At 71.0% G+C, this 55,626-nt stretch carries 58 protein-coding genes and 2 pseudogenes (2 of these 60 running past the window's edge); 23 read left to right on the top strand and 37 right to left on the bottom strand.

Features of this window, described 5'->3' with window-relative positions:
* From ABZ807_RS17870 to ABZ807_RS17825, 10 genes are all read right to left on the bottom strand, one after another.
* Positions 1-242: the start of an ABC transporter ATP-binding protein gene (locus ABZ807_RS17870; RefSeq protein WP_357158588.1), read on the bottom strand. 439 nt of this gene lie to the left of the window's left edge; only the first 242 of its 681 coding nucleotides appear in the window; its start codon is at positions 240-242; its stop codon lies off the left edge, out of view.
* Positions 239-763, bottom strand: coding sequence for a PadR family transcriptional regulator (locus ABZ807_RS17865; protein ID WP_357158584.1), 525 nt, complete (start codon positions 761-763; stop codon positions 239-241). The genes ABZ807_RS17870 and ABZ807_RS17865 overlap by 4 nt, the downstream gene beginning before the upstream one ends.
* 437 nt (positions 764-1,200) lie before the next feature.
* Positions 1,201-1,797, bottom strand: coding sequence for a recombinase family protein (locus ABZ807_RS17860; protein WP_357158581.1), 597 nt, complete (start codon positions 1,795-1,797; stop codon positions 1,201-1,203).
* Entirely contained in the window at positions 1,749-2,267 is a 519-nt protein-coding gene (locus tag ABZ807_RS17855) for an amidohydrolase family protein (protein ID WP_357158708.1), read from the bottom strand. Before ABZ807_RS17855 ends, ABZ807_RS17860 begins: the two co-directional genes overlap by 49 nt.
* Before the next feature lie 262 nt (positions 2,268-2,529).
* Positions 2,530-3,102 (bottom strand): hypothetical protein, encoded by a 573-nt coding sequence (locus ABZ807_RS17850; RefSeq protein WP_357158578.1) that lies wholly within the window; start codon positions 3,100-3,102, stop codon positions 2,530-2,532.
* Between the two features lie 456 nt (positions 3,103-3,558).
* On the bottom strand, positions 3,559-4,287 hold the full coding sequence (locus ABZ807_RS17845) for an SDR family oxidoreductase (RefSeq protein ID WP_357158575.1): 729 nt from the start codon (positions 4,285-4,287) through the stop codon (positions 3,559-3,561).
* 312 nt (positions 4,288-4,599) lie between these two features.
* Complete coding sequence (locus ABZ807_RS17840) at positions 4,600-5,397, bottom strand: ABC transporter permease (RefSeq protein WP_357158572.1); 798 nt, start codon at positions 5,395-5,397, stop codon at positions 4,600-4,602.
* Entirely contained in the window at positions 5,394-6,299 is a 906-nt protein-coding gene (locus ABZ807_RS17835) for an ATP-binding cassette domain-containing protein (RefSeq protein ID WP_357158569.1), read from the bottom strand. Before ABZ807_RS17835 ends, ABZ807_RS17840 begins: the two co-directional genes overlap by 4 nt.
* On the bottom strand, positions 6,296-6,664 hold the full coding sequence (locus ABZ807_RS17830) for a hypothetical protein (protein WP_357158566.1): 369 nt from the start codon (positions 6,662-6,664) through the stop codon (positions 6,296-6,298). Before ABZ807_RS17830 ends, ABZ807_RS17835 begins: the two co-directional genes overlap by 4 nt.
* Complete coding sequence (locus ABZ807_RS17825) at positions 6,639-7,256, bottom strand: helix-turn-helix domain-containing protein (RefSeq protein ID WP_357158563.1); 618 nt, start codon at positions 7,254-7,256, stop codon at positions 6,639-6,641. The genes ABZ807_RS17830 and ABZ807_RS17825 overlap by 26 nt, the downstream gene beginning before the upstream one ends.
* A gap of 115 nt (positions 7,257-7,371) precedes the next feature.
* On the opposite strand from ABZ807_RS17825, the gene ABZ807_RS17820 reads away from it, so the two are divergent.
* Together ABZ807_RS17820 and ABZ807_RS17815 are read left to right on the top strand one after the other, a co-directional pair.
* Entirely contained in the window at positions 7,372-7,830 is a 459-nt protein-coding gene (locus ABZ807_RS17820) for a peroxiredoxin (protein WP_357158560.1), read from the top strand.
* A gap of 67 nt (positions 7,831-7,897) precedes the next feature.
* Positions 7,898-8,584, top strand: coding sequence for a hypothetical protein (locus ABZ807_RS17815; protein WP_357158557.1), 687 nt, complete (start codon positions 7,898-7,900; stop codon positions 8,582-8,584).
* Positions 8,585-8,720: 136 nt separating this feature from the next.
* On the opposite strand, the gene ABZ807_RS17810 is transcribed toward ABZ807_RS17815, so the two are convergent.
* The 3 genes from ABZ807_RS17810 to ABZ807_RS17800 form a co-directional block, all read right to left on the bottom strand.
* Positions 8,721-9,911 (bottom strand): GNAT family N-acetyltransferase, encoded by a 1,191-nt coding sequence (locus ABZ807_RS17810; RefSeq protein WP_357158554.1) that lies wholly within the window; start codon positions 9,909-9,911, stop codon positions 8,721-8,723.
* A gap of 131 nt (positions 9,912-10,042) precedes the next feature.
* Positions 10,043-11,041 (bottom strand): cytochrome d ubiquinol oxidase subunit II, encoded by a 999-nt coding sequence (cydB, locus tag ABZ807_RS17805; RefSeq protein WP_357158551.1) that lies wholly within the window; start codon positions 11,039-11,041, stop codon positions 10,043-10,045.
* A gap of 13 nt (positions 11,042-11,054) precedes the next feature.
* Positions 11,055-12,467, bottom strand: a complete 1,413-nt coding sequence (locus tag ABZ807_RS17800) for a cytochrome ubiquinol oxidase subunit I (RefSeq protein ID WP_357158548.1) — start codon at positions 12,465-12,467, stop codon at positions 11,055-11,057.
* 176 nt (positions 12,468-12,643) lie between these two features.
* On the opposite strand from ABZ807_RS17800, the gene ABZ807_RS17795 reads away from it, so the two are divergent.
* The 4 genes from ABZ807_RS17795 (at position 12,644) to ABZ807_RS17780 (ending at position 16,592) form a co-directional block, all read left to right on the top strand.
* The gene (locus tag ABZ807_RS17795) at positions 12,644-13,420 is read left to right on the top strand and encodes a lysophospholipid acyltransferase family protein (RefSeq protein WP_357158545.1); all 777 of its coding nucleotides are present in this window, start codon (positions 12,644-12,646) and stop codon (positions 13,418-13,420) included.
* A 223-nt stretch (positions 13,421-13,643) separates the two neighbouring features.
* Positions 13,644-14,411 (top strand): glycerophosphodiester phosphodiesterase, encoded by a 768-nt coding sequence (locus tag ABZ807_RS17790; protein WP_357158542.1) that lies wholly within the window; start codon positions 13,644-13,646, stop codon positions 14,409-14,411.
* A gap of 20 nt (positions 14,412-14,431) precedes the next feature.
* On the top strand, positions 14,432-15,820 hold the full coding sequence (locus ABZ807_RS17785; RefSeq protein ID WP_357158538.1) for an MFS transporter: 1,389 nt from the start codon (positions 14,432-14,434) through the stop codon (positions 15,818-15,820).
* Between the two features lie 163 nt (positions 15,821-15,983).
* Positions 15,984-16,592: a thymidine kinase gene (locus tag ABZ807_RS17780; protein ID WP_357158706.1), complete on the top strand. Its 609-nt coding sequence runs from the start codon at positions 15,984-15,986 to the stop codon at positions 16,590-16,592.
* Here the strand turns inward: ABZ807_RS17780 and ABZ807_RS17775 are convergent.
* Positions 16,589-17,047: a hypothetical protein gene (locus ABZ807_RS17775; protein ID WP_357158534.1), complete on the bottom strand. Its 459-nt coding sequence runs from the start codon at positions 17,045-17,047 to the stop codon at positions 16,589-16,591. The genes ABZ807_RS17780 and ABZ807_RS17775 overlap by 4 nt on opposite strands.
* A 105-nt stretch (positions 17,048-17,152) precedes the next feature.
* Here ABZ807_RS17775 and ABZ807_RS17770 point away from each other — a divergent pair, with 105 nt between their 5' ends.
* The 3 genes from ABZ807_RS17770 (at position 17,153) to ABZ807_RS17760 (ending at position 19,819) form a co-directional block, all read left to right on the top strand.
* Positions 17,153-18,859 carry an acyl-CoA dehydrogenase family protein gene (locus tag ABZ807_RS17770; protein WP_357158531.1) on the top strand — a complete coding sequence of 569 codons (1,707 nt, stop codon included), beginning with the start codon at positions 17,153-17,155 and terminating at the stop codon, positions 18,857-18,859.
* A 90-nt stretch (positions 18,860-18,949) separates the two neighbouring features.
* The gene (locus tag ABZ807_RS17765) at positions 18,950-19,402 is read left to right on the top strand and encodes a DUF6194 family protein (RefSeq protein WP_357158527.1); all 453 of its coding nucleotides are present in this window, start codon (positions 18,950-18,952) and stop codon (positions 19,400-19,402) included.
* A 42-nt stretch (positions 19,403-19,444) separates the two neighbouring features.
* The gene (locus ABZ807_RS17760; RefSeq protein ID WP_357158524.1) at positions 19,445-19,819 is read left to right on the top strand and encodes a VOC family protein; all 375 of its coding nucleotides are present in this window, start codon (positions 19,445-19,447) and stop codon (positions 19,817-19,819) included.
* A 99-nt stretch (positions 19,820-19,918) separates the two neighbouring features.
* On the opposite strand, the gene ABZ807_RS17755 is transcribed toward ABZ807_RS17760, so the two are convergent.
* On the bottom strand, positions 19,919-20,917 hold the full coding sequence (locus ABZ807_RS17755) for a tyrosine-type recombinase/integrase (RefSeq protein ID WP_357158520.1): 999 nt from the start codon (positions 20,915-20,917) through the stop codon (positions 19,919-19,921).
* Positions 20,918-20,998: 81 nt separating this feature from the next.
* Here ABZ807_RS17755 and ABZ807_RS17750 point away from each other — a divergent pair, with 81 nt between their 5' ends.
* Positions 20,999-22,021 (top strand): WYL domain-containing protein, encoded by a 1,023-nt coding sequence (locus ABZ807_RS17750; protein ID WP_357158518.1) that lies wholly within the window; start codon positions 20,999-21,001, stop codon positions 22,019-22,021.
* A gap of 108 nt (positions 22,022-22,129) precedes the next feature.
* Here the strand turns inward: ABZ807_RS17750 and ABZ807_RS17745 are convergent, their stop codons facing one another.
* A complete protein-coding gene (locus tag ABZ807_RS17745) occupies positions 22,130-22,627 on the bottom strand; it encodes a MarR family transcriptional regulator (RefSeq protein ID WP_357158515.1) in 498 nt (165 codons plus the stop codon).
* Between the two features lie 68 nt (positions 22,628-22,695).
* Here ABZ807_RS17745 and ABZ807_RS17740 point away from each other — a divergent pair, with 68 nt between their 5' ends.
* Positions 22,696-23,925 (top strand): MFS transporter, encoded by a 1,230-nt coding sequence (locus ABZ807_RS17740; protein ID WP_357158512.1) that lies wholly within the window; start codon positions 22,696-22,698, stop codon positions 23,923-23,925.
* Positions 23,926-23,929: 4 nt separating this feature from the next.
* Here the strand turns inward: ABZ807_RS17740 and ABZ807_RS17735 are convergent, their stop codons facing one another.
* Both ABZ807_RS17735 and ABZ807_RS17730 read right to left on the bottom strand, forming a co-directional pair.
* A complete protein-coding gene (locus ABZ807_RS17735) occupies positions 23,930-24,319 on the bottom strand; it encodes a cupin domain-containing protein (protein WP_357158509.1) in 390 nt (129 codons plus the stop codon).
* Positions 24,320-24,362: 43 nt separating this feature from the next.
* Positions 24,363-24,848: a GNAT family N-acetyltransferase gene (locus tag ABZ807_RS17730; protein ID WP_357158506.1), complete on the bottom strand. Its 486-nt coding sequence runs from the start codon at positions 24,846-24,848 to the stop codon at positions 24,363-24,365.
* Between the two features lie 116 nt (positions 24,849-24,964).
* Between ABZ807_RS17730 and ABZ807_RS17725 the strand changes: the two genes are divergently transcribed.
* A complete protein-coding gene (locus ABZ807_RS17725; protein WP_357158503.1) occupies positions 24,965-26,488 on the top strand; it encodes a glycosyltransferase family 39 protein in 1,524 nt (507 codons plus the stop codon).
* 35 nt (positions 26,489-26,523) lie between these two features.
* Entirely contained in the window at positions 26,524-27,396 is an 873-nt protein-coding gene (locus ABZ807_RS17720; protein WP_357158500.1) for an alpha/beta hydrolase, read from the top strand.
* Here ABZ807_RS17720 and ABZ807_RS17715 read toward each other — a convergent pair.
* Positions 27,393-28,133 (bottom strand): class I SAM-dependent methyltransferase, encoded by a 741-nt coding sequence (locus tag ABZ807_RS17715; protein ID WP_357158497.1) that lies wholly within the window; start codon positions 28,131-28,133, stop codon positions 27,393-27,395. The genes ABZ807_RS17720 and ABZ807_RS17715 overlap by 4 nt on opposite strands.
* A gap of 304 nt (positions 28,134-28,437) precedes the next feature.
* Positions 28,438-28,850: pseudogene (locus ABZ807_RS17710) on the bottom strand (SAM-dependent methyltransferase); the annotation flags it as partial.
* A 430-nt stretch (positions 28,851-29,280) separates the two neighbouring features.
* Here ABZ807_RS17710 and ABZ807_RS17705 point away from each other — a divergent pair.
* Positions 29,281-32,317: pseudogene (locus tag ABZ807_RS17705) on the top strand (Tn3 family transposase); the annotation flags it as partial.
* A 99-nt stretch (positions 32,318-32,416) separates the two neighbouring features.
* Here ABZ807_RS17705 and ABZ807_RS17700 read toward each other — a convergent pair.
* The 3 genes from ABZ807_RS17700 to ABZ807_RS17690 all read right to left on the bottom strand — a co-directional run bounded on the left by ABZ807_RS17700 (position 32,417) and on the right by ABZ807_RS17690 (position 35,459).
* Positions 32,417-34,258 carry a hypothetical protein gene (locus tag ABZ807_RS17700; protein WP_357158494.1) on the bottom strand — a complete coding sequence of 614 codons (1,842 nt, stop codon included), beginning with the start codon at positions 34,256-34,258 and terminating at the stop codon, positions 32,417-32,419.
* A 118-nt stretch (positions 34,259-34,376) separates the two neighbouring features.
* Entirely contained in the window at positions 34,377-35,138 is a 762-nt protein-coding gene (locus ABZ807_RS17695; RefSeq protein ID WP_357158453.1) for a hypothetical protein, read from the bottom strand.
* Positions 35,139-35,201: 63 nt separating this feature from the next.
* On the bottom strand, positions 35,202-35,459 hold the full coding sequence (locus ABZ807_RS17690) for an endonuclease domain-containing protein (RefSeq protein ID WP_357158491.1): 258 nt from the start codon (positions 35,457-35,459) through the stop codon (positions 35,202-35,204).
* Positions 35,460-35,529: 70 nt separating this feature from the next.
* On the opposite strand from ABZ807_RS17690, the gene ABZ807_RS17685 reads away from it, so the two are divergent.
* Entirely contained in the window at positions 35,530-35,724 is a 195-nt protein-coding gene (locus ABZ807_RS17685; protein ID WP_357158488.1) for a hypothetical protein, read from the top strand.
* A gap of 407 nt (positions 35,725-36,131) precedes the next feature.
* On the opposite strand, the gene ABZ807_RS17680 is transcribed toward ABZ807_RS17685, so the two are convergent.
* The 4 genes from ABZ807_RS17680 to ABZ807_RS17665 form a co-directional block, all read right to left on the bottom strand.
* Positions 36,132-36,680 (bottom strand): copper resistance CopC family protein, encoded by a 549-nt coding sequence (locus ABZ807_RS17680; protein ID WP_357158485.1) that lies wholly within the window; start codon positions 36,678-36,680, stop codon positions 36,132-36,134.
* 3 nt (positions 36,681-36,683) lie between these two features.
* Positions 36,684-37,193: a hypothetical protein gene (locus ABZ807_RS17675; RefSeq protein ID WP_357158704.1), complete on the bottom strand. Its 510-nt coding sequence runs from the start codon at positions 37,191-37,193 to the stop codon at positions 36,684-36,686.
* A gap of 61 nt (positions 37,194-37,254) precedes the next feature.
* Positions 37,255-38,406: an insulinase family protein gene (locus tag ABZ807_RS17670; protein ID WP_357158482.1), complete on the bottom strand. Its 1,152-nt coding sequence runs from the start codon at positions 38,404-38,406 to the stop codon at positions 37,255-37,257.
* Complete coding sequence (locus ABZ807_RS17665; protein WP_357158479.1) at positions 38,403-39,692, bottom strand: insulinase family protein; 1,290 nt, start codon at positions 39,690-39,692, stop codon at positions 38,403-38,405. The genes ABZ807_RS17670 and ABZ807_RS17665 overlap by 4 nt, the downstream gene beginning before the upstream one ends.
* A gap of 81 nt (positions 39,693-39,773) precedes the next feature.
* Between ABZ807_RS17665 and ABZ807_RS17660 the strand changes: the two genes are divergently transcribed.
* The 5 genes from ABZ807_RS17660 (at position 39,774) to ABZ807_RS17640 (ending at position 44,244) form a co-directional block, all read left to right on the top strand.
* Positions 39,774-40,388: a DUF6423 family protein gene (locus ABZ807_RS17660; protein WP_357158476.1), complete on the top strand. Its 615-nt coding sequence runs from the start codon at positions 39,774-39,776 to the stop codon at positions 40,386-40,388.
* Between the two features lie 73 nt (positions 40,389-40,461).
* Complete coding sequence (locus tag ABZ807_RS17655) at positions 40,462-41,691, top strand: MFS transporter (RefSeq protein WP_357158473.1); 1,230 nt, start codon at positions 40,462-40,464, stop codon at positions 41,689-41,691.
* On the top strand, positions 41,573-43,009 hold the full coding sequence (locus ABZ807_RS17650; protein ID WP_357158470.1) for a hypothetical protein: 1,437 nt from the start codon (positions 41,573-41,575) through the stop codon (positions 43,007-43,009). The genes ABZ807_RS17655 and ABZ807_RS17650 overlap by 119 nt, the downstream gene beginning before the upstream one ends.
* Positions 43,002-43,439: a DUF6187 family protein gene (locus ABZ807_RS17645; RefSeq protein WP_357158467.1), complete on the top strand. Its 438-nt coding sequence runs from the start codon at positions 43,002-43,004 to the stop codon at positions 43,437-43,439. Before ABZ807_RS17650 ends, ABZ807_RS17645 begins: the two co-directional genes overlap by 8 nt.
* A complete protein-coding gene (locus ABZ807_RS17640; RefSeq protein WP_357158462.1) occupies positions 43,429-44,244 on the top strand; it encodes a cupin domain-containing protein in 816 nt (271 codons plus the stop codon). Before ABZ807_RS17645 ends, ABZ807_RS17640 begins: the two co-directional genes overlap by 11 nt.
* A 194-nt stretch (positions 44,245-44,438) precedes the next feature.
* Here ABZ807_RS17640 and ABZ807_RS17635 read toward each other — a convergent pair whose 3' ends face one another.
* On the bottom strand, positions 44,439-44,579 hold the full coding sequence (locus ABZ807_RS17635) for a hypothetical protein (protein ID WP_357158459.1): 141 nt from the start codon (positions 44,577-44,579) through the stop codon (positions 44,439-44,441).
* Positions 44,580-44,725: 146 nt separating this feature from the next.
* On the opposite strand from ABZ807_RS17635, the gene ABZ807_RS17630 reads away from it, so the two are divergent.
* On the top strand, positions 44,726-44,965 hold the full coding sequence (locus ABZ807_RS17630; RefSeq protein WP_357158456.1) for a hypothetical protein: 240 nt from the start codon (positions 44,726-44,728) through the stop codon (positions 44,963-44,965).
* 69 nt (positions 44,966-45,034) lie between these two features.
* Here the strand turns inward: ABZ807_RS17630 and ABZ807_RS17625 are convergent, their stop codons facing one another.
* Positions 45,035-45,796 carry a hypothetical protein gene (locus ABZ807_RS17625; RefSeq protein ID WP_357158453.1) on the bottom strand — a complete coding sequence of 254 codons (762 nt, stop codon included), beginning with the start codon at positions 45,794-45,796 and terminating at the stop codon, positions 45,035-45,037.
* 372 nt (positions 45,797-46,168) lie between these two features.
* On the opposite strand from ABZ807_RS17625, the gene ABZ807_RS17620 reads away from it, so the two are divergent.
* Together ABZ807_RS17620 and ABZ807_RS17615 are read left to right on the top strand one after the other, a co-directional pair.
* A complete protein-coding gene (locus ABZ807_RS17620) occupies positions 46,169-46,780 on the top strand; it encodes a recombinase family protein (protein WP_357158450.1) in 612 nt (203 codons plus the stop codon).
* A 135-nt stretch (positions 46,781-46,915) separates the two neighbouring features.
* Positions 46,916-47,485, top strand: coding sequence for a hypothetical protein (locus tag ABZ807_RS17615; RefSeq protein WP_357158447.1), 570 nt, complete (start codon positions 46,916-46,918; stop codon positions 47,483-47,485).
* Between the two features lie 72 nt (positions 47,486-47,557).
* Here the strand turns inward: ABZ807_RS17615 and ABZ807_RS17610 are convergent, their stop codons facing one another.
* The 8 genes from ABZ807_RS17610 to ABZ807_RS17575 form a co-directional block, all read right to left on the bottom strand.
* Positions 47,558-48,811 (bottom strand): ISL3 family transposase, encoded by a 1,254-nt coding sequence (locus ABZ807_RS17610; protein ID WP_357158444.1) that lies wholly within the window; start codon positions 48,809-48,811, stop codon positions 47,558-47,560.
* A gap of 634 nt (positions 48,812-49,445) precedes the next feature.
* Positions 49,446-49,751, bottom strand: coding sequence for a hypothetical protein (locus ABZ807_RS17605; RefSeq protein ID WP_357158441.1), 306 nt, complete (start codon positions 49,749-49,751; stop codon positions 49,446-49,448).
* A 36-nt stretch (positions 49,752-49,787) separates the two neighbouring features.
* Entirely contained in the window at positions 49,788-49,976 is a 189-nt protein-coding gene (locus tag ABZ807_RS17600) for a hypothetical protein (RefSeq protein ID WP_357158438.1), read from the bottom strand.
* Positions 49,977-50,268: 292 nt separating this feature from the next.
* Positions 50,269-50,922, bottom strand: coding sequence for a hypothetical protein (locus ABZ807_RS17595; protein ID WP_357158434.1), 654 nt, complete (start codon positions 50,920-50,922; stop codon positions 50,269-50,271).
* A complete protein-coding gene (locus ABZ807_RS17590) occupies positions 50,919-53,906 on the bottom strand; it encodes a Tn3 family transposase (protein WP_357158431.1) in 2,988 nt (995 codons plus the stop codon). The genes ABZ807_RS17595 and ABZ807_RS17590 overlap by 4 nt, the downstream gene beginning before the upstream one ends.
* Before the next feature lie 100 nt (positions 53,907-54,006).
* A complete protein-coding gene (locus tag ABZ807_RS17585; protein ID WP_357158428.1) occupies positions 54,007-54,573 on the bottom strand; it encodes a hypothetical protein in 567 nt (188 codons plus the stop codon).
* An 82-nt stretch (positions 54,574-54,655) separates the two neighbouring features.
* Complete coding sequence (locus tag ABZ807_RS17580) at positions 54,656-55,396, bottom strand: ABC transporter ATP-binding protein (RefSeq protein WP_357158425.1); 741 nt, start codon at positions 55,394-55,396, stop codon at positions 54,656-54,658.
* Positions 55,372-55,626: the 3' portion of a peptidase inhibitor family I36 protein gene (locus ABZ807_RS17575; protein WP_357158422.1), read on the bottom strand. It continues 111 nt past the right edge of the window; 255 of the gene's 366 nt are visible here — the last part of the coding sequence; its start codon lies beyond the right edge, outside the window; its stop codon occupies positions 55,372-55,374. Before ABZ807_RS17575 ends, ABZ807_RS17580 begins: the two co-directional genes overlap by 25 nt.

Below are 55,626 nucleotides of genomic sequence, written 5' to 3'. Positions count from 1 at the left end.
CGGCGCAGGCTGCTGCGTTCGGTCTCGGTCATGGAGTCGACCCGGGCCCCGTCGAACAGGATCTCGCCGGAGTCGGGAACGAGGATGCCGGCCAGACAGTGCAGCAGCGTCGACTTGCCCGAGCCGCTGGGGCCCATGATGGCGAGGATCTCGCCCGCGTCCGCGGCGATGCTCGCGCCCCGCAGCGCGGGGGTCTTGCCGAACGAGAACTCGACGTTCCGCGCTTCGATCATGATGGTCATGCCCGCACCGTCTTCTTCAGGGCGTCCAGCCGGGCGCCGGTTATCTCGATCCACCGGAGGTCCGCCTCCAGGTGGTACAGGCCGTGGTCGGCGAGCAGCGCGTCGACGAGGCTGCCGGTGCGCTTGATTTCGGTGAGGTCGCGCATCCGTTGCAGGTGTGCGCTGCGCTGGGTGTCGAGGTATTCGCCGGCGGGACGGTCCAGCATCAGCGCGAGCACGACCTTGGCGAAGAGCACGGTCTGCAGGTGGGGCTCCGGCTCGACCGGCTGGGTCAGCCACTGCTCGACCTCGGTCGCGCCCAGATCGGTGATGATGTAGCGCTTGCGGTCGGGGCCGGCGCCGGGGCCGACCTCGCTGATCACCACCTTGCCGTCGCGGGCCAGGCGGCTGAGGGTCGAGTAGACCTGGCCGAACGGCAGTGGCTTGCCCCGCCCGAAGTAGGCGTCGTAGTCGCGCTTCAGGTCGTACCCGTGTCGGGGTTCCCGTTCGAGCAGGCCGAGGAGGGTGAGTGGAACGCTCATGCCAGCAGACTACACCGAAGGTATACCTCGCGTACATACACTCGGGTCTTCGCCAGCCCACCAGCACATTTGCAGCACCTGGGCAGTCCTGCCCCGCCTCGCCCGGCCTGCCTACGCGGACCGACGCCCGGCGACGCCGTTGGCGGGGTAGCGCCACAGTCGTGGTCATCAGCGGGGGTACGTGGAGCGGGGTCGGGGCCTCTACAGTCGCCGGATACCGGGGCGTCGGTACGACGGCGAGGAACTGTTCACCGCGCGGCTGTTCCTGCGGCGGCCGGTCGCCGCCGACGTGGGAACGATCCACGCGCTGCACCGCGACGCGACAGCCTGCGCCCACAACCCGCCCGACACGCCTGCGGGCCGAGGACCGGTACCGGCGGTGGGAGGCCCTTGACGCCTGATCTTGCAAAAAACAGCGGTAGGTCCTGAGTGACCTGTCAGGCGTGGATGTAGCGGTGTAGCGAGGTCTTTGGGATACCGGCCTTCGCGGCGATCTTGCCGAGGCTGTGGCCTTGTTCCTTGAGTAGCCGCGCGTATTCGATCTTGTCGGCGGGGTGGGCGACTGGGCGGCCGCCGGCTTCGGCCACGGCGCGGGCGTGGGCGGCGCGTTCGGCGGTGAAGGTGCGTTCCATGTCGGCGAACAGTGCGAGGAGCAGAAACGCTATGCGGCCCATTCCCTCGTTGGTGGTGTTGATCGGCAGCGGGTCGGCGAGGGAGCGCACGCCGATGCCGCGTTCGGCGAGGCCGTGGATGAGGTTGAGGACTTCGCGGAGGTTCCGGCCGAGCCGGTCGAGGGTGTAGACCACGACCGTGTCCCCGTGGCGGGCGTACTTCAAGAGTGCGGTGAGGCCGTCGCGGTCGACGGTGGCGCCGGTCTTCTTGTCGGTGTGGATCCGCTCGTCTGGGATACCTGCGGCAGATAGCGCGTCCAGTTGCCGTTCGAGGCGGCCGGTCTGATGAAGGGCGTCATCGGCTTCGTCCTCATCTACCTCGCGAACAAGGTCGCACACCGCCTCGGCGAGCAGGGGGTCCATCGATGAGCACCGCTTCCTTTACGGCTCTGCTGCGCCGCGACCGCCGCCACACCGAGCGCCCGGTCTGGATGGAGCGCCCGAGCGTTACGGCGCAGGGGCTGAAGTTCCTGGCCATCGTCGTGATGACGTCGGCGCCGAGCGAAGCGTTGTGCGCGATGCGGGCGCGAATGTCGTCGTCGGTGGTGACCTCGCCGCCCAGGAAGCCGCAGTGGCCGCCGTGCGAGGTCAGGGGGGGCGGTCGCGGTGAGGATGCGGGGGCCGGGGAGGGCGCCGGAGGTGATGGCGGAGCGGAGGGAGGCCGCGAGGGCGTCGCGGTCGCCGAGGTCGCGCAGCGTCGTCACTCCGGCTGTCAGGAGCTGCCGGGCGCGTTCCGCCATGCCTGCGGAGTGCTCTGCCGGGGTGGCCTGCGCCGTCGTGCCGATGGGGTCGGGGCCGGAGTCGAAGGCGAGGTGGACGTGGCAGTCCGTCATGCCGGGCAGCACCGTCGCGCCCGGGCAGCGCAGGCGGGGCACTTGGGGGTCCACCGTCGCGTCCAGCTCGGCGGCGGGGCCGACGGCGGATACGGAGCCGGTGCTCTCGTCGACGAGCACGGCGCCGTCGGCGGTCACCCGGTCCGCGGGGCCTGCGATGACACGGTCGGCGGTGATCAGTAACGTGTCCACGGGGGTGGGGGTCTCCTCTCGTGCCTGCTGCTTCCCTGCTGCTTCCCGGCGAAGCGTTCCGCGAGCCCTCCTACGGGAACTGCTTCTCCTCGCGGCCGATGTCGTCGATCGGGCCGAGGATCGTCCAGCCGGGCCCGAGGGGACGGGTGGAGCGGAAGCCGTGGGCGTCCGCGTACTCCTCGGCCTCCTCCGCGGTGTCCTCGGGGGCGCGCATGATCGTGTAGCGCGGGGGGTCCTCGTGGTAGAAGCGGTAGAACGTGCGGCCCTCGTCCTTGGGCTGGTAGAGGATCACGCTGACGCCCCAGAGGGCGTCGTACACTTTCTGGTCGCGCGGGGGCGTCGTCGTGCACGTGTCGGAGGGGCGGCCGGGCTCGCGGACGCAGGTCCGGTACCGGCTCCAGTCGATGCGTTCGGCGCGGGGGTGTTCCGCGATCAGCTTCCGCATCCGGGCGTCGGCCCGGGCGAAGGCGTCCTCGCGGCGGTCGTACTCCTGCTGCAGCCGGTTGAAGCGCTGCTCGTCGAAGCCGCTGCCGAAGTGGGCCTCCAGGCCCGCGAGGACGGCGACCCGCCAGGCCAGGTACCCGGCCGTCACGACGAGCAGCGTGACGACCAGGACCCGGCCCGGCGTGTGCCTGTGGGGCATCAGGTCGGCGAGGTCAGAACGTGCCGTTGATGGGGATCTCGACGTCCGCCTGCGCGATCGGCGGGGGGTACTTCCTGTCGAACCGGTCATAGTGCTGGAGCGTAAACAGTCGATGAAGCCGTACTCGGCCTGGGACTCTCAGCTCAGACACCAGCCGCAAGGTGGTGGTCAGGACTTCGTTACCGCGGCCTTCTTCGACTGGCGGGGCACGGTTTTGGTCTTGTCGAGGTGTCCGTACACCGTCGACCGGGTACGCCGAACATGTCGGCGATCTGCTGGACGGTCTTCTCCCGCTCGTCGTAGAGGCGTTGGGCGAGCGCGGCCTGGTCTGGGGTGAGCATGGGTCGGCGAGGACACCGTCACCTACCGCTGTTTTTTACAAGATCAGGCGTCGAGGGCCTGGGACGCGCACCCGGGGTGCCCATGGTTTCGGCTACCGGGCTCTCGGGGGACGGGTCACAGGCCGCCGGCCACCCGCAGCACCGCGCCGGTGGTGTAGGAGGCGTCGGGGCTGAGGAGCCAGGCGACGGCGCCGGCGACCTCGTCGGGTTCGCCGGGTCGGCCCATCGGTACGCGGCCGGCGTTGCGGTCGGGGCGGTCGGGCATGCCGGACAGGGCGTGGATGTCGGTGCGGATGAGGCCGGGGGCGACGGCATTGACCCGGATGCCGTGCGGGGCGAGTTCCTTGGCCAGGCCGATGGTGAGGGTGTCGGTGGCGGCCTTGACGGCGGCGTAGTGGATGTACTCCCCCGGGCTGCCGAGGGTGGCGGCGGCGGAGGAGATGTTGACGATGGCGCCGCCGGTGGTGAGGCGGCAGGCGGCCTGTTGGGCGCAGAGGACGTAGCCGATGAGGTTGACGTCGACGACGTGGCGCAGGTCGTCGGGGCGCAGGTCGGTGAAGGGTCCGATGGGGCTGGTGACGCCGGCGTTGTTGACCAGGCCGGTGAGCGGGCCGAGGTCGGTGGCGGCGTCGAAGAGCCGGGCGACCTGGTCGGGGTCGGTGGTGTCGGCGGGTACGGCGACGGCGTGCCGGCCGAGGGCGCGGATGTCGGCGGCGACGGTGGTGGCGGCGTCGTGGTCGCGTCGGTAGCCGATGGCGATGTGGTGGCCGTCGTGGGCGAGGCGTCGGGCGACGGCAGCGCCGATGCCGCGGCTGCCGCCGGTGATGACCGTGACCGGATTCAATGGACCGCTCCCCTGCGCCTGTGTGGTGGCGACGCTACCGTTTCGGGCTCGGGCCGGTCACGGAGAGGGTGGTCACAGACGACGCGGGCTTTGGCGCTGGCGGGGTGAGCGGGCTGGCCTGGGAGTGGGGGCTGCTGGCCGGGCTGGCGCAGGGGGGGCGCTGACGGACGCGGATCTGGTGGTGGGCACGTCGGCGGGGTCGGTGGTGGGGCGAAGTGGTGTTCGGGGCGGCCGATGCGCCAGTCCTACGAGGCGCAGGCGGCGGCGGTGGCCGAGGAGGTGGCGGCGGTCTGCGCCGCCACCTCCTCGCGGTCAGGTGATGTCACGGCGCATCGGGATGACGACGGCAATGGCGGCGGCGATGATCGTGTAGGTCGCGAGCAGGAGTGCACCGACGACGGGTGACAGCAGCGGGGTGGGTGCGGTGCCGAGTTCCTTCGCGACCGAGTCGGTGAGGTAGGTGAAGCCGGTCAGGGCGGCGGTCGCTCCTCCGGGCAGGACGGGGTAGGCGGTGTTGACGCCGGGGATCAGCATGAGCAGTGGTTCGCCGAGGTAGAGGTAGCCGACGACGACGCCGAGCGCGGCGATCTGGTGGCGCAGGAGCGCGCCGACGCCGACGCCGAGCAGCAGGTAGGCGGCCATGGCCACGCCGACGCGGGCCAGCAATTCGAGCACCGTGCCGGTGGGGAGCCCGAGTGGCACGCCGCGGGCGGCGGCGACGCCGAGGATCGCGGCGGCGGCGGTGCCGGCGAGGACGGTGCCGTAGCCGATGGCGACTGTCGCGTAGGCGGTGAGTTTGGCGGCGAGGACCTGCCAGCGGCGGGGCGCGAACAGGAACGTGACCGCAGCGGTGTGGTGGCGGTACTCGGAGGTGACGGCGACGGCGCCGAAGGCGGCCGGCACGAATCCGGTGATGCCGAGGATGCCGAGCAGGGCGCGGATGCCGGTCTCGGTGTGCAGGCCGGGCATGGGTGGGGTGAAGTTCTCCGGGCCCACGGCCGTCATGAGGCCGGCCAGTCCCCCGCCGAGCAGCGCGGCGGTGGCCAGGATGCCCAGCGGTAGGCGGGTGGCGCGGAGCCGGCGGAACTCGGCGGTGATCAGCCGGGTCATCGGGTGTCCTTCTGTCCGGTGGGAGCGGTCAGGCGGAGGAAGAGTTGTTCGAGTCCGCCGACTTCGGTGGTGAGTTCGTGTACGCGCAGGCTGTGCCGTGCCGCCAGGTCGGCGATGGCGGGGGCGGTCAATCCGTGGACGCGGATCCGGTCGGGTCCGGTGCGTTCGGTCCGGGTGCCGGTGAGCGCGGCGACGAGCGCGTCGGTGTGGGGTGAGCCGACCATGACCGTCGGCGGGCCGGTGAGCTGCGACCACGGCCCGCAGGCGAGCAGTTCGCCGTGGCGGATCACGACGACGTTCTGGGCCAGCGGTCCGATTTCGCCCAGGACGTGGCTGGACACCAGGATGGTCCGGCCGTCGTCGGCGAGGGTGCGCAGGAAGTCGCGTAGCCAGGCGATGCCTTCCGGGTCGAGGCCGTTGCTGGGCTCGTCGAGCAGGAGCACGCGTGGGTCTCCGAGCAGTGCGGTGGCGAGGTTGAGGCGTTGCCGCATGCCGGTGGAGAAGGTGCGGGTGTGCCGGTGGGCCGCGGTGGTGAGGCCGAGTTCGTCCAGCAGGTGGTCGACGCGCGTGTCGGGGTGTCCACCCAGGGCCGCGTAGACGCGTAGGTGATCGCGGGCGGTGTGCGTGGGGTGGAAGGCGACGGTGTCGAAGACGGCGCCGACGGTGCGGGTGGGGTGTGGGAGGCGTCGGTAGGTCAGTCCACCGATGGTGGCGGTGCCGGAGGTGGGCGACACGAGGCCGGTCAGCATGCGCAGTGTGGTGGTCTTGCCGGCGCCGTTGGGGCCGAGGAAGCCGGTGACGACGCCGGGTTCGACGGTGAAGGTGAGGTCGCGCACGGCGGTCACCGGGCCGTATCGCTTGGTCAGGTGGTTCACCTCGATCCGAAGGTGCTCGCCGCTCACCGGTGGCTCCTGATGATCTGGCGGATCGACTCGACGAGGGTGGGGGCGGCGGGGTCGGAGAGCACGATCTCGTCGTAGCCGGCCGCGGCCGCGCGGTCCACGAGGAGGTGCAGGCCGGGCTGGCCGCGGCGGGCGGACACGAGTTGTCTCGGGCCGCCGAAGATCCCCCAGGTGCCGATCTTGAGGAAGCCGGAGATGGCGATTCCGCTGCGGGCGCCGCGGGGCAGCCGGAGCGGCTCCGGGGCGTGGCTGGCTTCCCGTACGGCGGTGAGTGGCACGCTCAGCCGTTCCCGTCGGGTCCACAGCCGCTCACCGGAGGTGAACCGGATGTGGACCCGGTCATGGGTGAGGGTGGTCGTGGCCATCAGGTTGGTCCTTCCGTGGGTCCTCGGGCGTGGGTGGGCCCGGGGCGGCGTCGGGTTGGTCGACCGGCAGCAGGATGGTGGCGAGCAGCCGGGGGGTTCGGTCGGCGGTCGGTTGGTGGGCGATGAGCGGCAGCAGCAGGGTGCCGAGGTCGCGGGCGAACGAGGCCAGTTCGGCGTCGCTGAGGTGCAGCACGAGCTGCTGGTAGCCGACTCCGTCGGCGGTGTAGTCGATGTGGTCGCGGTCGAGGTATCGCGAGAACTCGGACAGGAGGCTGGAGACGAACGCGGTGAACCAGCGGGCGTGGTCCTCGCGGTCGGCAGTGGCCAGGGTGACGGCGTCGGGCGTGCTCCCCTGGGCGGGTAGCGCGTAGACCCGTTCGGTGGCGCCCCGCACCGGTCGTTCCTCCACGACGTCGAGGAGCCCGGCCCGCACGAGGGTGGCCAGGTGTCGGTAGAGGGTGGCGTGCGGGATGTCGGGAAGTGCCGCGACGAGGTCACGGGTGGTGCGCCGGCTGCCTGCCACGGCCCGCAGGATCCGGATCCGGACCGGGTGCAGGGCGAGGTCGGCCCACCGGTCGTGCGAACTCTTCACGGCCACAACGATATCACTATCGATAGTGATATCGTTGTCGGCATGGCCGGAACGACAACGGCCGATGACGCTCGCCTACGCTCACCCGCGACGGAATCGCAGATGGAGGTACGCGGTGGGCGTGGGTGTCGGTGATGTGGTCGAGGATTTCGAGCTGCCGGACGAGACCGGTACGCCCCGGCGGTTGTCGGAGTTGCTGGCGGCCGGGCCGGTGGTGTTGTTCTTCTACCCAGCGGCGATGACCCGGGGCTGCACGGCGGAGAGCTGCCACTTCCGCGATCTGGCGGCGGAGTTCGCGGCGGTGGGCGCGCAGCGGGTGGGGATCAGCCGGGATCCGGTGGAGAAGCAGGCGGAGTTCTCCCGGTTGCACGGGTTCGACTACCCGCTGCTGTCGGACGTGGACGGCGCGGTGGCGCAGGCGTTCGGGGTGCGCCGGCGGGTGCCGCTGGGGCCATTGAGCACCCGGCGGATGACGTTCGTGATCGGGCCGGAGCGCCGGGTGCTGGCGGTGATCCACAGCGAGTGGGGCATGAACGAGCACGCCGACGCCGCGTTGCGGGCGCTGGGGGGTTGATCTTCCGGGTGTCGCAGCCAACTGGTATCAAGGCAGGAATCAAACAGGTGTACGGAAGAGGGCTGTGATGGCGGGCCAGGGTTTGTCCACTGACGAGGTGCAGAGCATCCGCGAGGCGTTGGCCGCGGGCCGCAAGCCCAAGGTGGTGTTCACCGCCTCGGCGGGTCAGATCGCCGGGCAACTGGGCCAGGTGGTGGAGCTGACCGACCCCGATGTGTCCGACGAGTTCGTGGTGGTCCGGTTCGGCCGCGACGAGCTGCCCTTCTCCCCCGCCGACGTGGCGGTGGCGCCACGCGGCGCGGGCCGCAAGGTGGTCGAGCCGAACCCGGAGCCGCCGGCCGAGGAGCCGGCCGCGCCGGCGGAGCCGGAGTTCGTGCTGGACACCCCGCGGGTGCCGGCGCCGCGTCGGGAGGAGCCGAAGGTGGAGCAGCAGGTGGAGAAGGCACCGGCCCGGCGGGCGGTGAAGGCAGCCAAGCCGAAGAGCCCGGCCGGGCTGACGGTGACCCTGGCGTACGCCGACGGCGAGTGGACGGTGGCGGCGCAGCAGGGCGCCAGGGCCCTCGCGAAGCCGTACGTGGTGAAGCCGGCGGAGGCGTTGAAGATGGTGGCGCTGGTGGATGTGCCGGGGGTGCAGGAGGCGGTGGAGCAGATCCTGGCGGCGGAGCGGTCAGAGGCGGAGCAGCAGGCGGAGAAGCTGCGCGCGGAGCTGGCGGAGATCGAGGCGCGTCTGGCGGAGCTGCGCGAGGCGCGGTGACGGTGTCCCCGCCCGGCGTTTCGTTGACGCTGGGCGGGGCTCGTTCTCTCCTGGACGGCGGGGGTCGAGTGCGGCTGCGGGTGCCCGAGGTGGCCCGCAGCGCGCGGCTGCTCCTCCCGGTGGCGCCGCCGCGGGATCAGAAGTAGTCGAGCAGTTGCGCCGGTCCTCCGGCGGCCAGCAGGTCCAGGGCGCAGGGGTCGGTGCCGGTGGCGCGTAGCAGGCCGGCGTCGGCGACGGACCGGGCCGTGCTGGCGCCGCTGTAGAGCAGGGCGAAGCCGCGGATGGACAGGTGCAGGTCGGCGTCGGCGGTGACGCGGGTGAGCGTGGCGTCGCCGTCGGCGACGTCCAGCCGCCAGGTGCCGGTGTTCCAGTCGGCGAGGTCGTCGGTGAGGGTGAAGTCGACGCTGCCGCGGGCGTGGGTCGGCCAGCCGCGGGCGGCGACAGCGCGGGTCACGTCGACGGGTCGGTGCATCCACGGCTGCTGTTCGTGTTCGCGGACGGCTTCCAGTGGCAGGTGGGCGGTGACGGCGTCGCCGTCGAGCAGGCGCAGCCGCAGGGTGGGGGTGACGCTGTGCCAGCTGGCGAGGACGCCGGTGAGTTCCCGGGTGGCGTCGGCGGTGGTGGCGAGGGCGTCGTGGACGGTGAGGACGGCGTCGTCGCCGTAGCCGCGGCCGCGGTCCCAGCTGGCGTAGCCGACGAGGTGCCCGTCGTCCTCGACGAGGGTGAGGCCGTCGAAGGGCAGGGTGTCAGCGGTGGTGTGGCGGTCGAAGAGGTCACCGCGGCGGGTGAGCAGTCCGCGCCGGTCCCGGGCGAGGCGTTCGTAGAGGCCGACGACGGCGGGCATGTCTGCCGGTGTGCCGGCGCGGACGGTGAGGTGCGGGGCCGGCCGGTGCCGGGGCAGCGCCACCGTGGGCAGGTCGACGGTGCGCATCACCCCGGCGACGTCCCAGCCGCAGGCGCGGTAGGGGGCGGTGACGGTGGGGAACAGCGCGCTGATCGCGGCGCCACGCTCGTGGGCGCCGCGCAGCAGGCCGGTGAGCAGGGCGCGGGCCACGCCACGGCCGCGGGCCTCGGGGGCGACAGCGACGCCGCCGACGTCGGCGGCGGGCAGGGCCCGCCCGGACCACCACTGTTGGTGGTGCAGGTCGACGGCTTTGCCGAGGAGCCGGCCGGCGTGGTCGAAGGCGCCGTAGCGGGTCATGCCGGGCACCGCGACGGTGGCCTGTGGTGCCCGCTGCGGGTCGGACCCGAAGGCGTGCCGGCCGAGGTTCCAGGCGTCGGTGAGGTCGTCGGCGGTGAGCTCACGGACGTGCGGGGTGGTGGCCATCGGCCCACCTTAGCGGCGCGGATCTTGCCGGTGGACGGATTTTCGCGGGGGCGCCGGCGGTGGGCCGAAACACCGACGCGGGGCCGGTGCGACTCCTCGCCCCGGCCCCGCCTCCCGCGCCTCGCAGGTCGTCAGTGTTGCGGAATGTTCTTTACCCCGATCCGCTTGCGGAACACCCAGTACGTCCAACCCTGGTAGGCCAGCACGATCGGGGTGAAGATCACCGCCACCCAGGTCATGATCTTGAGGGTGTAGGGGGTGGAGGCGGCGTTGGTGGCGGTGAGCGTGCCGGCGGCGTCCAGGGTGGACGGCAGCACGTTCGGGAACAGCGCGGCGAACAGGGTCGCCACGGCCAGAGCAATCGCCACGGCGGTGCCGGTGAACGCCCAGCCCTCCCGGCGTACCCGGGCGGCGGCGAGCGCGCCGATCAGGGCCAGCGCCGCGCCGACGGCGAACACGACGGCGGCCGCGCTGGAGCGGATGGTCAGCGTCCAGGCCAGGAACGCCGTCGCGGCCACCGCGGTGCCCACGCCCAGGCGCACGGCGAGGGCGCCGGCCCGCTCCCGGATCTCGCCGGTGGTCTTCAGGGCGATGAACACGGCGCCGTGGGTGAGGAACAGCGCCGCGGTGGTCACCCCGCCGAGCAGCGCGTACGGGTGGAGCAGGTCGACCAGGCCGCCGACGTACTCGTGGTCGGCGTCCAGCGGCACGCCGCGCAGGATGTTGGCGAAGGCCACGCCCCACAGCACCGCGGGCACGACGGAGCCGACGAAGATCGCGGTGTCCCAGCGGCGCTTCCAGGACGCCTCGGGGCGCTTGTGCCGGTATTCGAAGGCCACGCCGCGGGCGATCAGGGCGAGCAGGATCAGCAGCAGCGGCAGGTAGAAGCCGGAGAAGAGGGTGGCGTACCACTCGGGGAAGGCGGCGAACATGGCGCCGCCGGCGGTGATCAGCCAGACCTCGTTGCCGTCCCAGACCGGGCCGATGGTGTTGATCAGGACGCGGCGTTCCCGGTCGTCGCGGCCGAGGACGGGCAGCAGCATGCCGACGCCGAAGTCGAAGCCTTCGAGGATGAAGTAGCCGGTGAAGAGCACGGCGACGAGGAGAAACCAGACGGTCGTCAGTTCCACGGTGGGCTCCGGGTCAGTAGGCGAAGGCGAGCGGGCGCTCGGCGTCGTCGGTGTCGTCGGATTCGGGCGCCGGGGTGAGGTCGGGCACGCCGGCGCGGGCGTAGCGGACCAGCAGCTTGAACTCCACGACGGCGAGGGCGGCGTAGATGAGCGTGAAGGCGGCGAACGAGGTGAGCACCTCGGTCAGCGAGACGCTGCGGGACACGCCGTCGCGGGTGAGCATCTCGCCGAAGACGATCCAGGGCTGGCGGCCCATCTCGGTGAAGATCCAGCCGAAGGAGTTGGCGAGCAGGGGAAGCGCCGGCATGACCAGGCCGGCGCGCAGCAGCCACCGGCTGCGGGGGGTACGGCCCTTGCGCTGGGCCCAGAGCACCAGCAGGGCGATCGCGGCGGCGGCCATCCCGAAGGCGATCATGAACCGGAAGCTCCAGTAGGTGACCGGGATGATCGGGGTGTAGCTGCCGGCGCCGTACTGGCTGGCGTACTGGGCCTGCAGGTCGTTGATGCCGTGGACGGTGCCGTTGGGGTCGCCGGTGCCCAGGTACGACAGCAGGTACGGGATCTTGATGGCGAACAGCTCGCGGGTGCCGTCGAGGCTGCCGATGGTGAGCACGGAGAACGAGGCGGGGCTCTCGGTGGTGTAGAGGCCCTCGGCAGCGGCCATCTTCATCGGCTGCACCTGCGTCATGATCTTGCCCTGGATGTCGCCGGTGATCACCACCAGCGTGGCGGAGACCAGCACCACCCAGGCGCCGAACTTCGTGGCGAACCGGTACGCGCCGGTGTCGGCGCTGCCGCGGTTGCGCATCACGTGCCAGAGGCCGACGGTGACGACCAGCGAGCCGGCGACCAGGAACGCGCCGGCCAGGGTGTGCGGGAAGGTGATCAGCGCGACCTTGTTGGTCAGCACGGCGACGAAGTCGGTGAGTTCCGCGCGGCCGGTGTCGGGGTTGATCCGGTAGCCCACCGGGTTCTGCATGAACGAGTTCGCGGCGAGGATGAAGTAGGCGCTGAGGTTGGTGCCGATCGCGGCGGCCCAGATGCTGGCCAGGTGCAGGCGCTTGGGCAGCCGGTCCCAGCCGAAGATCCACAGGCCGATGAAGGTCGACTCCAGGAAGAACGCGACCAGGGCCTCGATGGCCAGGGGGGCGCCGAAGATGTCGCCGACGAAGCGGGAATAGTCGCTCCAGTTCATGCCGAACTGGAACTCCTGCACGATGCCGGTGACCACGCCCATCGCGAAGTTGATCAGGAAGAGCTTGCCGTAGAACTTGGTGAGCTTGAGGTACCGCTCGTTGCCGGTGCGGTGCCACATCGTCTGGAGGATGGCCACCAGGACGGACAGGCCGATGGTCAGCGGCACGAATAGGAAGTGGTAGACGGTGGTGACACCGAACTGCCAGCGGGCGACGTCCAACGCGTCCACCAATAACCCCCAGCTTTTCATACTACGAGACGTAGTAGATACTACTGCTCGTCGTAGAGATGGGGCAGGGCCGGGGGTCCCGAGCCGGCCCGGGACCAATGACCCTGATCACCTCTGCCGTACGGCCCGGGGTCGCGCCCCGCCGGCACCCGCCCGCGTGCGACCATCCAGCACTGATGGACACCCCGACCGCCCCCTGGCGGCCGCCGCTGTTCTGGCGCGCCGCGCAGGTCCTCGCCCGCCTCGTCGTCGCCCTGCTGGCCCGGCTGGAGGTCAGCGGCGACGTGCCGGCCCACCTGCGGCGAGGCCCGCTGATCCTGGCCGCCAACCACATCAGCCCGTTCGACCCGATCGTCCTCGCCGCGGCCTGCCGGGCCCGTGGGGTCGCGCCCCGGATCATGGCCACCGGCGGGCTCTTCCGCGCCCCCGTCGTCGGGGCGCTGATGCGCCACGCCGGGCACCTGCGCGTCGACCGGGGCACAGCCGCCGTACACCGGGCCCTCGACGACGCCGCTGCGGCCGTCGCCCGCGGCTCGGTGGTGCTGGTCTATCCCGAGGGTCGCATCGGCCTGGACCCGGGCCTGTGGCCCGAACGCGGCAAGACCGGCGCCGCCCGGCTCGCCCTGGCCTGTGGGGCCCCCGTCGTCCCGGTCGCCCAGTGGGGCTCGCACGAGGTGCTGCCCTACCGGGCGCCCAGGGGAATGCTGCGCGGCATCGCCCGGTCGGTGCTGCGCCGCCCGGTGATCCGGGTGCGCTTCGGCGAGCCGCTCGGCCTGCATGACCTGGCCCACGGCACGCCCGGCGCCGCCCGCCTGGGCACCGACCGGATCATCGACGCGATCACCGACACCCTGGCGCCGCTGCGCCCCGACGAGCCGGACCGGCCCCGGCACGTCGACCCGGGCCGCCCCGTCGACACCAGCCGTGCGCACCGCCGCCGCCCGCCGGGCTGACCCCGCTCGACCCGCGCCGGCCGGCTGCGCGCCGCCGCGCCGGGTAGGCCAGGTCGGTGACGAACAGGATGCTGGGCCGCACGTGCGTCTCCCCGGGTCGCGCCGGTCGCGGCGGTCGCGCCACGACGGGGAGGGGGGCACCATACCGGGCGCCGGTGGGGCGACATCGAGTGATCGCCGGCCGGTCACCGGGACGCCACCGGCGCGGGGCATACTGCGCGGCGTGCTGACCCGATCCGGCTACCTCGACGCGCCCGCGCCGCTGGCCTTCGCCCACCGCGGCGGCGCCGCCGAGGGCGACGAGAACACCGTCGAGGCGTTCGCCCGAGCCGTCGGCCTCGGCTACCGGTACGTGGAGACCGACGTGCATGGCACCGCCGACGGGGTGGCCGTGGTCTTCCACGACGCCACCCTGGAGCGGGTCACCGGCGAGCGGGGACGCATCGCCGACCTGCGCTGGGCCGACCTGGCCTCGGTACGCGTCGGCGGGGCCGCGGTCGTACCCCGGCTCGACGAGGTCCTGGCCGCCTGGCCGCTGGTGCGGTTCAACATCGACGTGAAGGCCGATGGGGGCGTCGCGCCGACGGTGGCCACGGTGACCCGGGCGGGCGCCGCCGACCGGGTGCTGCTGGCCTCGTTCAGCGACGCCCGGCTGACCCGGCTGCGGGCGTTGACCGAAGGGCGGGTCGCCACCAGCCTCGGCATGCGCGGGGTGGCCCGACTGCGGCTGGCGTCGCTGCACGGGTGGCGGCTGCGGCTGCCGCCGTCGGTGGTGGCGGCGCAGGTGCCGCCGCGCTACGGCCGGGTGCCGGTGGTGGACCGCCGGTTCCTCGCCTACTGCCACCGGTTGGGCTTGCAGGTGCACGTCTGGACGATCGACGAACCTGCCGAGATGCACGACTTACTTGATCTTGGTGTGGATGGCATCATGACCGATCACGTCGGCCTGCTGCGCGACGTATATCGCAGCCGCGGCCACTGGGCCGCCTGAGAACCGGCGGAGGAAACCCGATGGCCGAGATCGTCACCCCAGCGGTGCAGGACCCACCGCCGACGAGCACCCGCCGTGAACGCCGCGGCTGGTACCTCTACGACTGGGCCAATTCTGCGTTCCAGACCACCGTCATCACGGTCTTCCTCGGCCCGTTCCTCACCACCGTCACCGAGTTGGCGGCCGGCTGCGAACTCGGCGCGGACAGCTGCGACGGGTACGTGCACCCACTGGGCATCCGGGTCGCCGCCGGCTCCTACTACCCGTACCTGATCTCGCTGTCGGTGTTCCTCACCGTCTTCGTGCTGCCGGTGGTCGGGGCGGTCGCCGACCGGTCGACGCACAAGAAGCGGCTGCTCGCCGGCGCGGCGTTCACCGGCGCGGGGGCGACCATCGCGATGGCCTTCGTTACCGGCGAGCGGTACCTGCTCGGCGGCGCGCTGTTCCTCGTCGCCAACATCGCCTTCGGTGCGGCCATCGTCGTCTACAACTCGTTCCTGCCGCAGCTCGGCGGCCCCGACGAACGCGACACCATCTCCAGCCGCGGCTGGGCCATCGGCTACCTCGGCGGCGGGCTGCTGCTCGCGTTGAACCTGGTCGCGGTCACCCTACTCAGCGAGGAGGGCAACCCGCAGCGCACCCTCGACCTGGCCCGCTGGTCCATCGTGTCCGCCGGCGTCTGGTGGGCGGCGTTCACCCTGGCGCCGCTGCGCTGGCTGCGGGAACACCCGACCGCCGCGGCGCTGGCCGGCGGCGGCAACGTGCTCACCGACGGCTTCCGCCAGCTCGGCCGCACCCTGCGTGAGATCAAGGCGTACCCGCTGACGCTGTTCTTCCTGCTCGCCTTCCTGGTCTACAACGACGGCATCCAGACGGTGATCACGCTGGCCAGCCAGTACGGCACCGAGGAGCTGAAGCTGGAGCAGGACACCCTGATCGTGACGATCCTGCTGGTGCAGTTCCTCGCCTTCGGCGGGGCGCTCGCCCTGGGCGCGCTGGCCCGGCGCATCGGCGCGTGGAAGACGGTGCTGCTGTCCCTGGTGCTGTGGACCGGTGTGATCATCGCCGCGTTCCGGCTGCCCGCCGAGGCGCCGCTGCCGTTCATGGTCCTCGGCGGGGCGATCGGCCTGGTCCTCGGTGGCAGCCAGGCGCTGAGCCGGTCGCTGTTCAGCCAGCTCATCCCGGCCGGCAAGGAGGGCGAGTACTACGGCTTCTACGAGATCAGCGACAAGGGCACCAGCTGGCTCGGGCCGCTCGCCTTCGGCCTGGTGTTCCAGCTCACCGCCTCCTACCGGGTGGGCCTGGTCTCACTGCTGATCTTCTTCGTGCTGGGCTTCGCGCTGCTGGCCGCCGTGCCGATCCGCCGGGCCATCGTCGCCGCCGGCAACACCCCGCCCCGGGTGCTGTGAGCGACCTGGTCCATCAACCCGATCGGGCCGGATCGATGGACTAGGCTGCCCGGACGTGACCGACGACGACGCTGCCGCCCCGACCTGCCTGGCCCGCCCGCTCCCGGGCCCGGACGACCGCTGGACCGGCTGCGCCGCCTCCCGCGGCGTCGACGGGCGGCCGCTGCACGCCGCCGCGCTGAAGTTCTTCTGGGGGCCGATGGACTGCGGCAAGTCCACCATGGCGTTGCAGATGAACTACAACCACGCCCGGCAGGGCCGCCGCGGCCTGGTCACCACCCGCATCGACCGGTCGCTGGGCCCGCAGGTCACCAGCCGCATCGGCCTGGCCCACTCCGCCATCGAGGTCACCGATGAGCTGGACCTGCGGACGCTGGTCCGCGACACCTGGGCCGAGGGGGTACGCGTCGACTACCTGATCTGCGACGAGGCGTCCTTCTACGATGTGGCGCACGTGGAGCAGATGGCCGAGCTGGTCGACGGCTACGACGTCGACGTGTACGCCTTCGGCCTGGCCACCGACTTCCGGTCCTGCCTCTTCCCCGCCGCGCAGCGGCTGTTCGAGCTGGCCGACGAGGTGGCCCGGATCCAGATCGAGGTGCTCTGCTGGTGCGGCCGGGAGGGCCTGCTCAACGCCCGGGTGGCCGACGGGCGGGTGGCCCGCGAGGGCGAGCAGGTCGTCATCGGCGACACCGTGGACTCCGCCGAGGTGCGCTACCAGGTGCTCTGCCGGCGGCACTACCGCTCCGGCGACCTCGGCCCGCGCTCCTAGAACGGATCCCCGCAGACCCGCCACTTGCCGCTGTCCTTCACCACCGTCAGCCGGCGTTCCTCGCTGGCCCCGCCGTCACGGGTGAGGCGGACGGCCACCTCGCCGGTCGGGCGGCCGGCCTTCGTGCGCACCGACACGTCCACGATCTCATAGCCGGTGACCACCGGCGGCGTCTTCACCCAGCTGGCGAAGCCCACCTCGCTCCACTTCTTGCGGGCCTGCGCGCAGAGCCGGCCGTACGCCCGCTCGACGTCGCCGGCGGACAGCTCCCGGAGGAACCCGTCGGCGGTCTCCCGCACCGGGCCGCCGGCCTGGGTCACCACCTGCACGTTCCAGGCGCCCAGCCCGGCCACCCCCACCAGGCACAGGATCATCGTCAGGCCGCCCAGCATCAGACCGGAGCGCACCGGCCGGCGGGGCCGGGCCGGTCGGGTCCACGCCTGCTGACCGCCCATCACTGCGACCGTATGCGCACGCCGCCCGCGCGCGCAGGAACATCGCCCCTGTCGCGCCCGGCACGGCATCGTCTACCGTCGGCGCAACCTGAGAAGGAGCCGTCGATGAGCCGATACGTGCAGCCGGTACCGACCCCCGACGACCCGTACACCGGCGACGCGCTGCTGCGATCCTGGCTGGAACGCCACCTCGGCCCGGCCGGACACGCCGCCGCGAAGGGCCGGCTGGCCGACCTGGCCGCCGACGTCACCGGGCCGCTGCGGGCCGCGCACGCCGACGCCGAGGCGCACCCGCCCACCCTGGTCCGCTACGACGCGTGGGGCGCCCGCGTCGACCGGGTCCAGACCTCCGTCGGCTGGCAGGCCCAGCGCGCCGCCGCCGCCCGGCACGCCGTGGTCGCGCTGCCCTACCTGGAGTCGGCGCGCGGCACGTGGGGGGCGGCGGCCCGGGTCGTCCAGCACGCCCTGCTGCACCTTTACGGGCCGGAGTCGGCGACCTTCTCCTGCCCGGTGGCGATGGCCGACGGCGCGGCGGCGCTGCTCAGCCTCCCCGAGGTCGACCCGGGCGTACGGGACGCCTGGCTGCCCCGGCTGACCTCCACCGACCCAGACACGGCGATCGTCAGCGGGCAGTGGATGACCGAGTCGCAGGGCGGCTCCGACCTGTCCCGCTCGAGCACCACCGGCCGTCCCGCGGCCGACGGGTCGTGGCGGCTGAGCGGGGAGAAGTGGTTCTGCTCGGCCGCCGACGCGCCGATGGCGGTCGCGCTGGCCCGCCCCGAGGGCGCCGGCCGGGGCAGCCGGGTGCTCGCCCCGTTCCTGGTGCCCCGCTACGCCGCCGACTCCCCCCTCGCGGGGGCCACCACCGCGCCGGACGCGCCGGCGCCCGGCGTCACCGTGCACCGACTCAAGGACAAGCTCGGCACCTGGGCGCTGCCCACCGCCGAGATCGGGCTGCGGGACGCGTACGCGCTGCCGCTGGGCGATCCGGCGGCGCCCGGCCTGGTCCGGGCGATGACCCTGGTGGTGGTGACCCGGGTGCACAACGCCTCCGCCGCCGCCGGCGGCATGCGTCGCGGTCTGGCCTACGCCCGGGCGTACGCGCAGGCCCGGCACGTCGCCGGGGGGCCGCTGTCGGCAAATCCGCTGCACCGGGCCACCCTCGGCGCGCTCGCCGTCGACGCGGCCGGCGCGTTCGCCCTGGCCGGGCACGCGTTCGCGCTGCTCGGCCGGGTCGAGATGGGCGCCGACCCGCAGGCCGCCGCCGAGCTACGGGTGGTGGCGCCGCTGGCCAAGCTGGCCACCGGCCGGCTCGCCGTCTCCGCCGCCGGCGAGTACGTGGAAGCGTTCGGCGGCGCCGGCTACGTGGAGAACACCGGGGTGCCCCGGCTGCTGCGCGACGCGCAGGTGCTGCCGATCTGGGAGGGCACCACCAACGTGCTCTCCCTGGACGTGCTGCGCGCGGTGACCCGCGAGGACGCCGGCGCCCCGCTGCTGCGTCGGCTCGCCGACGCCACCGACCTGGCCCGCCGGCTGTCCCCGGCGCTCGCCGACACCCTCGCCGCGGTCACCGACGAGCTGCGCGACACGCTCGCCGAGATCGCCGCCGACCCCGCCGCGGTCGCGGTGGTGGCCGGCGCGCGCGGGCTGGCCCTGCGGATGGCGTACGCCCTGACCACGGCGCTGCTGGTCGAGCACGCCGGGTGGGGCGACGAGCAGGCCGAGCTGGCCGCCCGGCTCTGGGCGCGGCGCTGGCTGCGGCACGAGGACATCGCCGCCGACGCCCACCAGCACCTCGAACTGCTCTGCTGAGGGTTGCTGCCCGAGTTGAGGGTTGAGCCGGTCCGCGAGCGCGACGTCCGGCTCAAGTCTCACAAGGAGCTTCAATGAAAAAATTGAAGCATGGACACGGACGACATGAAGCGGCACATCAGCGACTCGTTCGAGGGGGTCGCCGCCGTGGACGGCGGCGACGACACGTACTTCGTCTACGACCCGCTCGGTGACCTTCCCGCCGATCGGTGGCTGCCGTTCGCCACGATCGTGACCGGCGACCACCACGACACCGCCTCCGCGCTGGACCGGCCGGGCGCGTGGCGGCTCAACATCGGGCTGACCAGGGCGAGGTACGCGTCGGTGTTCGCGACGGCGCCGGCCGGTGGCGCGCCCGTCGACCACACCGTGACGGACACCCTGCTGCCGCACCCGGTCTACGCCCCGCAGCACTGGGTGTGCGTGGTCAACCCGGGCCCGGCGACCCGGGAGCTGGTCGGGGAGTTGCTGGCCGACGCGTACGGCTTCGCCGTCCGCAAGCATCTCAACCAGCGCCGCCGCCGTCCCGGATCCGCCGACTGAACCTGCCAGAAGGTGTCAGGTACCTGGGGCAGGCTGCCGGTCATGACAGTCACCGCCGACCTCGCCATGGTCAACCTGGACAGCTCCGACCCGGCCGCGCACGTGGACTTCTACCACCGCGTGCTCGGCTGGAAGATCCCCCACAGGGAAGACGCGTACGCCATGATCAGCAGCCCCGACGGCGTCGCGATCGGTTTCGGGAAGGTGGACGGTTTCGTCCCGCCGCGCTGGCCCGACGAGACCTCCGCCAAGCGCTACCACCTCGACCTGCACGTCGACGACCTGGACGTCGCGGAGAAGGAGTTCGTGGCGGCGGGCGCGACGAAGCCCGAGTTCCAGCCCGGCGACGGGCGCTGGGTGGTGCTGCTCGACCCGATCGGCCAGCCGTTCTGCATCTGCCCCCGCCCGCGGGGCTGACGGCTTCGTCACCGCTGCGCCGGGACGGCCAGCCACCCGGGTGGCTGGCCGTCCCGCCGCCGCCAGCATCGGAGTGGGTGCTCACTCCGTCAACGGCTTTCAGCTGCGGCGGCGGGCCCGGGCCGCCCAGATCGTGTACGCCGGGTCGCGGTCGAGGTTGTGCCGGTCCCGGTCGTAGCGGCGGGTGGTGCGCGGGTCGGCGTGCCCCATCGCGTCCTGCACGTCCTCCAGCGGGACGCCCTCGGAGCGGGCGGTGGTGGCGAAGGCGTGCCGCAGCGAGTGCGGCGACAACTTCGCGGCCGCCGGGATGCCGGCGGCCTGGGCCAGGCGACGGACCAGCCGGAACACCGAGTGCCGGTCCAGTCGACCGCCGGTGGCGGTGACCAGCAGCGGGCCGGTCAGCTCCGGCACGCCCACCCCCTGCGCGGCGGCCCGGTCGGTCAGGTACGCGTCGACGGCGTACGCGGTGCCCGGGGTCAGCGCCCGGCGGCGTGGCTTGCCGCCCTTGCCGACGAACCGCACGCTGCGGTGTCCCCGTTCCGCGCCCAGGTCGTCCAGGTTGAGCGAGACCAGTTCCCCCACCCGCAGCCCGAGGTCGGCGAGCAGGGCGATGGCGGCCCGGTTGCGGGCGGCGGTCGGGCCGGTGTCGGTGTCAGCGGCGGCCAGCAGCGCGTCCACCTCCTCGGGGGTCAGCCCGACGGTGGCCGAGTGGTCCCGGTCGACGCGTGGCCGGTCGGCGCCGGAAACCGGGTTTGCCTCGACCGCCCGCAGCTTGACCAGGAACTCGTACCAGCTGGAGAGCGCGGAGAGCTTGCGGGCCACGGTCGCCGGGGTGAGCGGCCGGCGGGTCCGCGCGCCCAGGGTGGCCTCCAGGTCGCGGGCGTATGCGTTGACGTCGAGGAAGTTGGCCAGCAGCGGGTCCAGCTCGCGGCCGGCGCACCAGGCCAGCCAGCCGGCGATGTCCCGCCGGTACGCGACGCGGGTGTGTTCCGACAGTCGTCGGTTGCGCAGCCACGCCTCGGTGAAGTCGACCGGCCCGGTCGGCAGGGCGGGTCGGGCCGAGGCGCGGGGCAGGACCGGGAAGTCGGGACGCAGCATGTGAAAAAGGCTCTCAGTCCCGGCAGGGAATGACCACGAGGCGCGCCCGAGCGGATTGCCGCCGCGCGCTACCGTCGTCGGGTGCGTGCCAGCCGGCTGGTCTCCCTGTTGCTGCTCCTGCAGGCCCGGGGGCGGATGACCGCCCAGGAACTCGCCGACGCGCTGGAGGTCTCGGTCCGTACCGTCTACCGGGACGTCGAGGCGCTCGGCACCGCCGGCGTCCCGGTGTACGCCGACCGGGGCCCGGCCGGCGGCTACCGGCTGCTTGGCGGCTACCGCACCCGGCTGACCGGGCTGACCTCCGACGAGGCCGCGGCGCTGTTCCTGGCCGGGGTTCCCGGACCGGCCGCGGAACTGGGCCTCGGCGCGGTCCTCACCGCCGCGGAGTTGAAGCTGCGCGCCGCCCTGCCGGCGGACCTGGCCGACCAGGGCGACCGGATCCGGCAGCGGTTCCACCTCGACGCGCCCGGCTGGTTCCGGGACCCGGAGCCCACCCCGCACCTGACGGCGCTGGCCGACGCGATCTGGGAGGACCGCCTGGTCGAGATCCGCTACCAGCGGTGGAAGCGCCCCCGCGAGGTGAGCCGGGTGCTGGCTCCGCTGGGCGTGGTGCTCAAGGCCGGCCGCTGGTATCTGGCGGCCCGCGCCGGGGAGCAGGTCCGCACCTACCGGGTCGGGGCCATCCTGGAGCTGACCGTGCGCGACGAACGGTTCGACCGGCCCGCCGACTTCGACCTGGTCGCCTTCTGGCGGGAGTGGACCGACCGGTACGAGCACGGCGTTTACCGCGACGAGGCGCGGGTACGGGTCACCGCCGCCGCGCTGGAGTTCATGGCGTACGTCTTCCCGCCCGCGATGAGCCGGGCGGCCCGGGCGGCGGCGGGCGACCCGGACGCCCACGGCTGGCTGGTCACGACGGTGCCGATCGAGTCGGTGCGGCACGGGCACACCCAACTGCTCAAGCTGGGCGCGCAGGTGGAGGTGCTCGCCCCGGCCGAGTTACGGCAGCTGATGGCGGCCAGCGCCCACGCGATGGCCGCCATCTACCCAGTACCGGTGGGAGCACCGGCCCCTCCGGCCGGCGACCCGCCCGTCACGCGGTGAGCTGCCGGTGCCCGTTGCTTCCGGCAGCGACGGTGACGCGCTGCGGCGTCACCGTCGCAGGACCTTCCCGAACCACTGCTCGGCGCAGGCGTCGTCGTTCGGGCCCGCTCAGCCGGTGGTCACTTCGGCATGCAGGGAGACCCGCCGCAGCAGGTCGGCCAGGAGCCGACGCTCGTCCGGGGTGAGCACGCCGAGCAGCCGGTGCTCCTCGTGGCCGATCACTTCGATCGCCGAGTGCCAGGCCGCGTGTCCGGTGTCGGTGAGCTCCACGTCGACCCGCCGCCGGTCGACGGTGGACGGGATGCGTCGCACGAAACCGCGCCGGACCAGGGCGTCGACCCGGGCGGTCACCGAGGCGGGCGCCATCGCCAGGTCGTCGGCCAACTCGGTGGGGGTGGCCCGGCCGCGCCGCCCGGCCAGGGCGTGCAGCGTGTCGTACTCGTGCGCGGGCAGGCCGAGGTCGGCGAGGGAGCGGTCCTTGACCGCGCGCAGGTGCCGGGTGAAGCCGGACATCCGGGTGACCGCGCCCTCGACGTCGGGGTCGAGCTCCGGCAGCACGGGCAGCCACCGCTCGATGTGCCGATCGGTGCGGTCGGGTCCGGTCATGCCGCCACTGTACGTCGACAGCAAAATATTCGTTGACGAAATGTTCGGTGTCGAAATAGCTTGTCGGGGTGACCCATCCCCTCCGCGTACGCGCCTTCCGGCTGCTGTTCCTCGGCCGTACCGTCTCCTCCCTGGGCGACGCCGTCGTGCCGGCCGCCCTCGCCCTGGCGGTGCTCCGGGCGACCGGCTCCACCGGCTCGCTGGCCCTGGTGCTGGCCTGCGCGATGGTCCCCCGGCTGCTCCTGCTGCCCCTGGGCGGCGTGGTCGCCGACCGGTTCCACGCCAAACGGGTCGCCGTGGCCACCGACCTGGCGCGCTGCGCCGCCCAACTGATGGTCGGGGTGGAACTGCTCGGCGACGCCCCGTCGCTGACCCACGTGGCGGTGGCCTCCGCGATCGGCGGCGCCGCCTCCGCCTTCGCCATCCCCACCGCCGCACCGCTGGTCGCCGGCACCGTCGAGGCCGACGGACGGCAGCGCGCCAACGCCCTGCTGGGGGTCACCGCCAACGCCAGCCGGCTCGCCGGCCCCGCCCTGGCCGGCCTGCTCATCTGGGCCGCCGGCCCCGGCTGGGCGTTCGTCCTCGACGGGATCTCCTTCGCCGTGAGCGCCCTGCTGCTGGCCGCGGTCCGGGTCCGGCACGTGCCGGTACCCAGCCGCTCCCTCGGCGCCGACCTGGCACACGGCTGGCGGGAGGTGCGCGGCCGCGACTGGTACTGGACCAGCCTGCTCGGGCACGGCGTGTGGAACGGCGCCGCCGCCGTCCTGATGACCCTCGGCCCGGCGGTCGCCGTCGACCGGCTCGGCGGAGAGGGCGTGTGGGTGCTCATGCTCCAGGGCGGCGCCGTCGGCCTGCTGGCCGGATCGCTGCTGGCCACCCGGGTCCGACCGCGCCGGCCAATCCTGGTCGGCAACCTCGCCCTGGCCACGTACGCCGTCCCGCTGGCGCTGCTGGCCGCCGCCGCACCCGCCCCGGCGGTCATCGCCGCGTACTGCCTCGCGCTGACCGCGCTGGGCTTCCTCAACCCGATCTGGGAGACCGTCGTGCAGGCACAGTTCGCGCCCCAGGTCCTCGCCCGGGTCACCTCCTACGACTGGCTGATGTCGCTGGGGGCCATGCCGATCGGCTACGCCGTCGCCCCGCTCGTCGCCGGAGCATGGGGCACACCCGCGCCGCTGGCCGGGGCGGCGGTGCTCGTCGCGCTCGCCTGCGCCGGCACCGCCGCCGTACCCGGCGTACGCCGGCTGACCTGGCCCGCCACCCCGGCGCCGCAACCGGCCAAGGAGGCGGTGGGCTGACCGGTCAGAGCGCGTGGCCGGTGGTGGCGTCCACGTGGTCCGGGACCTCGTGGTGCCGGTCCCCGACGCTGGAGGTGCCCGACGGCTCGAACATCAGGATCGACGCCCCGTCCTCCGAGGACGGCCGGTGCGGCACTCCGCGCGGCACCACGTACACCGCGCCGCGGGGCAGCACCACCGCCCGCTCGTCGTCGCCGTCGCGCAGCGCGATCCGCAGCTGTCCGTCGAGGACCAGGAAGAACTCGTCGGTATGGTCGTGGACGTGCCAGACGTGCTCCCCGGCCACCTTGGCGATCCGCACGTCGTAGTCGTTGACCCGGGTGACGATCCGCGGGCTCCACAGCTGGTCGAAGCCGGCCAGCGCGACCGCCAGGTCGATCGGCTCATCGCTCATCGGCCCATCCTGGCACCGCCGGACCCGCGACGGCGTCCCCGGTTCAGAGGAACCGGTGCATGACGTGCAGGCCGACCCGCTTCCCGCCCGGCAACGCGAACGCCTCCGGCACGGTGCCGATGACGGTGAACCCGAGCCGCCGGTACAGCTCGACCGCCCACGTGTTGGATTCGACCACGGCGTTGAACTGCATCGCCGCGTACCCCTGCCGGCGGGCCCAGTCCAGGGCGTACTCGGCCAGCGCCCGGCCGACGCCCCGGCCCCGCGCGTCGGCGGCCACCATGAAACTCGCGGTCGAGACGTGCGCGCCCGGCCCGGGCCGGTTCGGGCCCATCTTCGCCGTGCCGAGGATCCGGTCACCGTCCACCGCGACCACGGTCAGCCCCGGCGGCGCCTCCACCCACAGGCCGCGCGCCGACTCGGCGGTCAACCCCGGGTCGTACACGAAGGTGTCCCCCGCGACGACGACCTCCTCGACGATCGGCCACACCCGCGGCCAGTCGGCACCGGCGAACTCTCTGATCAGCACCGGTGCAAGCTAGCCGGGACACCGCCGGGACGCCAACCGGATCCGGTGGCGCCCGGCACCGAACCGTGACCGTTACGGGACAGCGCCCGCCGGACCCGACGGGCCACGATGGGAGCGTGGCCGTACCCGTCACCGACCGCCCCGGCGCGGCAGCTCCCGCCGGACCGCCCCCACCCGGGCCCCGCACGAAGGGACCGTGGGTGGTCGCCGGCACGGTCACGATCGTGCTGCTGGCGCTCGCCTCCCGTTACGGCTACCACCGTGACGAGCTGTACTTCCTGCTCTGCGGCCGGCACCTCGACTGGGGCTACGTCGACCAGGGTCCGCTCACCCCGGCCCTGGCCCGGGCGTTGGACACCCTCGCCCCCGGCAACCTCGTCGTCCTGCGTACCCCGTCTGCGCTCATCGCCGGAGTCGCGGTCCTGCTGGTCACGGCGCTGGCCCGCCAGTTCGGCGCCAGCCGCGGCGGGCAGCTCCTCGCCGCCGGCACCGCCGCCGTGGCCGGCATCGTCCTCGCGCCCGGGCACCTGCTCAGCACCACCACCGTCGACCTGCTGGTGTGGCTGGCCGCGGCGTACTGCGCGATCCGGGTGCTGCGCGGCGAGCCGCGCTGGGCGCTCGGCCTCGGCGCGGCGCTCGGTGTCGGGATGCTCAACAAGCTGCTGCCCGCGCTGCTCGGCGTGGGGCTGCTGGCCGGGTTGGTGATCGCCGGGCCGCGTCGGCTGCTGCGCGACCGGTGGGTGCTCGCCGGTGTCGCGCTCGCCGCGCTGCTCGCCGCACCGAACCTGGCCTGGCAGGCCGTCCACGACTTCCCGCAGCTCGCGGTCGCCTCATCCATCGCCGACGGCGACAGCTCCTACAGCGGCCGCCTCGACGCCGCCGTCCTGCAACTGCTCATCATCAGCCCGATGGCGGTGCCGATCTGGGTGGCCGGGCTGGTCGCCCTGCTGCGCCGCCCGGACTGGCGGGCCTACCGGTCGCTGGCCTGGGCCTGGCTCGTGGTGTTCGGCGTCGTGCTGGTGGCCGGCGGCAAGGGCTACTACGACGCGCCGCTGCTGCTGGTGCTCGCCGCCGCCGGCGCGGTCGTCGCCGCCCGCTGGGCCCGCACGCTGCCCCGTCGGGTGCTACTGGCCGCCGGCGGCGTCGTCGCGGTCGCCGGCAGCGCCGTGCTGCTGCTGCCCACGCTGCCCGCCGACCGGCTGCCCGGCTTCGTCGTCGAGGTCAACTACGACGCCGGGGAGACCATCGGCTGGCCGGCGTTCGCCGATTCGCTCGCCGCCGTGCACCGCGCGCTGCCGCCGGAGCAGCGTGACCGCGCGGTCATCCTCACCGGCAACTACGGCGAGGCCGGCGCCGTCGCCCGGTACGGCCCCGCCCGCGGGCTGCCGCGGGCCTACTCCGGGCACAACAGCATGGCCGGGTTCGGCCGGCCGCCGGCCGACGCCGACGTGGTGGTCGCGGTCGGCTGGGACCGCCCCGACCAGCTGCGCGGCTGGTTCCAGCAGGTCACCCTCGCCGGCCGGGTCGACCAGGCGGTCGACGTGGACAACGACGAGAACGGCGGCCCGATCTGGCTCTGCCAGGGCCTGCGGCGCCCATGGGACCAGATCTGGGACCAGGAGGTACGTCACGCCGGCTGACGTCATCGCCGCAGCACATTGGTTACAGTTCCGAGGTGATCGAAAAGGTGGGCGAACAGGTTCCGGGCACGACGAGCTCCGCCGGGCACGACGACACCCGGCTCACCTACCACCGCACCGGTGACGGCGCTCCGCTGATCTGCCTGCCCGGAGGCCCAATGTGCGCCTCCTCCTATCTGGGTGACCTGGGCGGGCTGCCGGCGTATCGGCCACTGGTGCGGCTGGACCTACGCGGCACCGGAGACTCGGCCACCCCGGCGGACCCGGCCAGCTACCGCTGTGACCGGCAGGTCGACGACGTCGAGGCGCTGCGCGTACACCTCGGCCTCGACCGGATCGACCTGCTGGCACACAGCGCCGGGGCGAACCTGGCGGTGGCGTACGGGGCCCGCCACCCCGACCGGATCGGTCGGCTGGTGCTGGTCACCCCCAGCCCCTGGGCCGTCGCCCTGGCGATCACTGCGGAGGACCGCCACGCGGTGACCCGGTCTCGTCGTGACCAGCAGTGGTACCCGCGCGCCACCGCCGCGCTCGACCGGGTGGTCGCCGGGGCCGGCTCCAGCGAGGACTGGGAGGCCATCACCCCGTTCACCTACGGGCGGTGGGACGACACAGCCCGGGCTCACGCCGCCGCCACGAACGCTGTCCGCAACGCCGACGCTGCGGCCGCCTGGGGCGCCGAGGGGGCCTTCGACCCGCCGGTCACCCGGGCTGCGCTGGCCCGTCTCGAGGCGCCGGCCCTGGTGCTGGGCGGCGACCGCGACATCAACCTCCCGCCGGGAAACGCCGCCGCGTACGCCGCGCTGTTCGCCCACGGCCGGGCGGTGGTGCAGCCCGGCGGCGGGCACTGCCCCTGGCTGGACGACCCGGCCCGGTTCACCGCCGAGGTGGCGTCCTTCCTGGGTTAGACCGCCGTCGCCACCACCACGAACTCGCCGTCGTTCCCCTCACCCACCGGCTCCCCCTGCCAGCCACCGTGGATCCGCTCCACCCGGAAGCCCGCTTCGTCGAGGGAGCCACGCAGCTCCTGCTCGGTGCGGAACCGCAGCACCGCGTCGCTGCGCAGCTCACCGTCCGGGAAGCGGAAGTGGCGGGTGAAGTGGACGACGAGGTCGTTGGCGGCGGTCACGTCCATCCAGGTCAGGACCGCATCACCGGCGGGCAGGTGGACCATCCGACGGGAGTCGATCGGATTCCACCGTTGCCAGCGCCGGTCGGCCGGGTCGCGGGAGTCGAAGAGCAGCCGGCCACCGTCGTGCAGCGAGCGGCGCAGCGCTCCGAGGAGCTGCCGCCACTCGTCGTCGTCCACGACGAACTGCGCCACGTGGCTGGTCATCAGTGCGACGTCGTACGCGCCGGCCGGCAGCAGCGCCTCTCCGCCACCCTCGATCCAGGTGACCCGGTCGGCGCCGGGCTTGGCCCGGGCCGCGTCCAGTGAGGCGCGGGCCGGGTCGACGCCGGTGACGGTGTGCCCGGCGGCGGCCAGGGCGAGCGTCAACCGGCCGGTGCCGCAGCCGAAGTCGAGCACCCGGGCGGCCGGGTCGGCGCCGACCTCGGCGAGGAAGAAGTCGTCGTCGGGGCCCCACGGGCATTCGGCGTCGTAGACCGCGACGAGCCCGGGGTCGTTGAACTCCGCGTTGCGCACCGCCGCACGCTAACCGGACGGGGCGCTCGGGACGAGGCGGTATTCGTCTCCGGTTCCACGGTGGATGCTCAGAATGTCGGCACCCATCGATACGGTGCGCACATGGTCGACAGCAGGAGGTGCAAACGGTGCCGGAAGGCGCGCAGCCCGAACCGCTCGTCGGCGCTTCCGGACAACCCACCACCTGCTGTGCTCCCTGCCTGGAGCGAGGCCGTGCGGTCAACCGCGCCGTGCGCGACCGCCTGGGGCCGTCCGCGGTACGCGCGATGAATAAGCCGGTCAAGGAGTTCGCCGCGGGTGCCTTTCACCGCCGCCGGACGCGCAGCACGCAGGTCAGCATAGGGAGGGTGAACTCGCCGTCCGCAGTCTCCGGTCTGCTCGCGAGGAAGGCGCGGATCCGGCCGAGGGTGGCCTCTTGTTCCTGTTCCGGCATGACCAGCATCCCGCCCTCGTTGCAAGTGTCGCAACGAGAGAGTCGGCGGTGCGGCGCTGCCCGTGCGGGAACTCGGCCTGCTCCGGCGAGCCGAACCGGGCAGCCACGCCGGTCTTTGGAAGGTGTGCGTCGGCCGTCTCGGCGCGCCAGCTGGTGGGCGTGTCACGCGGGCCGATGGCCGCGCTCCCGCTGACCCGCGCGAGCCCGGCAACCCAGTCGACCCGGTCGTCCATGACGTTCCACAGGCCGGCCAGGATGCCGCCGGGCACCAGGACCCTGGCGATAGTCCGGGCGGTGCTCGGCGTATGCGGTCGCCGCCCGCGCCGAACGACGAGGCGTGACGGAGCCGTTCGCCCTGTTCCACGCGATTACCCTATCGGTGCCGCGCGTACCCGGACGACAGCGTCTATCGGTCCCGCATCGCGGGGATGATCTCGTCCCGGTACGCGTCGAGCGTGCGGTCCTTGTCGTCGTGCTGCAGGCCGTGGGCGAAGCGAGCCTCTCGTCGTGGGCTCGGGACGTCAACGGTCGAAGTGCTCCGGCGGTGGCTGTCTGCGCAAAAGCCCCTGGTTGTCGGGGTCTCGGATCGCCTCGATCTGGTCCATGATCCATTGGGTGATGGGTGGGAACTTGGGGGTCGAGGAAGAACGGAACGGAATTTGGCGCTAAGCGTGGGGCTGCGGGATCCGGATCGAGGCCGTAGGTTGGGCGGCCGTGCCGGTGGAGTTCCTGACTGATGATCAAGCTGCGGGATACGGGCGGTTCACGGGTGAGCCGTCGCGGGCGGAGTTGGAGCGGTTCTTCTTCCTGGATGACACCGACCGCGGGTTGGTGGAGAAGCGGCGGGGTGAGCACAATAGGCTCGGGTTCGCGGTGCAGCTGGGGACGGCGCGCTACCTGGGTACGTTCCTGACCGACCCGATTGATGTGCCGTGGTCGGTGGTGGACTACGTGGCGGTCCAGCTCGGTGTGCCGGATCCGTCGGTGGTCAAGCGGTACACCGAGCGGGAGAAGACGGCGTACGAGCACGCGTGGGAGATCCGGGATGCGTACGGGTACCGGGACTTCTCCGACCCGGCGGCGCAGGAGCAGCTGCGGGACTTCATGGACGGCCGGGCGTGGACGCACGCCGAGGGCGCACTCGCTCTGTTCACGCAGGCCACGGCGTGGCTGCGCCGGCACCGGGTGCTGCTGCCTGGGGTAAGCACCCTCGCCAGGCTCGTGTCGCAGGTGCGCGACCAGGCCGCCGAACGGATGTACCGCTCCATGGCCGAGGCCGCGGCGTCGGCGGATGCGGAGTTGCCGTACCGGCTGCGGGACCTGCTCGCCGTGCCGGACGGGCAGCGGGTGTCCGGGCTGGAGCTGCTGCGCCGGGCCCCGACCCGCGCGCCGCACCTCTGGTATAGCGATGAGCAAGGCCCTGGACCGGGTGTCGACCGCCCTCGCCATCGGTGCCCGGACGGCACAGGTGCAAGCGATTCCGGCGAACCGGCTGGCGGCGCTGGCCCGCTACGGCCTGGCCGCGAAAGCACCGCAGTTGGGCGAGCTGGCCGAGCCGCGCAAGACCGCGACGCTGCTGGCCACCGCCCGGCACCTGGAAGCCGCCGCCGTCGACGACGCCCTGGACCTTTTCGACCTGCTGATGGCCACCAGGGTGGTCAACCCGGCCCGGCGGGCCAGCCGTGAGCAGCGCCTGGCGACGCTGCCGAGGCTGGAGCGGGCGTCGGCGCTGCTGCTGGCGGTCAACAAAGCCCTGCTCGACCTGCTCGCCGGCACCCAAGACGGGCAGGTTGAGGTGGCCGCGGCATGGGCGGCGGTCGAGCAGGTCGCCCCGCGCGAGCAGGTCGTCGCCGCAGCGGCGATGGTGGAGGATCTGCTGCCCGACGGCGACGGCGATGAGACGGCGCTGCGGGCGAACATTGCCGCCCGCTACGGGGTGGTCCGCCCGTTCGTTGAGCTTTTGGCCGAGGCACTGCCGTTGGACGCGACCCCGGCCGCGGTGCCGCTACTGAGCGAGGTGCGGCGGCTGCCCGAACTGCTGCGCCGCCGGGTGTCGCAAAAACCGCTGCAGCCGGTCGAGGTCGCCGCGGCGCTCGTGCCGCTGATGTGGCGGCCGGCGGTGTTCGCCAACCGGCGCCTGCCGGACGGGGCGGTCGACCGGGATGCCTACATGCTGTGCCTGCTGGAGCAGTTGCGTGCCGCGCTGCGCCGCCGGGACGTGTTCGCCCGACCGTCGCTGCGCTGGGCCGATCCCCGGGCACAGCTGCTCGACGGCGCGGACTGGCTGGCCGTGCGCGACGAGGTGCTCGCCGGCCTCGGGCTCGGCGAGCCGGTCGACGAGCATCTGGCCGCCTATGCTGCCACCCTGGACGCGGCGTGGCGGCTGCTTGCGCAGCGCATCGAAGAGGCCGGCCCGGACGCCAGTGTGCGGATCGTGCCCGGCGACGGCGGGCGGATGCGCCTGTCGGTGGAGAAGTTGGATGCGCTGGGCGAGCCGGCATCGCTTGTGGCGCTGCGCAAGACGGTGGCCGCGATGCTGCCCCGCATCGACCTGCCCGAACTGCTGATGGAGGTGCACTCCTGGACCGGCTGCTTCGACGAGTACGTGCACGTCGGGGACCTGTCCACCCGCATCGAGGACCTGCCGGTGACGATCGCGGCACTGCTGGTCGCCGAGGCATGCAACGTCGGCCTGACCCCGGTCGTCAAACCCGGCGAGCCGGCGCTGACCCGCGACCGGCTCTCCCACGTCGACCAGAACTACGTACGCGCCGAAACCCACGCCGCGGCCAACGCCCGGCTGATTGAGGCGCAGGCCGCCATCGAGATTGCCCAGCTGTGGGGCGGCGGTCTGCTCGCCTCCGTTGACGGGCTGCGGTTCGTGGTCCCAGTACGCACGATCAACGCTGCCCCGAGCCCGCGCTACTTCGGCCTCAAACGGGGCGGCACCTGGCTGAACGCGGTCAACGACCAGGTCGCCGGCATCGGCGCGGTGTTCGTGCCCGGCACCCGCCGTGACAGCCTGCACATCCTCGACACGCTGCTCAACCTCGACGCCGGCCCGAAACCGGAGATGGTCACCACCGACACCGCCTCCTACTCCGACATCGTGTTCGGCCTGTTTCGGCTGCTCGGGTACCGGTTCTCCCCACGGATCGCGGACATGGGCGGCACTCAGTTCTGGCGAGCCGACCCACCGGCCGGGCTGCCCGGCGACTACGGGCCACTCAATGCCGTCGCCCGGGGCAAGGTCAACCTCGACCGGGTCCGCACCCACTGGCCGGACATGCTGCGCGTAGCCGGCTCGCTCGTGACTAGCAAGGTCCGCGCCTACGACTTGATCCGAATGATCAGCCGCGACGGCAACCCGACCCCGCTCGGGCAGGCGTTCGCCGAGTACGGCCGCGTCGACAAGACCCTGCACCTGCTGGCCATGGTCGACCCGGTCGATGAGACGTACCGGCGCCGAGTCACCCGCCAGCTCAACGTCCAGGAATCCCGGCACCGGCTGGCCCGCAAAATTTTCCACGGGCAGCGCGGGGAGCTCCGCCAGGCCTACCGGGAAGGGCAGGAAGATCAGCTCGGTGCGCTCGGCCTGGTCCTCAACGCCGTGGTGCTGTGGAACACCCGCTACATCGACGCCGCGGTGCGGGCGCTACGCGCCGCCGGTCGGCCGGTCAGCGATGCTGACGCCGCCCGGCTGTCTCCGCTCGGGCACGAGCACATCAACCTGCTCGGCCGCTACGCCTTCCCCCGACCGGTGGCACATACGGCGCTGCGGGCGCTGCGCGATCCCGATACCTCCGACGAGCAACCGTGACGCCCACCCGTTGGGTCTGTGGTGGTGAGATCAGGCGGTGAGGCGGTCGTTGCTGGCGAGCCGTCGGCTGGCCAGGATGCTGGCGGTGATGGTGGCGAGGTAGAACGCGGCGGTGATCATCAGTAGCCAGGTCCACGGGATGGACAAGGTGAAGCCTCGGAGCTTGACGGCGGTGATGACGACTGGTGGCACGGCGATGAGCACGGCGAGTGCGGTGCTGACCAGGATGACGAGCCCGTTCTGGATGAGCAGGACGTGGCGGGCCCATCGTGGGGACAGGCCGATGGCGATGAGCCGGCCGAGGTAACTGCGCAGTGTGATCACTTGGCTGCGGGCGACGGCCATGGTCGTGGCCAGGACGATCGCGGCGAGGCCGAGGACGGCCGTGTAGTAGGCCGGGGGGACCTTGATGGGTTCGGGTGGTTGGTAGATGCCGACCTGCAGCGGGTCGAGTCCGTTGTCGATGGCGGCTTGCTCGGCGGCGGTTGCCTGGGCATCGCTGACGTCGGTGAACACGACCGCCGCAGGAGCGATGGTGAGGTTGAAGCGCTGCGCGGTCGCGCTTAGCAGCAGGCCGCTGACGCCGGCGGTCCATGCTGGTTCGAAGGTGGTGCGGATCGCGGGCAGGGCGGGGCTGGTGGCTATCACCCGGTCGCTGGCCAGGTCGTGTGTGAGGAGCGGCCGTTGGGCGGGTCCGTCATCCCAGACGAGCAGGCCGCCGCGGCGCAGTGTCTGGAGTTGCGCGTCGGTGAGCGGGTGGTTGTTCAGCCGGCTGGCCTGTTCGGGGGTGTCGACTACGAGGACGGCGCCAATGCCGGCGTCCTTAACCGTGACGTGCACCTTGTCGGTCGTCAGGTATCCGGTCTTCACGGGTGGTGCGGCTGAGGTGAGCCGGGCCGAGACGGCGGCGACCACCTCGGGCGAGGAAGGTTGCATGGCACCACCGGGTCCTGAGAGGACCACTTGATGTGGCGCGACGGTGGATACGACGTCGTCCTGCGCGGTAGTGATCAGGGTGGCGAGCAGGGTCATCATGCCCAGCGGGGCGCCGAGGGCGGCGGTGAGGACCGCGACGGCGGCGACGGCTCGGGTGCGGTCGTTGTGCAGCTGCTGGCGGCCCAGGCGCGTGCGAGGTTCGGTGATGGGCAGCAGGCGGATCGCCGCGCCGACCACTTCTGGGGTGAACAGCAGGACCGCCGCGGCGAGGGTCGCCGTCAGCACCATGGCTTTCGGGACGCTGTCGAGCATGCCGATCTGGATGACAATCGCGATGCCCGCGATGACGGCGGCGACGCGACGAACTGCCTTGCTATTGACCCGCCGGCGACGCTCCGCGGCTGTCTGCCTTGGTGCCGCGGCCCCGGCCACTGACGCCGGCACGGGCCGGGGGTGGGCCATGTGCAGAATGAGCGCCGCGATCAGGCACGCCACGGCGGTGACCGCGAGCAACCGCCCGGCCGGGGCGAGCAGGTCCGGCCATGGGGAGACCGGTCCGGGAAGGAATCGGTCTACTACCGGCCGGGCGACAGCGCCGAGGCCAACACCAGCGAGTATGCCAGCGGCAGCTGCGGCCAGGGTCCACACCGTTGTCGCGGCGGCGACACCTGCGGTGGCGGTGGCTCTGCTCATCCCGACCGACGTCATGATCGCCATGCTGCGGCGGAAGCGGCGGGCGTTGAGGCCGAAGACGGTGAGTACCGCCAGCAACGGCAGTGCCAGCGATGGGATGTCGTAGGCGATCGGGAGCCGGTCGGTCCACGACCGGCGGGGTTTCGTCAGCTCGTCTGCCCGGGTCCGCACCGCGGCGGCGAGTTCCCTCTCGACGGCGCCGGGTGATGCCTTGGGCAGGCCATCGGCGATGACGGCGGTCACCGACGCGATCATCCGCTGCTGGTCGCCGCCGTTCCAGGGGTGCCGGTAACAACGGCCCCATGAACACCGTTACGGTGTCCAGTTTGCTGAACACCTCCGGCTCCAGTAATCAGGGTCGTCAGCATGGGCGGAACGGATTGTTGATGCAGGAGGCCCTTTGGCCGGTCTCTCCGCGTCGGTATCGTTCGGCCTGCCAGGCGTCCCAGGCCCGCTCCAGTTGCCGAGTGGATGAGGCGGGCAGGCGCTGGGCGGTGCAGAAGTCCCGGAAGTCCAGGTCCGGCTCGGCCAGACGCCGGCGACGCTCGGCGTGCCGGTCAGGCAGCACCGCCGCGGTGTTTAGATCGGCCACTCGGCGGGCACGGGCCAGCTCGTCAAGATCGGCCGCGACGCGGTCGAGGACCGCCCGCACCCGCGCGAGGGTAACCGTGACGTGAGCGGTGTCCGGCCAGTCGGCGTCCGGTCGCAGGTTGACCGCCGGCGGGTACCCGCCGGCATCCAGTTGGGCCAGCCAGTCCACACACCGCCGTAGCCATTCCACCTCGTCGCAGATCCGCTCAGCGATGCTATCGCGGCCGTTCAGCTCGGCGTCCTCATCGGAATCGGGGTCTTCCGGCGCCGGCCAGCCCGCCGCCCGCAGCTCACCGAGCGTCGAGTCCAGCGCGTCCGGGTCGGCGGCGGCCACGATCTGATGCACCCGCGAGGGCGACAGCCCGGCCGCTTTGGCCAGAGCGCGGATCGAGACCCCTTCGGCGCGGGCCGAGACCAGCGCCCACCCGCGTTCCCGCTCGGCCTGATCCAGCCGCCACACCGCCCGTGTCACCCGCACCAATACCCGCCGCCGACGGCGGCCCGCCTCAACCCGCTCGTTGATCGTTGTCACACGAACAGCCTGCCAGCAGCGTTCAGAAAACTGAACGTCGTAACGGTGTTCATGGGGCCGTTGCTACCAACACCCCGACTCCCGGCCAGGGCAGCACAGGTGGTCGTGGTCGATTGGCAGGGGGACCAGGCCGACTGACTCGCGCCACGCGGAGTCGCCGCAGATTCCGCACCCACCGCCCTGCTCGCGTAGCAACTCCCGGTACCGCGCCGCGGTGATCCGGTGCCGCAGCAACGCCTTCCTCGGCGTCTCAAGGCAGCACATCTCGACGGTGCGGTAGGTGGGGATCAACCCGAGCGGGCGAGCGTCGCCGACGACCACCTGCCGGATTCTGAAGGCCGGGTACGACAACCGTAAAGACCTGAACCCGGACGGCTTCGTTGGACAGGTCATGACGGATCAGGTGCGGCTGACAGACCCGGCCCGCTACTACGAGGTGTTGGGGCGGGTCATGTCCGCCCTGCGCGAGAGCCAGGCCCTGCTAGCCGGCGACCCGCGAGTCGGCCAGCCGACCCAGACGTCGCACCTGTCGCGCAACCCGGTCGGCTACTTCGAGACCAGCCGGTCCGGTCGAACCGGCGGCTGACGAACCAAGGGCGGGGCCGGACCGGCCCCGCCCGGCCTTCGAGGTCGCCCGCCTGTTCGGTGGGGAGGGGCGCTGACCGGGCGGGGTGATTCTGCGGAATGACCCGCCGCAAGATCAATTATTGATGCCTCCATAAGTGATCTTATATAGACGCCGGGTCAGGTAGGGCTGTTCTTCGGGGAGTTCGCAGTAGCCTCGCCGGCGCCGACATCACCCTGGACGACGCGCTCCTCGACGAGATCGACGCGATCGTCCCGCCCGGCACCGACGTCGGCCAGCTCGACATGGCCTACGCGCCGCCCGCGCTCAGGCGCGTCGCCCTGCGACGGCGGCCAGCCGACGAACGCGGCGCCGACTGACCCCGAGGCCGCCGAGCTCGGCGTATTCTTCCCCGGCGCGAAGCCGCGTCATACGTCGATGTCCCGCAGGACCCACTTCTCCCGGAATCGACGGGGAGCTCGTACCCGCGATCTCCCGAGGAGGACGGCCAGTAGCGCGACGAACAAGGCCGTATCGATCGCGAGTAGGGCCATGTTCGCCGCGCTCCGCTCCACATGATCGTGATGGGCGGAGGCGGTGGGTGGGTTCGCCCGAATCCCGAATCCGATCGTCCCGGAAGCCTCCCCTCCGTCGGTGAACACCGCGTGATAAGCCACCGAGTACGCGCCGTCGAGCGCGGTGGGCAGCGGCATCGTCAACCGGCGGCCATCGACGGTGAATGTCTCCGAGGCGGCTGGCGCGCCGTCCGGCCGGGTCACCGCCAGGTGGGTTGCGTCCGGATCCACCAGCCCGTCGAAGACAAGGACCAATGCCGGCGGCACCGCAGCGAGCCAGCTGCCGTCGGCGGGGGAAGCCGAGACGAGCGCGGCTTCGTGGCCTGGTGTGGGAGACGTGGTCACGACCGTGGCGGTCAGCAGCGTGATGACCAAGCACGCGATGAGGGCCCGCGCGCCCATACCTTAGATCCCGGCGCCGGAGGCCAGCGCGACACGGTCCCCGAACTTGTGCGGCCGGCAGCTGCAAGTCATCGCGCTTGCCTCGGTCTCGGTCGGGCGCAGGTGCCGGTATACGGCGACGACCATGGGGAGGAAGACCACCGTGTTGTAGAACACGTGCAGCTCGACACGGGGCGCCACGAGCTGGAGCAGGCTGGTGGGCACTGGCTGCCCGGCGATGAAGTGACCCGTCTGCGCCTGTACGAGCAGGAGCAGGTGTTCGAGGTGATGCCAGAACTGGATTGCGAGCGCCGCGGTCCACCAGCGGCGTGCCGAGCCCTGGAACCCGCTTCTGAGCAGCCACAGCCCGGCCAGCATGACCAGGGCGTACCCGTAGTGCAGCCACTCGGACGAGATCAGCCATGGGAACGGCATTCCCAGCACGCCCCGGGCCTGCGGTCGCGGCCAGCCGAGGTACCAGATCTGGACGGCCTGGACAAGATGCTCGGCCCAGTGGGCCAGGACCACGGCCATGAATATGTTGAGGGCGGCCCGGTGGTGGCGGGTGTTGACGCTGAGAGCCAACGTCTTCCTCCTAGGTCAGGATCATGGTGAGATCCGGGGGACGAGACAGGTGGGTCCGCATGACGCCGTGCAGCCGGTCGGCGGACACCTCGCCCACTCGCCGCGGCCAGTCCCGGCGCTCGGCCTCCGGTTGCAGGCCCAGGTCCTGCCAATAACCGGAGAGGGTGAGCCGCGACTCGCCGGACGACCACAGCGTCCGATGCTCGGCCACCGTGTGTGCGACGGCAACGGCGCACTCGGCCGGAGTGGGGCGGCAGCCGGTTACGAGTTCCCTGACGCGGGCCGTCGCCTCGTCGACACGGTCCGCTGGGACCCGTACGGACACCTGCCACAGGCCGCGTTCCGGGCCGGAACGCAGCATCGCCCACGGCGAGTAGCTCCACCCGCGTTCCTGACGGAACGTCCGCATCAGAAGCGACCGATAGTGGCCGCCGAGGATGCGAGCAGCCACGGCGAGCGATGGAAAGTCCGGATGGGTCCGGGGCGGCGTACGCCAGCCGAGCCGGACCAGCGCACTGGCTTCGCTGGCCACGTCGAGACGCAGGGTAGCCGGGGTCGTGGCGACGGGCTCTTCGGCAGTGGCCACGACGGCGTGGGCACCTTCGGTCAGTCCGGCGATGGCCCGCTCCACCGCCGGGTCCGGGACGAACGGGCTGACGAGGGTGGCGGTCGCCGGTCCGAGGCCGGGGAACGACGGGGACACGGCGGACATCGCCTGGGCCATCTCCTGGTACAACTCCGGCCAGGACGGCGGAGCGGTGTGCAGGGCCAGATCGGCGATGAGATCGGCCGCGCTCTCGCTGTCCGCGCTCATCCACTCCCATACCGCGACGACCTCGTCGGCTGCGGCGCGGGCCAGTTCCGCCGGCGGCGGCGTCTGGAGTGCGGCACGAATCAGATCCGTGGCCGCCGCGAGCCGCTCGGGGACCACCGTGACGTACACCGCGATGCCGTGACCGTCGGCCGAGACGGTCAGCAGAGCCCCGAGGGTGGTCAACCGCGTGTGCAGGGGCAGCCCGTCCACCGGGAGTTCCGGCACTGCGGCGCGCAGCAGGCGAGCTGCGACTAGACGCTGAGCAGTAGTCCCGGACTTCACCCGGATGCGCAGCCGAAGCCAGGCGAGATCGGCGCTGGGGCGCAGCAGAGTCACCGAACCGGTCATGACCGCGGCCCTCTCGTCAGCAGGCGGGCCGGGGCGGCGGCGAGGGCCGCCGCGGCGGCTCGGACCTCGGCGGGATCGGTGGCCGCGAGCAGGCCGGGAATCTGTAGGGCACGGTTGGCGTCGCCGTACACCAGTTCGGTGGTCGCCATGATCTTGCTCTGCTCTGCGGGGTCGTCCCACGCTGCGAAGAACCGGACCGCCAGGGTACGGGCGGCGGCCGCCACTGCGTCGGCATCCGTGTCGTGCGCGAGCGACCGCAGCACCTCACGTACCGACGGCACCCAGGATTCAGGGTCGAGGTCCGCCGAGTGGTGTATCTCGACGACGAACGGGAGCGGGGCCGCGATGCCCCAGGGGTCACCGAACGGGCCCACGTACGCGCTGACCTCCAGCGCCTCGATCTGTTCCTCGAGTGCGCCACCGTGGTCTCCGACCAGGATGTCGGCGAGCACGGTCGTCGCGATGTGGCCCCAGCTCATCGGTTGATCGGGCAACGACCAGGCGATCGCGGTGGCCTGATGCGGCTGCCGCGGCGCGATCAGCGCGTACGGCGCCGCGGGGGTGAGCACCGGAGTAGGCCCGGGGGTGTGGTCCTGCACCGGGACGGCCGCCTCACGTTCGGCCACGCCCAGCACGGCCATCAGGGGGGCCGGGTCAGCGGCACAGATGGCCAGGACCGCGTTGTCCGCTCGGTAATGCCGGCTGAAGAACGCCGTCAGGGCGGCCTCGTCGACCCGTCTCAGCGACTCCAGGTCGCCGTACCCGTTATGGGCCAGCTCTGGCGAGTCGTAGAGTGCAGCCGGCAGCCACAACCAGGGAAAGCCGCCCATGACGGTGCTGTCCATCGCGGCCGAGATCTCGTCGCCGACGATGGTGGCCTCGGTAGCGATGCGGCGCGCGTCGATCGCGGGCTCACCTAGGATCTCGAGCAGGCGGTCCAACAGGGTGGGAGCTTCCTCGGCGACGACTTGACCGTGATACAGCGTGAGATCGGGCTGAGTCACCGCGTTGCAGCTGCCGCCGGCGGCACTGAGCCGCTGTGCAGCGGCCGTCTCCTGACCACAGGTGACGTGTTCGGCGAGGTGCGCCAGGCCGGACCAGGCCGAGGTCTCGCTCCGGGAGCCGACGCGCACGGCGAGGGTGGCGGACACGACCTCGCTGTCCGGCGTTGCGCGCACCAGGACACGCAACCCGAATGGCAATACGGCTCGGAATTTGTAAATTCCTGATGACTTCGTATGGCTATCTACGCTTAGCATCGCCGCCAATATAGCGAACCCGCTCAAGCGTGTCTAGAGTCCATGTAGATGTGCGCACCCTAGCGCTTCCGGAGCGAGCAGGCAAGGGCTATTCGCAGATTCGATTGGTTGCACTTCTGTGGTGATGTATGTAGATTACATTTTGCGACTGCCATCCAAACCTGTGAAGGGGTTCTGATGACACTGTCCATTCCGGGGTATGACCTGCGCACCCAGGTCCGCGCCCGCGACATCCAAATGGCCGCCAGCGCCGATCTCAGCCGTCGGGTTCTGATGGTCTCCGGGGCCATCGACACCAAGGACCACGACGTCGCGGTGACCTTCCTGCTTCCCGAGCCGGGTCGCTGGCAGGTCATCAAGTCCGAGACCAACCTGTCCGACGCGTCGTGGCTGACCTGGCAGATGACCGCAGGTGAGGGCGTCCATTTCGTGCAGGACGAGCAGGCGATGGTCGTCTCCCAGCAGTTCGCGAAGACGTTCATGACGCCAGACCAGAAGCGGATCACGTTCTACGACGGTGAGGTCCGTCCGGGCGAGGCGGTGCTCAAGATGTTCACAATTGAGTGCACCAAGCGTCGCGGTGACGCTTCTCACGCCCGTTTCTCGCCGGCGCCTACCGAGAGCCCGAAGAAGATCAAGGACATGGTTGACGACTACGTGGCCAACGGCATGCCGAAGAAGCCCGTTATCGAGGTCGTCGTTCCCGTGACCTTGATCGGCTGATTTTCTGAAATAGATTCCAGGAATGGTCGCGGGGGGCCCGCGGCCATTCCTGGACTTAGTCGTAAGAGCGCAAATGGAAAACGGGTTCAAGGTATTTCTGGCCGCACGCACGGTCAGTATTTTCGGCGACCGGGTGGCTGGTGTCGTTCTGCCACTCGCGATTCTGGCGGCAAACGGTTCGGCGCTCGCCGCCGGGTTGGTCGCCGCGGCTCTGCGACTTCCGGCGGTCCTGGCCGCCCTGCACCTCGGCGCGCTCGTCGACCGGTTCGACCGGCGCACTCTGATGATCTGCGCCGATGTGGTCGGCGCTGTCTCGTTCGTCGCGATCGGTGCTGAGATCGTGCTCGCCGACGGGCGGCTGCCCGTGCTGGTTCTGCTCGCGCTTCTCGCTGGCACCGCGGAGACGGTGTTCAGCACGGCGTCCGGCAGCTACCTGCCGAAACTGGTCGACGAGAAGCAATTGATGCGGGCCAACGGCCTGGCCGAGGGATCGGACGCCGCCGCCACCCTGGCTGGTCCCGCTGCGGGTGGATGGCTCTTGCAAGCGTTCGGTCCGTTCGTGGCCTTCCTGACCAACGCCGTCAGCTTTCTTACCTCCGCCCTACTGCTCATGTGGCTGCCCGGCAACCGCCCGCCCACCCGAGCCGACGAGGCCGCCGACGAATCCCTATTCGCCGGACTGCGCCTGATCACTCACCAACGGTGGCAACGGCTGCTGCTCACCGCCGCGTGTTACATGCATCTGCTGACCGCCGTCGCATTCCTGCCGCTGCTGGTGCGCATGCGCGACGAGCTGGGACTCGACCCGGAGACCATCGGCCTGGTCATCTCCGCAGCCGGCGTCGGCGGCCTGATCAGCGGCCTGTACATCGCCCGCTGGTGCGAGACCCGGCAATGGCCGCTGCTGCTGGCCGTCGTGCTCGGCGTCAACGGCGCTGCGGCCGGCTCTTTCGCCCTACTCGGCGGCGCCGGCTGGCTGACCCTCGCGGTGCTGATCCTCGATGGCGCCTCGGCGCTCGCCTTCATCATCGTGTCCGCGACCCGTCAGCGCATCACCGCTGACCACCTTCGCGGCCGGGTGCTGGCGGCGGGCGGCGCGGTGACCGCGCTCGTCCGGCTTCTCGGCATCATCGCCGTCGGAGCGCTCACCGAACGGTTCGGCCCGAATCCCGTCTTGATCGGGCTTGCGCTCATCGGTATTCCGTTCATTTTGCTCCTGCTCACTGCCTCCCACAGCTCCGGCTTCGCCGCCGAGGATTCAGAAACGCCCGCCACCTTCAGACAGACCGTCGGAACGGAGTAGCGTGACCGTCTTTCTGCCCCCGCCCGAATTTCTCGAATCGCCGCGCGGACGCCAGTTCGGAGCGCCGCCGCCGCGGTACCGAACCGACGCGCTGCCGTCTACCTCCAGCGTGGTGATCGTCGGTGGCGGACTCGCGGCCATCGGTCTGGCCGGCACTCTCTGGCATGCCGGCATCCGTGACTTCGTCATTGTGGATCGATCCAGCCGGCTGGGCGGTCAATTCTTCGATCGAGCCGACACCCTCGGACAACGGGTCCTGCGCTCGCCGTACGACCACCATCCCGGGGCGGAAGGCTACCGGGATTGTGAACTGCTCGACTTCGCTCGGCTGCGCTGGTCACTGCTGACCGAGGGAGAGCGCCTCCAGGTGCGGATGGCTCAGGCCGGACATCGATCCGTAGTACCGATGGACGTCTTCGAGGCGTACTGCGACCACGTCGTCGCTCTCCACGGCCTTGCCTACCGAGCCTGGCAGGGTGATGTGCGGCAGATCGACCCCAATGACGACGAGGTGCTGGTACGGACGTCGCTCGGCGACATCCGGGCGGAGAACGTCGTCCTGTGCACCGGCGAGGAATCGGTGACCGCCCCGGCGGACTGGTGGCCCGGCGACACCCCGCCCGAGGGCGTGGGGTACTGGTCCGAGCCGGTGGGCGTGGCAGACGGCCCGACCGTCGTGGTGGGCGCCGGCCTGAGCGCGGCGCACGTGGTGAGTAAGGCATTGGCCGCCGGCGGACAGGTGCACTGGGTCATCCGCGAAGTGGCGGAACGGTACCAGTGCGCGGACGTCAACGCTTCGTTCTTCCGAGCCGAGGGCCGATCGCGCTTCCACGGCACCACCTGGCAGAACCGGCTCCAGATGATGGGGCAACACCGGCGCGCCTCGGTGATGTTCGAGTTCCGGCCGGCCCTCACCGCAGCGGAGGAACGCGGCAGCCTGGTCGTCCACCGCGGCACCGGCGTCACCGCTGTGCACGGCAGGACCGATGGCGGTCCGGCTGCCGTGGACCTCTCCGACGGCACGTCGGCGAGCGGCCACCAGGTCGTTCTCGCCCTGGGCACCCGCCCACTGATCGGCGCGGAACTGCTGCCCGCCGACGTGGTCTGCGCCCGGGACGGCTGGCCCGATCTCGACGAGGTCTCCCTTGCCTATCGTGCTGCCCCGCGGGTGTATGCCCTGGGCGCGGCCGCCTGCATGGTTCTGGGCCCGGCCGCGCGCAACATCGACGGTCATCGGGTCGGAACCTCGCGGATCGTGACCAGCATCCTGTGGCAGCTGGAAACCTCTACGCGACGCACAGAGGTAACGCATGTCTGAGCTTCGATACGCCGACCCGGCTGAGTTCGACCTTCCCTACCTGGACGTCGATCCGATATCCGAGGCGGGCCTGATTCTCCTGGGCCTGGACGCCGAACGGATCCTGGCCATGCTCGGGTTCGCGACCCTGGCAGCCGATCCCGGTGCTGCGGTGCTGGTCGTGGACTCCGCGTTGCACAACGGCGAGTTCAGGATCTCGTTCTCGGCGGCGGTCGCGGCGGGCGGCGCGGAATGGCGCCGCCACCGGCCGGCGTTCGCCGCCGCGGACGGCAACCGGTTCCGGTCCGGATCTCCTCGTGAAGCTTGGGCCGCGATGTACGACGTCGCCCGAGCCGCCGTCGCGGAGAATGCCGGTTCGACCACCGTCGCCTGCCTGGCAGCCTGCTGGTTCCGGCGTGAGGAAATCGATCAGGTGACTCGTGTTCGATGAGGCCCTGCGCGGCTGGGGCATGCCGCACGACTTCATGGAAAAGCACTGGCGATGCTCGCCGGCTGCGGGCCGGCAGAACCCCGACGCCCCCGGCGTTCCGGCGCCCGTACAGGTGCGGGAACTCCTCTCCTGCGGCCTGCGTGCCGACCGGGTCACTGTCTCCACCACGGGCCGGCTGCATCACCCTGCCGAGTTCACCGTGGAGCGGGTCATCTCGGGCCGGACGGTGCCCGACGTCGTCGACCCCGACCGGCTCTCCGGCCTCGTCGAGCAGGGCGCAACCGTGATCCTCGCTGACGGTGAGCACTGGATGCCGTGGTCGATCGCCCTCGCGGCACTCCTGGCCGAGGAGTCCGGCTGTGAGATCCAGGCCCATGTCTTCATTACCGGCGGCAAGCAAGCCGGGCTTGTTCCGCACGTCGACGGCGAGGACAACTTCCTGCTGCAGATCGACGGGAGCAAGAGCTGGTCGCTCTGGCCGAACCAGGGCGGCGTGTCTGCCCGTCATGTCGATCCCGACCAGTTGGGCCCGCCCGCGATGACGGTGGACCTGCATCCGGGAGACTCTCTGTACATCCCCGTGGGTTGGGTTCACGCTGCCGTCGCCGGTGATGAAGGCTCGATGCACATCACGTACCAGGTCGTTCCGGTGAGGCTGTCGGACGCCCTGCTGGATCAGCTCGCCGAGGAACTGGAGCCACTACTGGGCGAGGACCTCGCCCCGATCGGTGCAAGCCCACCGCTGGCAGCGAACATCGCCGAGGAACTGGTGGCTTCCATCGTCGGCTGTCTGCAACACCGGTAGGTGCTTAAGGTCATCCGGCCGTTCAGCAGCTTACCTGGAACGTGGCCATCATCGCCCTGTCCTCGCAAGGGTGACGCCAGTGTTGATTTCCGGAGTCGCCTGCACGGGGGTCCGTACTCCTCTGCACGCGTAAGGGAGGAGGGCGGGATCCCGCCAGCCCGTCGGTACAGCGCGGGGTCCCGCCTGGGGGCCGGTCAGTTGTCGGTGCTCAGGTGGTCGAGGAGCCAGCCGGTCAGAGCGCGGGTGGCGCCAGCGAGGACGCCGGTGATCACTGCGAGGGTGATCCGGATGCGGCGCGGCTGGGGGCCATGGGGGTGCTGCGGGGATCGGGTCATCGGATGCTCCCTGGATGTCGGAGACGAAAGCGGAGCCAGCGCCGGCTTGCGTATTCAGATTCGGCCCGTCTCGCGAGGGCTGACCTGAGTGCCGACGAGTGTCGAGCAGCCCGCGACTGGTGGCGGTGGGGCATCATCGGTCGGCGATGAATGCCGACAAGTCCCGACGAGTGCCCCGCCCGCCTACGGCGGCCGCCAAGCGCGCCCCGGTGCGCCGCCCGCGGAAGCTGGCCCGGCCCGAGCTCGACGCCGGGCCGCAGCGGGATGTCCGCGATCTGCTCTACGACCTGCGCGAGAAAGCGGGCAGGCCCGCGCTGGAGGATCTGGAGAAGCGGATCGCCGGCGATGACCGCCTCGACGGTTCACCGAAGAAGGGGTGCCGGTAACAACGGCCCCATGAACACCGTTACGGTGTCCAGTTTGCTGAACACCTCCGGCTCCAGTAATCAGGGTCGTCAGCATGGGCGGAACGGATTGTTGATGCAGGAGGCCCTTTGGCCGGTCTCTCCGCGTCGGTATCGTTCGGCCTGCCAGGCGTCCCAGGCCCGCTCCAGTTGCCGAGTGGATGAGGCGGGCAGGCGCTGGGCGGTGCAGAAGTCCCGGAAGTCCAGGTCCGGCTCGGCCAGACGCCGGCGACGCTCGGCGTGCCGGTCAGGCAGCACCGCCGCGGTGTTTAGATCGGCCACTCGGCGGGCACGGGCCAGCTCGTCAAGATCGGCCGCGACGCGGTCGAGGACCGCCCGCACCCGCGCGAGGGTAACCGTGACGTGAGCGGTGTCCGGCCAGTCGGCGTCCGGTCGCAGGTTGACCGCCGGCGGGTACCCGCCGGCATCCAGTTGGGCCAGCCAGTCCACACACCGCCGTAGCCATTCCACCTCGTCGCAGATCCGCTCAGCGATGCTATCGCGGCCGTTCAGCTCGGCGTCCTCATCGGAATCGGGGTCTTCCGGCGCCGGCCAGCCCGCCGCCCGCAGCTCACCGAGCGTCGAGTCCAGCGCGTCCGGGTCGGCGGCGGCCACGATCTGATGCACCCGCGAGGGCGACAGCCCGGCCGCTTTGGCCAGAGCGCGGATCGAGACCCCTTCGGCGCGGGCCGAGACCAGCGCCCACCCGCGTTCCCGCTCGGCCTGATCCAGCCGCCACACCGCCCGTGTCACCCGCACCAATACCCGCCGCCGACGGCGGCCCGCCTCAACCCGCTCGTTGATCGTTGTCACACGAACAGCCTGCCAGCAGCGTTCAGAAAACTGAACGTCGTAACGGTGTTCATGGGGCCGTTGCTACCAACACCCCATGAGAGGGGGGCGCCCTATGCCACGAGCCGGTAGTCGGACCGGCGTTCGCCGGCGTCCGGCGAGCTGGGCTTGTCGGGGTGTTGGTAAGAACCGAGACACCCGGGGCCAAATCGTTGATCTTCATAGCCCGCCTGGAGCGGTCGGTGGTCGGTGAGCTGGTGTCCCGTTAGGGGATCGTCCACCGGGCACCCGTTGAGGTGGCCGGCCCGGGCGTTCCACCGCTGGTCAGTTGATCCCGTAAGACCTGCCCGGTGAAATGCCCGGTCAACGGGGGCCAACCGGTACAGTGACGCCATGAATGGCCTCAAGATCGGCTATGCCCGGGTGTCCACCGACGAGCAAGACCTGAGCGCGCAGTTGGCCGCGCTCGCCGAGCTCGGCGTCGGCACTGACCGGATCTACGTCGACAAGGGCCTGACCGGAACCAACCGGGCCCGGCCGGGTCTGCGCGAGGCCCTCGCGGCGTGCCGGGCCGGCGATCAGCTGGTCGTGACGAAACTGGACCGACTCGCCCGCTCGGTCACCGACGCGCACGACATCGCCACGGAGCTGACCACCCGACAGGTCAAGCTCAACCTCAGCGGGTCCATCCACGACCCGACCGACGCGATGGGCAAGCTCCTGTTCACCACCTTGGCGATGATCGCTGAGTTCGAGGCGGACCTGACCCGACTGCGAACCCGTGAAGGCATGAAGATCGCCAAGGCCAAGGGCCGGCTGCGCGGCAAGGCGCCCAAGCTGAGCGCGAAGCAGGAAGCTCACCTGGTGGCCCTACACAAGGCTGGCGAGCACACCAGTGCCGAGCTGGCCGAGCTCTTCGGCGTGGCCCGCTCGACGGTCTACCGCGCGATCGAGCGCGCCGCGGCCGCGAAGCCGGACCAACTGACCGCAGCGCCAGCCCACTGAACCTGAAGGAGACCCCGGTATGCCCTACAGCCGCCCGAAGTCCGCCGAGGACACCGTGCACGAGCCGGTTTTGATGCCCTGCCCCTACGACCGCGACGCTGCCGAGCGCGCCGTCGCAGCGCTCGAGGACGACAAATGAGCGGCCTGCCCGAGGACATCGCCACGCAGGTGCGGCAGCTCGCCGAACAGCTCCACGATGTGCTGGGCAAGCAGATGGCCGGGGCCGATCCGGCGCCGGAGGCACAACTGCTGTGGCAGGCCGCGAAGCTGGTCAACACGGCCGCCGGCGGTCTGGACTACGCGACCGGATCGCCAGCCGATCAGCGGTTCTCCCGCTGGTGGGACGTCGCCGACATCGGCTCGGACATCGCGGGTACGGCGATGCAGATCGCCGCGCAGGGCCTGACGGTCGAACACGCTGCCGCCCAGGCGGAGTCGTTCGGGGCGCTGGACGCCGGATTCACCACGACCATCGGCACGGCGACCGTGCGGCTCTACCCGAAAGACGAAGAGTCGACCCAGACCCTGACGGTCACCGTCGACGCCGACCCGCTGCACCCGCTGACCGTGACCGCCGACCACGGGGCGGCGCCGACGCCACGCCCGTACACGTCAGCCAGCCTGCTGCGCGTCGATCAGGCGATGCGCCGGCTCGGGCAGGCGCTCGGCGGTGTCGTCGACCACCAGGACGACGACACCGCCTGATCGACGGCCCCGCGCACGGCGCTGAACACCCCGCCGAAAAAGGGGTCTACTGATGTTCTCGTGGGTCGGTTTTCATGATCGTCCGGGGAGTGGCGGGCACAGGCCGCCGCGGCGGAGGTTGGCCATGGTGATCAGGGCTTTCGCGCTGTGGTAGCCGTATGCCTGGCGGGTCAGTACCCGTAGGTGGACGTTGTTGGCCTCGACGCGGGCGTTGGACAGTCCGCTGTCGAGCATGTTGTGGATCGTAGGGAGGTGACGGCGGATCGAGCGGGCGAGTTTGACGAACGGGGGCAGCTTTGACCGGCTGGCCCAGCGCAGCCAGCCCTGTAGCAGGAGCTTGCCGTCGGCGCCCTTGACCGCGATGATCTGCCGGAACTGTTCTTTGAGTAGGTAGGCCCGGTATAACGGCTTGTTCGTGGCCTGGATCGACGCGAGGGTTACCTTCTGCTTGTCGGTCAGGTTCGGCGGGTTCTTCCACAGCGCCCACCGGGCGTCTTTGAGCTGGCGGGACTGCTCGGTGGCGCGGCCTTTGCCGCCGCGGGCGGTGTTCCACACCGCCCGGCGCACCTCGTCGAGGGCGTCGGTGACCCATGCGACCATGTGATAGGGATCCAGACAGCGCACCGCCCGCGGCGCGCGTTGTGCCACGACGTCGCCGATCCAACCGGCGGCGTCGGCTGACACGTGCGTCAGCATCGCGGCCCGCTCAGGGCCCAGCTCGTCGAAGAACGTGTGCACGGTCGCCTTGTCCCGCCCGTCGGCGGCCCAGACGAGGCGGCCGGTGTCGTGATCTACGACCAGGGTCAGGTAGCGCTGACCCTTGCGATAGGCGACCTCGTCGATACCGATACGGGTCAGCCCGGCCAGCCGGTCGGTGCCGGCCAGGGCCTCGTCGACGACCCGGTTGACGATGCCGATCACGCTGCGCCAAGCGATACGCAGCAACCCGGTAACCGCCGAGGCGCTGGTGCGTGCGGCCAGCCACGCCGCGGTGTCCTCGAACGCGGCCGTGAACCGGGCGCCGTGACGCGCCCACGGCACGCTGATGACCGTCGGCCCGTGCACCGGGCAGTCGACCCTGGGCACGGCGGCGTCGATCACCACCCGCAGAGTGCCGAAGTCCAGATGCCGCCACCGCCGCCGTCCCCACCCGCGGTCGTACCACGGTGCCCGGGCCTGGCAGCGCCCGCACCGGCGCGTGGCGCCCTTACGTGGCCGGGCCGCGACGACGAGGACCTCGCCGTCGGCGTCCTCATCGAGGCGCACGTCCTCGACGACCGCCCGATCGAACCCCGCCTGCCGATGAAATACCCTGGTCAAACGCACGCCGTGTTCCGATCTTTGGTTCCTGACCTTCGACAAGCCAGAAACCTAGACGGGACACGGCGTGCCCTGTTGATCAGGGTCGCAACCCACCCACGAGAACGTCAGAAGAGCCCGAAAAAGGGCAAGGGCCCGACGCCGAGAAGCTACGCGGCGGCCGGCAAGTGCATGGGTGAGTCGGGTTTAAGATGGTCCTTGGGCTGGCCCAGTGCGCTAACGTAGCGTATGCCAGTTATTGATCTGGATGCGCCGCCGCGCAGCTCGCCGCCTCTGCGGCGCCCGCACCCTCGGTTTGTCATTGCAGCCGGCGTGATGCTGGGCCTTGGCGTCCTCACCGGCGAGCCTGCTGGAGGACCCTTGCGGGTTGATACGACGTCGGTTTGCGGACCTCCTACGGTTGAAGCAGACAACACGGCGACTTCAACAACCTCGTGGTCGAGCGTCGAGCTCACCATCGATCCTCAGGCCGGCCGTATCGTTTCGGTGCGGTGCCACACTCCTTAGCTCGCTCTGACACGGAGCCTGCTCGCGTGGGGAGGCCTTGGAGTTCCCACGGCAGACTGCGGTCGGCAGACCGTGAAACGTGGAAGGGCCCGGACGACCCGGGCCCTTCCACGTTCCGCTCGTCAGATGGAGCTCATCGTCGAGCGATGTAGGTGATCGTCTCCGGGGTCGTGAGGTTCACGGTCGTGTAGGGATTGTGCGTCCAGTCGAGACCGTTGTAGCGAAAAGTACCGATCTTGTCGCCGGTGGCGTACCGGTACACGCTCGACCAGGTGCCGTACAGGGAACCAGTGCCGGTGTAGCCGTTCGGGCGGCCGTTCAGCATGCAGAGACTGGTCGTAGAGCACCCCGGGCTGAGGAAGATGAGCGCGGCCGGGGTGAACGTGCTCTCGGTGTCGATTGCGGCCAGGATCTTGCCGGACTCGGAGTCGACGAGCAACTGGACCTTGTGTCCGGATTTCGCGATCCTGTCGATCTACTCCTCGCTCTGCGACCCAGCGAGGGACCACAGCATCTTCGTGTAGTCGGGCACGAGGATCGACTTGTTGGACGGTGAAAGCCTGTCGTCGGCGCTCGCGCTGGTAGCGCCGAGCCCGAGGACGAGAGCGATCGCCGCCAAGGCCGTCATCAGCATTCGGCCGGGCGAGAGGAAGGTGCGCTTCATGCCGCCTCCTGTTCGGGGGCAGCAGAGTCCTCGCCACACCCATGGCCCCCGTAATCATGAGTGAGCGTCCTGATACTGTCAGCAATCGTTACTTCTGTCTATTGCCATGTGTTACTCCTCGCGACTCCACCACGGGCAGGGGCCCTGGCGCGGTGTCGGGGGTACAACGATCTTGCCTAACGGGACTTCTCCGAGCGTTGGTCCTCAAGGGCCTCGGCGATGTCGTCGACCACCAGGACGACGACACCGCCTGATCGACGGCCCCCGGTGATCCCGCCCGCGCGCAACCTGCTCAGCGCAGCGGTTCCAGGTCCTCGTCCTCGTCGTCGTCGTCCGGTTCTTCGGCGTTCAGCGCCAGGGCCTCGCGCAGCCAGCCCAGTTCGTCGGGGTAGAGCGCCACGGTGGTCCACCGGCGGATGGCCGCGTCGTCGTCGAGGTCATCGTCGCCCTCGTACTCGCCGGGCAGTTTGACGGCGATCCAGATGTCGTCGCCGAGCAGTTGCGCGGCCGCGCGTAGCCGCACCACGGTGGGGTCGGTAGTAAGGCTGTGCCGCGGATCGAGGTCGTCGAGGTCGATGCCGTGTGCGGTGTCCATGTCGTGCTCGGCTACCAGGCCGGCGGTGCAGACCACGGCCAGGTGCGGGCGCTGCTGGGCCGGGGCGTGGGTGGCGTCGGCGAGGTTGGCGTAGGCGTCGAACGCGGCCTGCGGATGCACGGTGAGCAGGTCACCGATCTGCCACCAGTCCCAGCCAGCGGCCAGCGCGTCGCGGACGACGCTGTGATGCAAGTGCTGAGCGGCGGCGGTGAACCGGCCGGTCAGGGTCGTGGCCTGCTTGAAGTCGCCGGCGGTCGCGGCCTCGGTGGTCGCGGTCAGGTCATCGGTGAAGGAGCAGCCGTACTGCTCGCGGAACGTCGCGGTGTGCGCGCCGGTGCGGGTGGAGGTCATCGTGGCGGTCCCTCGCTGCTCGGGGTGGTCGGGTCATCATCGCCGCCGGCCGGATCCGGCGTGGTCGTGGCGCGCAGGGCGAGCCGGTTGGCCATGTTGAGGCGGACCTCGCCATACGGAGAGATGTTGGACCAGAACAGCGGGGTCAGACCGCGCCGGTCGGCCGAGGTCAACTCGACCATGTCCTCGGCCAGGACGTCCTGAACCATCAGGGTGTTGACGTACACCACGGCGGCCTGCAGCACCCGCAGGCACAGCACGGACAGCTCCTGCTCATCGCGCCGGTTGGCGGGGATGTCACCGCCCTTGCCGAAGTAGATGATCGAGTTACCGGCGTTCCACGACTCCGACACGTTCAACCCGGCGTTGATCTCCCGCTGCAAGTCCCGATCACGCAGGTAACGGGCCACGAAGATGCTGCGCTGCGCCCGGCCGACCTCCAACATGGCCTGATAGGTCGGGTGCATCAGGTTGGTCTGCTGGAAGCGGCGCAGGATGGCCGCGGTCTGCGCCGAGCGGGTCCGGATCGCCGTCGCGTACTTGATCATCTGGTCGTACTGGTCGGCGATCAGGTGCCAGCGGATCGGCCGATTCATCAGCGCGGCGCCGAGCTGCGGGTAGGCGTCATTGGCGCTGGCCCGGTAGAGCCGGACCCGGTTGATCGCCTTGATCCGTGGCAGCAAGTCGAAGCCGAGCAGCCGGGTGAGGCCGAACCCGATGATCGACTGGCCGTGCGTGTCGACGTAGTTGGCCTCGACGTCCATGGCGGTGCCGTGGTGCATCGCCCCGTCGATCATCGCCGCGACCTCGGACGCGGAGCAGTTGATGACCTGCGAGTGGATCACCATGGACTTACGCTCGACGTGCCAGTAGATCAGCACGCCGCGGCCGCCGTAGCGGGAGTGGTACTCGGTGAAGATGTTCGCGTCGAACGCGCCGAAGTGCGTCGAGTCCGACGCCACGGTGCTCGACCCGGCGCCCCAGATGCTCTGCTGCCGGGCTCCGAAGGTGGCGTTGGCGATGTCGATCGCCAACGCCCTCACCAGCTCCGGATTGAGGTAGCGGCGTCGCACGTAGTACAGCTCTTCCTCGCGGTGGCCGTGCTCACCGGCCGCCACGGCGCGGATGCCGGTGTTCGTGCCGTAGGCGTAGAGCACGAGCAGGAGCCGCTCGAGTAGCTGACCACCGGCGGCGTCCGCGCGGCCGAACATGGAGCCGATCGTGGTCCCGCAGTCCGAGCGCAGCACCGCCTCCTTGAGCACGTCGATCAGCGGGACCGTGCCCCACCGTCCGGTGATGACCTTCTTGAGCCGGCCCAGGTTGACCGGCTCGGGCAGCGCGTCGAGCGGGCTGAGCTTGACCGAGCCCTGATTACCCGGGCGAGGACGGATCTCCAGCCAGTCCAGCGGCATCGCGTCGTTCAGCGCGCCCAACTCGGCGCGCATCTCGCTCTGCAGGGCGTCGATGAACATCGCCGGGTCCAGCGGCTTGCGCAGCGCCTGGTAGTGCTCGGTGCGCCGCACCTCGAAGTCGCGGGGCAGGTCCTCGTCCGGGTTGCGGAACTCCATCGCCCCGACCACCCAGACGCCCTTGCACCTGAGCTGGTCGCACAGCGCCTCGAAGGTGCGGATCTCGTACACCGTGCGCACCGCGCGGCGCCGGCCGCGTCCGTCGACCCGGTAGGCCAGCTCCGCCCAGTCGCCCGTCAGCCCGGGGTGCGTCGGTACCGTCTCCCCGGCCGGGTAGTACGTCAGGTCGGTCTGCGACCGGTAGCGGCGCACCAGATGCAGCGCGTCGAGGACCGGCCGGTGCGAGTTGTCGCAGCGGAACTCCAGCACCTCCAGCAGCGCGATCAGGCCCTTGCGGTAGTGGTGGGAGTACGACGCCCGATACGTGGTCTGCACCGTGCGCCGATACGTCGACCCCGACGCCTTGTACTCGGCCACCAGGTGACGCAGGTTGTCCTCCCCGACGACCGGGAACACCACCTGCCGCACCGTGTCGTCCGGCCGGGCCGTGGCCGCCTCCGCCACCCGAAACAGCAGGTTCTCCTTGCCCTGGACCCGCCGGAACTCCGCCACCAACTGCTTGGTCACCCGCCGGTCCGCGCGGGCCTCGATCGCATGGACCGTGCGCAGCAGCAACGTGACCAGCGCATCGGTGATCTCCCAACTGCGGCAGTGCACCAACGCCGCCAGCAGCGTCAACGTCACCTCCACACTGTGCGTGCGCAGGTGCGACGGTGACTCCACCGCCGCCCGGGCCCGCCACGCGGCGAGGACCTTCGGTGCGACGTCGGCGAACAACCCCGCCGGCAGGCCGATCGCCCGCACCGCTTCCAGCCGGGAGATCTCCGTGAGCATCGACGACAAGCTCACGTTCCCCGTCGCCGCCTTAATCAACGCCAGCACGCTCGGATCAGCATCGTCGACGTCGGTGTCCGCCACCGCGACCAGTGACAACAGCCGGGCCCGTACGTCGGCCGACAGCCGGCCGGCGATCCGCTCGGCGAGGAGCTTCTCCGCCTGGTGCAGGCCCGACCGCACGATCTTGTCCACCCGGTCCGGCGTCGGCGGCTCGATCGACCGTGCTCGCAGCTCGGCCAGCACCGCATCCTTGGCCAGCTCGAACCGGCGTTCCTTCTGCGCGTAGTCCCCGGCCAGCCAGTCGGTCAGCTTCTCCGCGTCGACGACCGTGCACTCCCGGAACCCCAGATGAGCGCGGATCTCGGCCCGATGTCGCTTGATCGTGCGACCCGCCCACTCGTAGAAGCCCAACGAGCCTGCCTCGACGCCCAACTGCCGCGCGACGAACTCCACCACGTCCTCGTGCAGCTCCCCCCGGACGCGTGGGAACCGACCGAACCGGCCGTAGAACTTCAGCAACAGCGCAAAGCCGAGCTGCGTATCGCGGTGCTTCGCCGCGACCAGGTCCTGCTCAGCACCGACCAACGTCCAGTGCTCAACCAGGTCCCCAAGACTCATCAAAGGACGTTTCACAGCCGGAGATCATTCCGACACCCAACACGCCCCAACAGCCCTCACACCTAGATCATCTTTTTGGCCCCGGGTGTCGCGGTTCTTACTAACACCCCTTCCAGTGCAGTGTCGCGGTGGCCAGGACGGTGGAGAAGTTGCGGGCGGTCGCGTCGCTCAGCGACGCCCAGGTGCCGTTCGCGGCGAGGATGCGCGGTGTGGCGCCGAACAGGTCCCGGGCGACGCCGACGACGCGTAGCCGGTCGTTGCCGGAGAACACGGTGAACGACTCGACCGGCCCGAGGACCCGCCGCAGCGCGTCGGTCACCAGCACCTCACCGGGTTGGCTGGGCCACCGCCCTTCCCGCAGCTGGTAGCGGCGCGGAAACGGGTCAGCCGGCCAGGGGGCCTCGGTGTAGAGGGTGAACGGCGGTCGGGCCATGTCGGGGCGCACGTCAAACGAGGCCAGCGTCACCACCGCCTCCGACGCCCCGCCGCCTCGGGCCGCCCCTGCCAGTTGCTCGACCACATGGGCGTCACCCGGCCGGATCCGGGTGACGTCGGTCAGATCCATCTGCGAATCGAAACGCCCGAGATCGCGGTCGGTGACCTGCCGTGGGGACAGCGTGAACGCGTTCAGCGTGACAAACACCGCGACCAGCAGTGCGGCCGTCACCGCGACCAAGAACGTGGACCGGCCCAACGACCTGCTACGCACGAATCTGCGCGCCACCGACGCGACCAGCCGGATCCGCACGTCAGGCTGTCCTCTCCGCCGCCAGATCCCGGCGAACGACGCGGCCATCGACCATCTCGTACACGGTGTCGGCGTACTCGCGGCACATCATGTCGTGGGTGCAGACCACCGCCAGGGTGCCCTGGTCGCACAGCTGCCGCAGCAGCACGAACAACGCCCGCGAGTTGGTGGAGTCCAACGCCCCGGTCGGTTCGTCGGCGAGCAGCACTCGCCGGTCGCCGACCAGCGCCCGGGCGATCCCCACGCGTTGCCGCTGCCCGCCAGACAACTGGCCCGGCAGGCGACCTCCCAGACCTTCCAACCCGACCCTCGCCAACTGCTGGTCGGCCTGTACGAGGGCTTCCCGATAGGGCACACCGGTGACTTCCAGCGGCAGCGCCACGTTCTCCCACGCCGTGAACTCCTCAATCAGGTTGTGGTCCTGGAAGACCACCCCGACGCTGGTCAGACGCAGCCGCGCCCGCTGGTCCTCGTTGAGCCGACCAACATCGGTCGACTCAACGAGGATCCGGCCGTCATCCGCCTGATCCAGCCCCGCGACGAGGTTCAGCAACGTCGACTTGCCTGACCCGCTGGCGCCGAACACGCAGACGAACTCGCCCGCCCGCGCCCGCAGGTCCGCCTCCCGCACGGCCCACACCGTCTCCGAACGGGTCACAAAGCGACGGCTGACACCCTCGACGGCGAGCAGGGTCTCAGCGGCGTCGGCCGGCGAGATCAGCACCCGCGATCGGTCCGCCACGACGACAGTTCGTCACTGTCGAAGACGTTGATGTTGTCGTCCTCGGTCAGCTTCGCCATGTTCCTGCACGCACCTCCGCCGTCGTGGTCGTAGTACCAGGCGGCATTCGTGCTCGTCCGGTTCTCCCACGAGTCCATGTGATCGTTGGCGGCGGCACTCACATTCGAGATACCTCCACCGGGACCACGCGAACCCAGGAATCCGACCCAGCTGTTGCCATCGTAGATGCA

The sequence above is a fragment of the Micromonospora sp. NPDC047548 genome, assembly GCF_040642975.1.
Lineage (GTDB): Bacteria > Actinomycetota > Actinomycetes > Mycobacteriales > Micromonosporaceae > Micromonospora.
Note: the sequence above shows the minus strand (reverse complement) of the source record. Positions and strands in the feature narration are given on the sequence as shown.

What these genes read in the sequence shown, in the direction of transcription:
- ABZ807_RS17795 (WP_357158545.1), top strand. Translation starts at nt 12,644, where the DNA reads ATGGACACCCCGACCGCCCCCTGGCGGCCGCCGCTGTTCTGGCGCGCC.
- ABZ807_RS17830 (WP_357158566.1), bottom strand. Translation starts at nt 6,664, where the DNA reads ATGGCCACGACCACCCTCACCCATGACCGGGTCCACATCCGGTTCACC.
- ABZ807_RS17865 (WP_357158584.1), bottom strand. Translation starts at nt 763, where the DNA reads ATGAGCGTTCCACTCACCCTCCTCGGCCTGCTCGAACGGGAACCCCGA.
- ABZ807_RS17775 (WP_357158534.1), bottom strand. Translation starts at nt 17,047, where the DNA reads ATGGGCGGTCAGCAGGCGTGGACCCGACCGGCCCGGCCCCGCCGGCCG.
- ABZ807_RS17595 (WP_357158434.1), bottom strand. Translation starts at nt 50,922, where the DNA reads ATGACCTCCACCCGCACCGGCGCGCACACCGCGACGTTCCGCGAGCAG.
- ABZ807_RS17785 (WP_357158538.1), top strand. Translation starts at nt 14,432, where the DNA reads ATGGCCGAGATCGTCACCCCAGCGGTGCAGGACCCACCGCCGACGAGC.
- ABZ807_RS17645 (WP_357158467.1), top strand. Translation starts at nt 43,002, where the DNA reads ATGTCTGAGCTTCGATACGCCGACCCGGCTGAGTTCGACCTTCCCTAC.
- ABZ807_RS17685 (WP_357158488.1), top strand. Translation starts at nt 35,530, where the DNA reads ATGACGGATCAGGTGCGGCTGACAGACCCGGCCCGCTACTACGAGGTG.
- ABZ807_RS17630 (WP_357158456.1), top strand. Translation starts at nt 44,726, where the DNA reads ATGAATGCCGACAAGTCCCGACGAGTGCCCCGCCCGCCTACGGCGGCC.
- ABZ807_RS17855 (WP_357158708.1), bottom strand. Translation starts at nt 2,267, where the DNA reads ATGACGGACTGCCACGTCCACCTCGCCTTCGACTCCGGCCCCGACCCC.
- ABZ807_RS17815 (WP_357158557.1), top strand. Translation starts at nt 7,898, where the DNA reads ATGGCGGGCCAGGGTTTGTCCACTGACGAGGTGCAGAGCATCCGCGAG.
- ABZ807_RS17765 (WP_357158527.1), top strand. Translation starts at nt 18,950, where the DNA reads ATGGACACGGACGACATGAAGCGGCACATCAGCGACTCGTTCGAGGGG.
- ABZ807_RS17620 (WP_357158450.1), top strand. Translation starts at nt 46,169, where the DNA reads ATGAATGGCCTCAAGATCGGCTATGCCCGGGTGTCCACCGACGAGCAA.
- ABZ807_RS17600 (WP_357158438.1), bottom strand. Translation starts at nt 49,976, where the DNA reads ATGAAGCGCACCTTCCTCTCGCCCGGCCGAATGCTGATGACGGCCTTG.
- ABZ807_RS17680 (WP_357158485.1), bottom strand. Translation starts at nt 36,680, where the DNA reads ATGGGCGCGCGGGCCCTCATCGCGTGCTTGGTCATCACGCTGCTGACC.
- ABZ807_RS17770 (WP_357158531.1), top strand. Translation starts at nt 17,153, where the DNA reads ATGAGCCGATACGTGCAGCCGGTACCGACCCCCGACGACCCGTACACC.
- ABZ807_RS17635 (WP_357158459.1), bottom strand. Translation starts at nt 44,579, where the DNA reads ATGACCCGATCCCCGCAGCACCCCCATGGCCCCCAGCCGCGCCGCATC.
- ABZ807_RS17850 (WP_357158578.1), bottom strand. Translation starts at nt 3,102, where the DNA reads ATGCCCCACAGGCACACGCCGGGCCGGGTCCTGGTCGTCACGCTGCTC.
- ABZ807_RS17745 (WP_357158515.1), bottom strand. Translation starts at nt 22,627, where the DNA reads ATGACCGGACCCGACCGCACCGATCGGCACATCGAGCGGTGGCTGCCC.
- ABZ807_RS17810 (WP_357158554.1), bottom strand. Translation starts at nt 9,911, where the DNA reads ATGGCCACCACCCCGCACGTCCGTGAGCTCACCGCCGACGACCTCACC.
- ABZ807_RS17675 (WP_357158704.1), bottom strand. Translation starts at nt 37,193, where the DNA reads ATGGCCGTGGTCCTGGCCCACTGGGCCGAGCATCTTGTCCAGGCCGTC.
- ABZ807_RS17590 (WP_357158431.1), bottom strand. Translation starts at nt 53,906, where the DNA reads ATGAGTCTTGGGGACCTGGTTGAGCACTGGACGTTGGTCGGTGCTGAG.
- ABZ807_RS17655 (WP_357158473.1), top strand. Translation starts at nt 40,462, where the DNA reads ATGGAAAACGGGTTCAAGGTATTTCTGGCCGCACGCACGGTCAGTATT.
- ABZ807_RS17755 (WP_357158520.1), bottom strand. Translation starts at nt 20,917, where the DNA reads ATGCTGCGTCCCGACTTCCCGGTCCTGCCCCGCGCCTCGGCCCGACCC.
- ABZ807_RS17615 (WP_357158447.1), top strand. Translation starts at nt 46,916, where the DNA reads ATGAGCGGCCTGCCCGAGGACATCGCCACGCAGGTGCGGCAGCTCGCC.
- ABZ807_RS17840 (WP_357158572.1), bottom strand. Translation starts at nt 5,397, where the DNA reads ATGACCCGGCTGATCACCGCCGAGTTCCGCCGGCTCCGCGCCACCCGC.
- ABZ807_RS17760 (WP_357158524.1), top strand. Translation starts at nt 19,445, where the DNA reads ATGACAGTCACCGCCGACCTCGCCATGGTCAACCTGGACAGCTCCGAC.
- ABZ807_RS17860 (WP_357158581.1), bottom strand. Translation starts at nt 1,797, where the DNA reads ATGGACCCCCTGCTCGCCGAGGCGGTGTGCGACCTTGTTCGCGAGGTA.
- ABZ807_RS17735 (WP_357158509.1), bottom strand. Translation starts at nt 24,319, where the DNA reads ATGAGCGATGAGCCGATCGACCTGGCGGTCGCGCTGGCCGGCTTCGAC.
- ABZ807_RS17670 (WP_357158482.1), bottom strand. Translation starts at nt 38,406, where the DNA reads ATGACCGGTTCGGTGACTCTGCTGCGCCCCAGCGCCGATCTCGCCTGG.